Genomic DNA, 57,671 nt, shown 5'->3' with positions numbered 1-57,671 from the left:
GTTTATTGTGATATTCAAAAACCTGGAGTAATGTCTTCTTGTCTTCCTCAATGCCCAAAAAGCGAGCTTTTAATTTCCTAGCGGATATGAGTTCCCCATTTTTCACCATTTCAGTATGGTGGTCATAAATGGTGTTTTTTAAGACATCCAAAAATTTATTGAGTTGTCCAGCACCTTTTTTCTTAGTTATAGCTTTATTGAGCTTGCTATCCCAGTCTTGAGGATTAATAGATCTACCTGTAGAGATTTCAACACGTTCATTGTTTATAGAAAAACGGATGTAAATAGGGGCTTGTCCGAGCTTATTAGATCTATTTTTTCGAATGAGAAAACTAACGTTTAGTGTTGAAAATGTATTCATACCATGATATTATTAAATCATACAGGGCAGCTTTTGATTAGGATTTGTAGAATTAAAGTGATGATGTTTAGTAAATTTAATGAAAATTCAGCATCTTTCAAATTATGTTTTCAAGGCTGATTTAATTTAATTCGTTTTGATTCAGTTTGTTATGCAGGTTGTGGTGAACAGAGTGGATTCTAAAATTTGTTCACCTGAGAGTACACCTTCCTATTGACTTTATTTATAATAGAATGAATTGAGTGAAAACAGAAAAGACTGTAAATCAGTAGATTTACAGTCTTTTGGATTAGGATGATTCCTAAATTGCGGAGAGAGAGGGATTCGAACCCCCGGTACGTTGCCGCACAATAGTTTTCAAGACTACCGCATTCGACCACTCTGCCATCTCTCCAGTATTTCTAAGTGTTATCCGTTCGATAACGAGTGCAAATGTAAGTCAAAAAAGTTCGTTTCGCAAATATAAAATGGGGGCTGAATGATTATTTTTTTGTTAAAACAATCAAGGGTCTGACAATTACGATTTTAAAATGCTACATTCATGAAATAAAAAATGTTTTTTTATCGAAATCATACCAAACAGTGGGTTTGTCGGGTTTTAAGGACTGATTTTTGATAAAATGAAAAGTCGGGTTTTTCCTACTTGTGAATCTAAAAAGTAAATCTATTTTTACAAGCTGAAAATTTGGACAACTATACCTTAAATAAATTTAACTGAGAATTAGAATGAGTGTTGAAAAAAAGAGTACGATAAAAGAGGGCTTTTCCAGAGCTTTTTGGGTAGCCAATTCGGTAGAGTTATTGGAAAGAGCGGCCTATTATGGAGTTTTTATTGTTATTACAATATATCTATCCCGAATATTAGGGTTTACGGATGTGGAAGCGGCCTTAATTTCAGGTTTATTCTCAGGCGGTTTGTATTTGTTACCAACTTTTAGTGGAGCATTAGCCGATAAAATGGGATTTAAAAATGCTTTACTTCTAGCATTTTCACTATTAACTATTGGATATGCAGGTTTAGCTATTTTTCCAACAATGCTCGAATCGGCAGGCTTGGTAGAATACACCAAGATTACAACATTTACAGGATTAGAGAGCAGTTCGCATAAATGGTTTATTATTCCAATTGTTGTCCTGATAATGATTGGTGGATCTTTCATTAAATCAGTAATTACAGGTACCGTTGCTAAGGAAACGACTGTGGCCAATCGTGCTAGAGGTTTTTCTATTTTTTACACAATGGTAAATATTGGTGCTTTCTCTGGGAAAACTATTGTGAAACCTTTGCGTGAGGCTATGGGGAATGAAGGATTAATCACCTTAAATTATTTCTCGGCAGGAGCAACTTTACTTGGTCTGATCGCCGTTTACTTCTTTTTTAAGACAACTAGTCGTGAAGGAGAAGGCAAGAGTATGTCAGAAATTTGGGATGCTTTGCTGAAGGTGCTTCAAAATGGTCGTTTGGTGGCTTTGATTTTGATTGTAACAGGATTCTGGATGGTTCAACACCAATTGTATGCTACAATGCCAAAGTATGTATTGCGTATGGCAGGCGAAGGCGCATCACCTTCCTGGTATGCTAACGTTAATCCTTTGATTGTTTTCCTATTTGTAGGCTTAATCACTCAAGTGATGAGAAAGAAAACAGCTTTGTTTTCTATGACAGTTGGTATGTTTATTATGCCTGTGTCTGCCATGTGTATGGCGGCGGGAAATCTTTTAGATGTGGAATCAATAGATTTGGGTCTTTTTAGTCTACACCCAGTTGCTTTCATGATGATTATTGGAATTGTGTTTCAGGGGTTTGCCGAGTCATTTATTTCACCTCGATTCTTAGAATACTTTTCTTTGCAAGCACCTAAAGGTGAAGAAGGAATGTATTTAGGCTTTAGTCATTTACACTCATTCATATCTTCAATAGTAGGATTTGGTTTATCTGGATTTTTATTGTCAAAATATTGTCCAGATCCTCATTTGTTTGAGAGCCATGCAGAGTGGGAAGTGGCATCAGCGCATGCACATTACATCTGGTACTATTTTGTAGCCATTGCAGGTGTATCGGCAATCGCTTTGATTATTTATGGTCGAGTAACTCGTAAGCTTGATGCAGAAAAAGCACTTTTAGAAGCTTAATATAATATATAGATTGGCTTTCCTAAGTCGATTTGATTGAACCACCTCAGCATTGAGGTGGTTTTTTTATAGCAATAAATTAGCTGGTCTTTTTATCCTTTACATTTTCCCAATGAGCGAGTACGAAGCGCAGATCGCTCATGCTAACATCATTTCCCAAATCTTTTTGAGCATCATTGAGAGCATCAACTTTGTGATTATCGAAATAATTCATGATATTTTCAAGCTTTTTATCATCAACAAAACGCTTGATGGGAAGGGCATTAATTCCCACATAATAAGTCAGGTGTTCTTCTATGGTAGGACGAGCTAGATCACGCATGGCTGCAATCACAGGAATGCTTTTGCCTTCCTTAAACATTAGAAAACTTCTTTCTTTACTGCTGACTTTCTTGGGTTCCTGAGCTTTTGCTGAAGAAAAGATATCAGGAGCCTGAGACAGATTGTTGTCCTTTTTAAAGGCATCAACTAGTTTTAGAAGTTCAAGGCCAAATTCATCTATCTTTTTACCCCCCATGCCTTTAATCTTCTTCAAGGCTAATTTATTCTGAGGAAGACTGTTACAAACCTGAATAATCACTTTAAGGCTTATGATGGAGGCCACAGTAGTATCTAAAGTATCTGCCTTAGCATATCGCCAATCTTTTAGTTGCTTAAACAGTTCTGGATAATCGACTATAGCTGCAAAATCCTCTTGCTTTGGCATGCGTTTGAATTTCACAGTCTTTAAATGCTCCTTGGCTTTGAGTTCTAGGAAATCCTTAAGGATAAAACCATGATTGCAATGAAGCATACAAGCTAATTTAACTTGAGTCAGCTCAACAATACGAATACGCAAATCCTTAACCGTTTTGGCAAGGGCCTGATTGTCGGTATCAAAATAGCCCTGATGTACAGGTTCTAATAGATAGAGTTCCAGCTTGGGTATAAAGTACTGACAAGCCTTATGAAGGCGTTCCTGAAAGTGTTTGTCATTCTCCAGATTGGGCGAAGCTCCAAACATATGATACAATTGATTGGAAAATTGTTGACCAACCTTAACCAATTCAGGTTTTAGCTTGTCAATATTAGCCTTTAGCTTCTCCTTACAATCGCCTTGAGAAGTTGTTGGATAATCTTCGAATACCTTATTGAGTCGGTAAGCGTAATGGTAAACCAAATCCATATCGAAAAGCTCCTTCAATAAAGAAAGCTGATAGTCACGCTTGGCTTTGTAGAGATCCTCTTGCTTTGGCGGATTATCTTTCATGGATTGATTGAAGCTGGCTACTGAGCTATCGCAGATGATACCATGCGGATTGATTCGTGTTTTCAAAACCATACCTTCAAGCGACTTGCAACGGGAGAGTGCCACATAAACCTGTCCGTGTGCAAAAGCTGAAGCAGCATCGATAATTGCCTTTTCGAAGGTTAAACCCTGAGATTTGTGAATGGTGATGGCCCAAGCTAATTTCAATGGGAATTGCTTGAAGGAGCCAATGACTTCCTCTTCAATCTCCTTGGTTTTTTCGTTAATGGAGAATTTGATATTCTCCCAGGTATCCACTTCTACTTCAATTATATCTTCGTCACCCTCGCATTTTACGCTGATGCTATTTCTATCCATAAAGGTGATCATCCCAATCTTGCCGTTATAGAAACGCTTGGCCGATTGAGAATCATTTTTCACAAACATAACCTGAGCCCCTTTTTTTAACTCAAGGTTTTCGAGAGTAGGGAAGGCGTATTCAGGAAATTGACCGTCTATACTGGCCTTAAAACTCTTTTTGTCGGCTTCAAGCTTTACCAGTTTAAGTTCATTAATCTCTTCAGCCTTACGGTTGTGAGTACTTAGTGTAATGTAGGCATCCTTATCATCTGGATCGAAATCGGGTTTGTAATTGGCATTTAACCTACGGCACGATTGTTCAGAAAGTTGGTTGTTTCGAATCTCATTCAGAATATGAATAAAGTTTTCATCCTTCTGACGGTAAATATGTTTCAGCTCAATACAGATGTGTGGTGACTTTTGTAGAGCTCTGGAACTGAAGAAGAATTCGGTGGCATAGAAACGTTTCAGTATCGACCATTCTTCCTGTTTCACCACTGGAGGCAATTGTTGTAAATCACCAATCATAAGCAATTGAACGCCACCAAAGGGTAGCTTCGATTTGCGATAACGACGAAGAACGGCATCAATACCATCCAATAAGTCCGCACGAACCATAGAAATTTCATCAATGACCAACAAGTCGAGTGTTCTAATGATATCGATCTTGGTTTTATTGAAACGCTTTTCAGGGGCTTGTTCTCCCTTGTTTGTGTATTCATCTTCGGGAATAATGGGACTGAATCCCAACTGAAAAAAGGAGTGAACGGTAACACCACCCGCATTAATAGCAGCCACACCGGTAGGAGCCACAACAATCATTCGCTTGAGCGATTCGTGGCGTAGTCGGTGTAGAAAAGTAGTTTTACCCGTACCGGCTTTCCCCGTCAGAAATATGTTGGTATTGGTATTTTCTATATAGTCGTAAGCCAGTCTCAGCTCTTTGTTGTCTTCCATCTTGTTCTCGAAAAATGATAATCAGTAAAATTAATATTTTAGATGGAGAATAGATGCTAAGGCTAAAGTAAATTAAATTTTAAAGCTAAAAGGAAGCCTTTTTATGCAGATTTTCACGGATTAAATTGGTTGAGAGTCAATTAGAATAAACTATTTCAGAATTTCGGTGTATTGTGTTAATATTTATGTGGATACGTTCTATTTTAGCTTCGATTAAGATTTTACAATAGACAAATTTACTGTTTGCTTTCTAAATTTTGTAAATTCGATAGGTCTATGATTAATACTGTCAGTCAAATAGCAATGATTAAGTTGTTTCGTGAGAGGTGGTTTTGTAATTTGTAGACAAATACAGCCATATAGAATAAAAGATATAGTTGTTAAGTAGCTTATAATCTTGTTGTAAGCAATTTTTAAAATCAAAAATGGATTCTAAACCTACTTATCAAGAATTGGAAATTCAGATTGCGAATCTTAAGCATGATAAGGAAAATAACCTGCTGAATTCTTCTATTCAAAATGGAGACGTATATCATTCCCTCATTGATAATATGTCAGAAGGGTTTGCACATTGTCAAATGATTTATGAGAATAATAAACCCATCGATTTCATTTATGTTGAAGTAAACCAGGCTTTTGAAAATCTAACGGGTTTGAAAAATGTTGTTGGTAAACGAATTTCTGAAGTTATAGTTAATCATAGAGCCGAAAATCCAAAATTATTTGATTTATACAGCAGGGTTAGCCAAACAGGAATACCTGAGAAAATAGAAACTTATGTCGAACCCTTAGGCTTATGGTTTTCTATTTCAGTTTATAGTTCAAAAAAAAGTCAATTTCTTGTGGTTTTTAATAATATCACGACTCGTAAGCAGTCCGAAGAGGTACTAAGGATTAGTGAGCAAAAATTTAGAATGTTGGCGGAAAACGCTCCGGATATTATTTTCAGGTTTGATCATTTATTTCGACACACGTATGTGAATGCAGCTGTTGAAAAAGCCACAGGAATTCCCAAACAAACATTTCTCGGAAAAGACCATAGAGAACTTGGAATGCCAGAAGATATTGTTTTGTTCTTCCAAAAACATATTCGCAGTGTCTTTGAAAGCGGGCAGGAAATTGAGTTTAGTTTCACTTTTCCGACACCAACAGGTGAACATCATTACGAATCCCGTTACGTTCCGGAATTTACAAAAGACGGGACAGTAGAATATGTGATGGGGATTACTCGAGACGTCACTGAGCCTATGCAGGCAGAAAAAGCTCTTAAAGAAAGCGAAGCACGTTTTAAACAACTCATTAAGAATTCGTTTGACATGATTATACTTATGGATTCCGAAGGAATTCAACAATTTATTAGTGAATCATGTGAGAATATACTGGGATATAAACCAGAAGAACTAATTGGTATCCCTGTAATTGAAAAGATGATTCATCCGGAAGATCAGGAATCAACTAAAAAAGGCTTTCTTGACATTATTGAAAATAACGCAATTGGAGGAACGCAATACCGACATCTTCATAAAAATGGAAGTTGGGTTTATCTGGAAGCATATGGTAACAATCAATTAGATAATCCTGAAATTAAATCTGTTGTTCTTAACGTTCGTGATGTTACAGAACGTAAACATGCAGAACAAATTATTAAAGAAAGCGAAAACAAATTAAGAGAACTCAATGCTACAAAAGATAAACTATTTTCAATCATTGCGCACGACTTAAGAAGTCCATTCAATGGGATTTTGGGGTTCTCGGAATTGTTGATTGAGAACGGAAGAAATTTTGAAGTTGAAGTATCTGAAAAGTACTTGGGTATTATAAATTCATCAGCTAAAAATACGCTTAGTTTACTTGATGATTTATTAGATTGGGTAAGAATACAAAGTGGTCAATTGCATTTTAGACCAGTGAATTTAAACCTGCATCAAATTATCAAGAAGATATCAGGAGTGCTAAATTCATCGGCAACGATTAAAAATATTTCCATAAATCATTTTTATTCATATGAAATAGAAGTTCTTGCTGACAAAAATATGTTGAGGACCATTTTACGTAATTTAATTTCCAATGCAATAAAATTTACTAATCCTGGTGGAAAGATTGATATATTGGTTAATGTGAGTAAAAACCAAGTTGAAATTACGGTTAAAGACAATGGCGTTGGAATGAATGAAGAATCGCAAAGTAAAATATTTAACAATAACGAGTATTTGTCGACACCTGGAACAGAAAATGAAAGTGGCTTAGGTTTGGGATTAATCCTTTGTAAAGAATTTGTGGAAAAACACGGAGGTGAAATTTGGGTAGAAAGCGAATTAGGAAAAGGAAGCAACTTTATATTTTCAATACCTTTGAGTGAAACGAATGCGAGTCAAATCATAACGGCTAATAACTGAAGTTATATACAATAAAGGAATTAGGGGTAAATTAAAAGGATCAGTTACGGAATCTCTTACTAAGTACAAACAATTTCTTAAAGAATAAACAAAACTCATCATAATGCAAAACAAAAACTTATCTATTCTGAGTTTGGAAAGACTCAAGCAAAAGAAGAAAGCTTATATTTCTTTACTTACGGCATTCGCTATGCTTTTAAGTGCACTAATTGTGTTAACAACTTTTATGTATTTTACTTCAGGCATGACTCCTTTGTTGGCTGTGCCAATAGTTCTATTCCCATTGTTTGTGATTGGCTGTAAAAAGCTGAGAGCCATCTATAAGGAGATCGAATTTCGATCAGTATCCTCAAGTCGGGTTAAATAAAGGTTAAAAAACCACCTCCCCCGAACGCGTTCGGGTACTCCTCCTTAGAAAGGAGGAGAATCATTAGTTTGTGTTTTGCATGAGTTTGATCAGGCTAATAAAATTCCTTCTAGTAGAAGAGGGGTGGCGTCCCGATTATTCGTGATGCTCGTCGGGCTGGTCTGTATTTTGAATTGTTACTCATGCTTAGCAATCAGTACACAAATATAATAGGTGTATGTTGAGCCAGGCTTTTTGTAGAAACCGATTCCACAGTATTCAGCATCTGCCCAAAAACTAGTCATCCCTAGTAGGTGTTTTCTATGTCCTAAACTAGGAATCCCCTTATCAATAATCAGTTGTTGGATCATGATTTTTCCGGTAGTTCGATTGGTTCCAGCGGCTATCGATTCGAAATTATTTGCAGATTTTGACTGCATCATATAGTCGGCTAGATGGAAACCTGCTTCACTTATCTTGTAGTTCATCCCATAACCATCCGGATCGACATGGGCGAAATAGTTGCGCTCAGCCATATCCTTAGCTTTACTGTAGGCAGCCTTCGCTAGTTCTGAACTCCAAATTAACTTATCACGCTTCTCCACTTCAGATAAATTTACAGCAAGTTCATCACTATAGGCTGATGGGTTATTTCTTACTGCATTTAGGTAATCGAAAGCATCCTTTCGGGTGATCTCATTGAGATCTTTTGCCTCTGGAGATTTCTCAATAATTAAATCTTCATCATAAGTTGTGCCGCCACAAGAAATTAGAAATAGATGGGTGGAAAGTAGAAGGAGAGTGAAAAACTTGTTCATGCTGTGATAGATATAAATAAGACTTGCGTTGAATTATAGAACCCCAATCAAACTAGGCTTACCTAAAGCAAAGGATTCTCTTCTAGAACGCATGTTTTGAGGAAATGTTATGAGAGTTGAGAATATTTATTAAAGTATTTCATATTTAGTACTGATATGGCGCATCTTTTTAATTGTTGTGAGGCTCGTTTTTTTTTTATTCAAAATCTTCTTTATTGCTCTGGTTCTTGATTTTATCTTGTTTGCATATAAACAATAGATCAAACTTTATTTAGTAATCTGTTTTCATAAATTTAATGTTTGTTTTATACACTTTTCGATCTCCTACGATGTCGTATTTAATGGCAAGTTGAACCTTAAAGATAACGATGAGTATCACCTTAAAGACAGTTCGGGGGATGCTATTAGAGCTGGATGGAGTGGTTTAAGATTAGGATTGGGACTTTCAGAGCCAATCTAGAGACTGAAATGCAGCTTGTCTCAGTTTAATATTCGAAATATTCTCATCCTTTTTAAGGAGAGTGAAAGTTAGTGAAAAATTTAACAGGCCTACAGTGCTTAGCACTGTAGGCCTGTTTTTTGATTTTTACCTTTCTAATTTGACATTAACACATTTATTATGAAGAGTGATTCTATTTTGTAAGAGATTCTAGCTTTACTTATGCCTTGAATACTGTTTAGTGTGATAAATTCATATTTTTAGTGTTGCGAATTTATCAGCATAAATAGCCAAGGCTGAAAAATCGATAAAAAAAGCTTAATCAAGGAGCGAACCTTAATAAGAACTAGAACAGAAAAGACTATAAATGTATATAATAAGTTCATGCTTAGTTGGTGTAAGCTTTAGGTATAACGTCGTGAATATTTGTAAATGAAATAAGTATGATCTTAGATTACCCTACGATATTGCTTTTTTTAGCAATGAATAATTTATTTATTATTGCATTGTTCACCTATCAATATTTTTATCATCATAAAAGATGGTACTTATCTGTGTTTATTTTGGGTATTTTATTTCACACAATTGCCCTTATCCTAGTAGGTAACAGAAGTGTTTTACCTTTTTTGTACACGGTGCAAATAAGTAATTTGTTTTTGATTTCTAGTTTTGCATTAACCTCCTTTGGTCTTATTTCCTTTGATGGCAAAATTCGAAAAAATGTGATGTGGCTTTTCATTGTTTTTGTTATTCTGTTTTATTCGGCTTTTCTAACAGTTGGGCATCATAACACAACTCGTATTATTATTCAGATCATTGCCAGTTCATTTTTCTATGGAATCGGAGCATTTTATCTTTTTTCCAATAAGAGACAATACAAATTTTCTAAAATATTAAGTATTGTACTTTTAACATATTCTATATTAAACCTTGTTCGTGCATCTATTATATATCAAATAGGTGACTCATATGATTTCATGAAAGGTTCTACGATTGATAATTGGTATCTTATAATTTCTATGTTTGTAATGAGTGTTTCCAGTATAGGTCTCATCATGCTTTTAAAGGAAATTGATCAAAAAACGATATTTCAAAAAAACACAAGAATTCAAGAAGATAAACTGAAACTTGAAGAATTGAATGCAACTAAAGACAAGCTGTTTTCAATTATTGCACATGATTTAAGAAGTCCGTTTAATAGTATTTTGGGCTTTTCTGAACTGTTAATTGAAAACCTAAAAGATTTTGAAATTTCAGAATCTGAAAAGTATGTCCGCTTTATTAATTCATCAGCCCAAAACACGCTTGTTTTACTTGATAATCTATTGAATTGGGCAAAATCGCAAACCGGACAGATTGCTTTCAATCCACAAAAAATAAGTTTATCATCACTTATCAGTGAGGTAATAGAACAATCAAATTCAGCTGCAATAGCTAAGGAAATATCATTAATTCACAAACAAGCAGATGAGATTGAAGCTTATGCCGATGAAGATATTCTAAAAACAGTTTTACGAAATCTTATTAGCAATGCAATCAAATTCACAAAAGTAGGGGGATGTATTAATATCGTGGTAATTACAGAACAAAAGCATGTTGAAATTTCAATTTCCGATAATGGAATAGGGATAAATGAAGAAAAACTTAAAACATTATTTAATATATCTTCAAATACAACTTCACTAGGCACTGCAAACGAAAAAGGTTCTGGATTAGGCTTAGTCCTTTGTAAAGAATTTGTAGAAAAATTAGGTGGGTCCATTTGGGTTGAAAGTGAAGAAAGAATAGGAAGTAATTTCAAATTTACATTGCCATATTGCATAGGGGGAAGCGAGTAGCAGATTCTCGTATAAACGTCACATCCTACCGGACGTTTACGCTCTCCGAAATCCGCGTGTGTATCGCGTTCCGTAAATTTTAAATTAAAAAGCATACGATACAATGGTGCGGAGGTAAAGGCAGTCGTTTTTATAAATTGAAATTTCTCCTTAGTCAGAAGGCTAAAAACATTCTAGTCATTAATTTTAAACACAATGAAAAAAATAATAGTTACAGCAATCATAGCCTTTGTTTTGGGAGGTGCGCTAGCAAGCCTTATTTTATTACCCCAGATCGAAAATAGATATACTATTGGGCATAATCAAGGCTTTTTAGATGGAGGTTTTGAAGTGATAGGTTTCTTAGATGAAAACCTACAAAATACTAATGAAGACAAAGCGATAGACTTAAATAAGCATCTCTCTTTTAAATACATCTCCATTTCGCTTGTCAAAATAAATGGTGTCAAAACAATCATAATTAAAGACTAATAGAATTTATAAATTGTTTTGTACTATGGAAAATATAAAAAACACACCACTCGATTATTCTGATGATAGAATTTGGGTATACTTTGAACTTGGAGGTAAAAAATTACTTGATCCCCAATATATGCTCAATAAAATTGATTTTATTAATGAAGATGAAATAACTGAAGATAAAGATGGATTCAATCTATTTATTTGTAGTCAGCATATTCCTGAGGTAGTCAGAATTCTTGAGAAAGAGAATCAGGGTATTTATCAAATTGTTAGAATCAAGGAAGTCTAACAAAAAATCACCTAACTAGTGATTGAATGAGGGAAGATTGTTGAATGCACACTGAGTGAAATATTAAGGATTTATATACAAAGAAGAATTATGGCAAACGGACTAGATGATTTATTAGGTGATGCAAAGAAAAAGGGTTCTGAAATATGGACGAATATTAAAAGTGCGGGTAAGGATAAACTAAAGAACGGTATCCAGAACTTAAACGATGCCTTACCAGATATTGAAGAAGCTGGTTTTATTCTCGTCCGTCTGGATGTGGATATCGCACTTATGCCACGTTTATTTGCACGTTTTAAGCAAGAACACTTGATTTCTAAAGAAGAACGAGAAAATATTCTGCTTAAAACGAAAAAGAATAAGTTTTTGAATTTCATTCTGATTGGCCTGTTCAAGGCTGCCGACCTTAAGAATGAAATTAGCATAGATAATATCAACTTAGAGGAAATCGAATTGGAGATTGGCTTAACGCCGTCGGCCAAGCTCATATTCCGTAGAGAGGAGAGATTGAGTTTAATGGAAAGAAAAGTAAAGGCTATTGATCAGCCTAAGGTGAAAAATTAATGAAAATCGAATTGTCTCCCTGCAGGTTTGATAGTCAAGAGATCTGAAGCGACAATGGTCATATACACAAATGTTTAATTAAAATATAAGTATCATCGATTATGAAACACGTCAAACTTATTGGATTGATCAGTGCAATTATTTTAGCAATCAATTTCATCATTATTGGTCCTGCTGTTCCTTTTATTACTGGAGCGAATTGGTTCGATACTTTAAGCTTGATAAATAAGAGCTTTGTTTTCCCCATAGCCTTTATCGGATTCTATTTGGCGCTATACAAATTTCTTCAGAAGCTTGAAATAAACAAATTGACAACACCTGTGCTTATCATTTTTATTCTGGGTATTTTAAAATTGATGTTAAATTTGGTTCACTTTTTAGGGATTAACATCCCTGATATTTTAAACGGATTACCAGGTATTGTGATTATGCTTGTTCTTATTATTTGGGCTTTTCTAGTTATAAGAAACAAAGAGAAAAGGTTTAAACGAATTAGACGTTTTGCAATAGCTATGTTAGTTGGCTCTGCTCTTGTTTTCATCCTTTCTTTCGTGAGTTCGTTTGCTTTCGCGTTCATTTATGACTTCGGCTATGATCCATTCGAATATATAAATATTGCTTATGCTGTATATGGTATTGGATACGTTTTTGGCTTATTGATTTTTGTAGACGAGCTTAAAAATACCAATAGCTAAATGTGATGGGCGTTGGTCCTGATGTGTCGGGATTGAAACAGTAGAGTCAAACTTAAAAACCAACAAAGCCTGTAGATAAAGCTTGCTGAAACAATAAAAAAAACTAAAACAAAACGAACAATGAAAGAGCTGATTTTAAGCAGTTTGTTCCTATTTATATGTTTGCTGTGCTACTCTCAAGAGAAGCTATACAAAGAAGTTGGGAAAACTCAAACTTTAACAAGTGCTGAATATGAGTTGCTAAAGCAGGTGAAAATTAGAAAGCTCGAGAATGGTGGTATGGTAATGAAGCTGGAAGAGAGCCTTTTGGATTCTACCCAAATTGGTGAAAGCATGGTTTATACTTACAAGCTTGAACGAGTGTTTGAGAATGGTTTAAGGATTTCCCCAAACGCATCATTCGAGAAGATCTACTCATTATATGGTAAAGAATTTCCAGAATTTAGCTTGAAATCTCTTGAAGGTGATATCGTGAATTTATCAGATTTTAAAGGCAAGGCAATTCTAATAAATTTTTGGTTTACGGGTTGTGGACCATGTATTAAAGAAATGCCAGCACTCAGCAATATCCAGAAAAAATATGCTGATCAACTGGTTTTTCTTTCGATATCATTCAATACTAAAGATGAATTAGATCACTTCTTTCAAAGCCATACTTTTGATTTTAGGCATTTGACAGATGCAAGGGATTTTATTGGTAGAATTGGAATACATGGCTACCCAAAGAATATTCTAATAAATAAAGAAGGAGTCGTGCATCAAATACTTGATGGTATTCATCAGCAGCTTGATAAGGAGGGAACTGTTATTGCCGGTGATGGGCAGGAAATAATCAGAGAAATTAAGAAAGTACTTGATGTGTAATGATAAATGTATTTGGAATGCCTAAGATTGAATTATAGAAAAAATACCATATGAAGAAATACTTTATTATTGGATTAATATTTACGGTTCTTATCATACTTGGATTAATGTATTCCGGCTTGCGTCTGATGGCTGAAGAAGATCGGCATATTGATATTGAGTATTTAGCACCTACGCTTCAAGATGGGGATATTATTTTTCAAATTTCGAAATCCACTCAAAGTAGAGCCATCCAATTAGCAACAAAATCAAAATATAGCCATGTGGGTATGATCTATAAGAAGTCTGATCAGGTATTTGTATTTGAGGCCGTTCAGCCAGTGAAATTGACTTTGCTTGAAGATTGGATCTCAAGAGGCGAGAGAAAGCATTTCGTTATCAAAAGACTCAAAGATTCTGAGAAAATTCTAACCGACGAGGTCAAAATAAAAATGAAACATATTGGTGATCGTTTTCTGGGCAAAGACTATGATATTTATTTTGAATGGTCTGATAATCGAATCTATTGTTCAGAGTTGGTTTGGAAAATATATAAAGAAGCTGTCAATCTTGAGATAGGGCAATTGGAAAATCTAAGTAAATTTGATTTATCTAATAAACTTGTAAAACAGAAGCTGAAAGAGCGATATGGTGATAATATTCCAATGGATGAGATTGTAATTTCACCCGCATCAATATTTGACTCGGAGCAACTTAAGCTTGTTTATGAGGAATAAGAGATGAAAGTTTAGAATAATAAGAGATAGAGAGCTATGATTATTGAAGAAGAAAAGGTTTCGAGTGAAGCAATAAAGTTGTCAGACAATGAGATATTCACTAAGATTTGGTTTGATCCCCGTATGGTGTTTAAATATTTGAATGATAGTCGATACGATAAGTATGTCTATATTTTATTGATATTTGCTGGGATAATAAAAGCTTTTGATAGAGCAGCAAGTAAAAATATGGGAGATGATTTACCTTTAATTTTTATCATATCGATATGTATCATTTTTGGAGGATTATTAGGATGGGTATCGTATTATATTTATGCTGCTTTAATGAGTTGGACAGGTAAATGGCTTAATGGGCAAGGAGATACAAAATCATTGCTTAGGATGACTTCATATGCTATGATTCCTTCAATTCTTGCATTGGTTTTACTCATACCTCAGATTGGGATATTTGGGAATGGATTATTTCAAAGTGAAGTAGACATTTATAGTTACGGAATGCTTTCTATTGTCATCTATTTTTTTACTCTTTTGCTTGAAGTTGTCTTGGGTATTTGGTCATTAATTATATTCGTGATTGGCATATCTGAAATTCAAAAAATAAGCATAGGAAAATCAATTTTAAACATGTTATTACCCGTGTTTATAATTATTGTTCCAATCGCATTGATTGCATTTGTTCTTGGAGATCTTTTTAAATAGCATTAATATTCCTGATAAATACAGTAGCTCTTGAGGACTATTGACCAATCTAGGGGAGCAATTTTAATGAATAGAGTCCGAATCCAATAAGTTAAGTATAGAGCTATCAGATGGCACACTTTTAAAACAAAACAATGAGCATACTTAAAGATATTCAAGAACTGCTAAGCGCAGAGCTGATCTCCGATAATCAGGCTGAAAACATACGGGAGTATTACCGAAAAAAGGAGAGTCAATCGGGCAATAAGCTTTTTATCGTTTTTGGCATTCTGGGCGCCATCTTAATAGGCCTTGGTCTGATTCTAATTATTGCTCACAATTGGGACGAACTCTCACGTTTAACGAAAACAATTTTTGCCTTTATTCCTCTTTTAATTGGACAAATACTCTGTGGCTATACCTTAATAAAAAAACAGGATAATGTGGCATGGAGAGAAGGTAGCACGGTTTTCTTGTTCCTTACAGTAGGTGCCAGTATTTCTCTTGTCAGCCAGATTTATAACATAACAGGTAATTTAAGCTCCTTCTTATTAACATGGATCTTAATCTGCATCCCATTGGTGTATATCATGAAATCATCCATTACCTCACTGTTCTGCATCATAGCAATAAGCTACTATGCATGTGAAACAGGCTATTGGACACATCCTTCGACCGAATCATATTTATATTGGTTGATGCTATTAGCCATTCTTCCTCATTATTATCAGTTGTATAAGAAGAGACCCGAAAGTAATTCTATGATTTTTCACAATTGGCTGATTCCAATTTCGGTGGTCATCTCATTAGGAACCTTCTCTCATAGACATGATGAACTCATGTTCATAGCTTATTTCAGTTTGTTTGCATGTTTATACATCGTTGGAAATACGAACTTATTCAGCCAGCAAAAACTACGAAACAATGCTTATAAAATATTGGGTTCATTGGGAACACTAATCTTACTACTGGTATTAAGTTTCGATTGGTTTTGGGATGAATTGAGAAATAAAGTCTTTCATTTTAATGAGGTCATTGGTTCACCTGAGTTTATAGTATCTGCAGGCCTAACAGTATTGGCAGGCCTACTTCTCTATCTACAACAGAAAAACAAGAAGCTCCTAAGTATTAAACCGATTTCACTTGTATTTATCTTCTTTATATTTGCTTTCATAAGTGGTTTATCCTCACCAATTGCAATGGTTCTGATCAATCTTTATGTTTTTGCTATCGGCATATTCACAATAAGAGAGGGCGCTAAGAAAGATCATTTGGGAATTTTAAATTTTGGTTTACTCATTATCACTGCCTTGGTCACTTGTCGATTCTTCGATGAGAACTTAAGTTTTGTCATCAGAGGCATTTTGTTTGTATCAGTTGGCCTTGGCTTTTTTGCAACAAACTTTGTCATGCTTAAAAAAAGAAAAAATGGATAGAAAATATAAACTCCTATTGGTATTTATACTTGTTGCTTTGGTACAACTTTATATTCCAGGTAAAATGATTTTGGATAGTGAAGGTGTGATAGACTCAGGTATAGCATATAAATTTAAGACGGCCCCGGTTGATCCAACTGATCCCTTTAGAGGGAAATATATAACGCTTAGATACAAGGATAATAGCCTTGAAGTTGAAAATGAAAGCGATTGGATTAGTGGGGAAGAAATCTATGTGATCCTTAGAATGGATAAGGATGGTTTTGCTAAGATTAAATTTATTTCAAAAGAGGCTCCTGAGTACAAAGTAGATTATTTCAAGGCTAAAATTAGATCTGTGAGTTCTAATCAAGTTCGAATTTCTTACCCATTTAATCGATATTATATGGAAGAAAGCAAGGCTGAAGCTGCAGAAAAAGCTTATCGAAGATCACAAGCTGACACAAGAAAACTGACCTATGCCCTTGTCAGCATAAAGGATGGGGAAGTAGTCTTGCAAGATGTTTTGATTGATGGTGTTTCTATAAAAGATATTGTAGAGAAGGAGAATGAAGAATGGAAGCACATATTTGATAAGCGCCATATCAAAGGCACATTTGTTCTTAAAAATATGTCTACAGGTGATATTAAAATCTACAATTCAGAACGTAGCGATAGTACTTACTTGCCAGCATCTACTTTTAAAATTCTTAATTCGATGATTGCATTACAATCTGCTGCGATTAAAAGTGTAGACGACACCATAAAATGGGATGGTGTAGATAGAGGCTTCGCAGCTTGGAATAAAGATCATACCATGCGAACAGCTATGCCAGTTTCTTGTGTTTGGTTTTATCAGGAATTAGCTCGACGAATTGGGAAAGAACAGATGCAATATTGGGTGAATCAGGTTGCTTATGGGAATAAAAATATTGGAAAGGGAATTGATGATTTTTGGCTCGAAGGTGATATCAGAATATCGGCAAACGAACAGGTGGCTTTCATCGAGAAGTTAATCAATAACCAGCTCCCATTTGATACAGAGATTCAGGAAACTGTGAAAGAACTGATGGTAACTGACTCGGCCGAGAAATATACAATGCATTCAAAAACGGGTTGGACCAATCAAATTGGTTGGAATATGGGCTATATAGACACTAAGAACAACAGATGGATCTTTGCTATGAATCAGGATATTCTTCAGAAACAAGATGCGAAGTATAGGAAAGAAATAACTTACGAAATTCTTAAGACTGAAAAGATCATTGACTAATACCCAAACTGAAATGACCTATTAAACAAGCCCCACATATTAAGTTAGGTGAGGCTTGTTTGGTTATTAACTATAAAGAGCCATTCTATTTTATGTGGAGCACTTGTTTTACAGGTTTTTAAGATAGTGTTTGTTAGAATTTATCTTTAGTTTTAATGGACTCAAGCTTCTCTTGTTGGCAATAAAACCCCAATAGGGGGATAATAACTATTACATAAAGGAAGTAAAAGTATAATATCAATATTGATGTTATACTTACGTTAGTCTGAATTTAAAAAATCAAAAATGGATTCTAAACCCACATATAAAGAATTGGAAGTTCAGATTGAGAAACTTAAAGGATATAACGAAAATAGGCAGCTCAATTCTTCTATTCAAAATGGAGACATATATCATTCCCTCATTGATAATATGTCAGAAGGATTCGCACATTGTCAAATGATCTATGAGGAGAATAAACCTGTTGATTTTATTTACCTTGAGGTAAATCAAGCTTTTGGAAAATTAACGGGTTTAAAAAATGTTGTTGGTAAACGAATTTCTGAAGTTATACCTAATCATAGAACTGATAACCCAAAATTATTTGATTTATATAATAGGGTTTCCCAAACAGGCATATCTGAGAAAATAGAATCTTTTATTGAACCCTTAGAATTATGGTTTTCTATTTCAGTTTATAGTTCTCAAAAAAATCAATTTCTTGTAATTTTTAATGATATCACGGCTCGTAAGCAATCCGATGAGGTCTTACGTATTAGTGAGGCTCAGTTTCGGGGCTTATTTACCCAATCGCATGTGGGAACAGCCATTGTTGGTTTAGATAATTGTATTGTAAAATGCAATGAAGCATTTTGCCATTTTTTGGGATACTCAGAAAAAGAGATGCTTGGTAAAACCGTAGCGTACTTTACCTATCCGGAAGACAGAGAAGTTGGGAAGAATGAAATAAAGCGCTTAGTAAAAGGAGAAATTGAATTTGCGAAAGTACAAAAGCGGTATCTGAGAAAGGATGGTGGTGTTGTATGGGGTGAGCTTACAATAAGTATGGTTGGGAGTAATGATAATAAACCTTTATATTTTTTGCCTGTCATTCAGGATATCACTGAGCGTTATGAGATAAATAAAGCTCTTAAAGAAAGTGAAGTCCGCTTTAAAAATATGTTTGAAAATCATGATGCTATAATGCTACTCATAGAACCTGGAACGGGTTTAATCGTTAATGCAAATCATGCAGCAAACACATTTTATGGTTATAGCAAATCAAAGCTTTGTTCCATGACTATAGATGAAATAAATATGTTGTCGCCCGAACAAGTGCTAATTGCACGAGATAATGCATTAAATGGGAATCGTAATTATTTTGATTTTCAACATAAATTAGAAAATGGTGATATACGAACCGTTGAAGTCCTTTCTACGCCAATAGAGTATAATAAACAGCGAATTTTATTTTCGATAATACATGATGTTACAGAACGAAAACATGCAGTTGAAAAGTTAAAAGAAAGCGAGATAAAATATAAAGAATTAGTTGAAACGGCAGATATAGCAATTCTTATCGATGATGAGGATGGATCTTTCGAATTCTTTAACAACAAATTTTGTGAAATATTCGGTTATACTAGAAAAGAAATTGATGAAGCAGCTATACGGAGTTTAGTCCATCCCGATGACGTTGCTGTAGTTATGAGTTATCATGATAATAGAATAAATGGTGAGAAAGTTAAAGCAAAATATGAATTCAGAGGCGTTCGTAAGAATGGTAAGACTGTCCATTTAATGGTATCAGCTGTTCCTATAAAAACGAATGGTAAAATTATTGGTACACAAAGTTATATCTGGGATATTACCGAACGCAAGCACATGGAAGCTGTGCTTTTGGAAAATAAACATCGTAATGAAAAAGCTCAAGCATTAGGCCATGTAGGAAACTGGGAATATAATCTTGAATCAAAGTTATTTTGGATTTCTGATGAATCAAAAAGGATTTATGGCTTTAACTTGGATTCTAATAATTTTTCTGTGGAACAAACTGAAAATTGCATTCCAGAACGAGAAAGGGTACATCAAGCATTAATTGATCTTATTAATCATGATGAAAAGTATGATTTAGAATTCGAAATTATACCTGCAGATAAAACGCCTCGAAAAATAATTCATTCAATTGCTGAATTAGAAAGGGATGCATCTAATAATCCGTTAAGAGTTCGGGGTGTTATTCTTGATATTACAGAACGAAAACACGCAGTACAAATTATTAAAGAAAATGAAATCCACCTGAAGGAGATCAATGCTACAAAAGATAAATTATTTTCAATTATTGCACACGACTTAAGAAGTCCATTTAATGGAATCCTGGGTTTTTCGGAATTGTTAATTGAAAATATAAAAAAATATGAAATTACAGAGTCTGAAAAGTATTTAGGAATTATAAATTCATCAGCTAAAAACACGCTTACATTACTTGATAATCTGTTGGATTGGGCAAAATTGCAAACCGGGCAAATTACTTTCAATCCCCAAAAGACAATTCTATCATCAATTATCTGTGGAACTATCGAACTGTCCAACACGGCTGCGGTAGCCAAGCATATATCAATAACTCAGAATATGCCAGATGATATTGAAGTTTATGCCGATAAAGATATGTTAAAGGTAGTTTTACGAAATCTTATTTCGAATGCAATAAAATTCACAAAATCAGATGGGAATATAAGTGCTACAGCTAAAAAGAGACATAGCCAAGTTGAAATTGCAATTTCTGATAATGGTGTTGGAATGAATGAAGAAACTATAAGTAAATTATTCCAGATTGAGACAAATAATACAACAATCGGAACAGAGAATGAAAAGGGTTCAGGTTTGGGTTTAATACTTTGCAAAGAACTTGTTGAAAAACAGGGTGGGAAAATATGGGTTGAGAGCGAATTAGGCAAGGGTAGTGTATTTAAATTTACCTTGCCGATGAATAAAATTTAAGAGTGAAACTCAAAGCTCCATGACTTATGAAAAAAGCCTCATACTTTAATTGGTAGGGGCATGTTTTGTTATCTGCTACAAAAGCAAAAGATGCTGCCTTTTGTTAAAAAGACGATTGGATGAGTGAATTCTACGCCCTTGCTAAAATCGGTTTGGAAGATAAACTACAGTTCATAGAGATTTTAGGTGAAATCGTAAGAAATTAAAACAACAACTACACTCGCTGGTGCTCGATGCCATCGCGTTCCTTTATAATCCTTAATCAAGGGTTTAAAACTCCTCATTTGCATTCACATTTGGGGCGTTTTTCATGAAATAACTATGAGAATAGAACGTGTTTTGTCAATCTGCCGTGAGGCGTGTTCAGTTTATATAAGAAGAGTAAACAAGGATCAGACTGAATTGATTTTTGATTCGCGAACTAAAATACAATGGTGCTCATATGCCCTCCCGGGGAGTTTACTTTTTTCATTTAAGGAGAAAAGGAAAAGCCAAGCGACTTGAGCTAAAAGATATCTTAAAAGGGATAGTTTTTAATAAGATAAGCCGTCATAGTAAGATGGTACATTAAATAAAAACAGTTTTTATCCTCCTCAGTTACCGTTCAACTTGAAAAGGCGATCAGATATAGAATAGAGTTGATTGGGTAAAAGGAATGTCCTAAATTGTATTCTTTTATTGTCAAGCAAATATTTCAATAAGTATCATCTATAAATTAAAATTGAATAGTATGAATCACAATTCTTTTAAGAGGCTATGTATGCTTCTTGTTTGTTTTATATTGTTTTCGGCCTATGTTCAAGCGCAAGGAACGCGCCTTTTGAGACAGCCAACGCTATCTAAAACACATATTGCCTATACCTATGCAGGCGATTTATGGGTATCCGATATCAGTGGAGTCCAAACCCTACGTTTAACCAGCACACCTGCTGTTGAAAGCGATCCTCATTTTTCACCTGATGGTCAAACCATTGCTTTTACATCCAACCGCTCGGGTGTGAATGCCGTATATACGGTTCCTGTTACCGGGGGCGCAGTTAAACAATTGACCTGGTATCCTGCAGCATCGAATGTACGTGGCTGGACACCTGATGGTACAAAGGTTTTGTATGCCTCAACTCGTGAAACAGCACCGTCTAACTTCGATCGTTTATGGACCGTGTCACGCGATGGTGGCGTATCGACTATGCTGAATGCACAGTGGGGAACCAAGGCTTCTTTTGCTGCCAATGGTAAGCAGATTGTTATTGATAAGGTTCGTCGTTGGGATTGGGAGTGGCGAGCTTACCGTGGTGGGCAAAATACGCCACTGATTATTCTGAATCTTGAGGATTCAAGCGAGAAATTGCTTCCCAACGAATCAACCACCGATGTTCAGCCTGTATGGATTGGAGATAAAATCTATTTCCTTTCGGATAGAGATTGGGCCATGAACATTTGGATGTATGATACGAAGAACAGTGAATTAAAGCAAATCACGACATCCAAAGATATTGATATTAAATCCCTTTCGGGGCATAAGGAAAAGCTAGCCTTCGAAAGAGATGGCTATTTGCATACTTATGATCTTGCTTCAGGAAAAATCACACAACTTGAATTTGAGCTTAGCGGCGATTTCCCTTGGGCTAGAACAAAATGGGAAGATGTGAGCAAAAACGTTCGTTCGGCTTCTCTATCTCCAACAGGTAAGAGAGCAATTATGTCGGCTCGTGGTGAAGTATTTACCGTTCCGGTTGAGCATGGCGATGCGAGAAACATTACTAATAATTCAGCAGCAGCAGATCGTGCTCCAATTTGGTCCCCGAAAGGCGATAAGATTGCCTGGTTCTCTGATGTGAATGGAAAAGGTTATCAATTGATGCTTGCTAATCAGGACGGTTTATCGGAGCCTGAGGCTATATCCATTGAAGAATCGAAAATGGCTTGGGAACCTGCTTGGTCGCCCGATGGTAAGTATATCGTTTTCACAGATGACGATGTGCGTATTCGTTTGATTGATATAGAAGCTAAGAGCATCAAGACCATTGATGTGGGTGGCAATAATTTCGAACGTGGCGATCTTGGACTAACATGGTCGAAGGATTCTAAATGGCTGGCCTACGCGAAATCGGGAGCCAACAATTTCCGACGTATTTGTGTTTGGTCGATGGTTGATGATAGAGTTAGACTAGTTACCAACGAATTGGCTGATGCTTTTTCACCAGCATGGGATGCCGATACACATCACCTTTACTTTTTAGCAAGTACCGATTTAGCATTGCTTTCGGGTTATGTGAATACTTCGGTAATGGGAGCAAAAGCACCTAACTATGGAGCTTATGTGATTAACCTTCTTAAGAAAGATCCTTCCCCTTTTGAGCCAAGAAGCGATGAAGAAAAGTCAGATAAAAAAGAAGATAAAAAGGAAGCGAAGGATAAGAAGAAGGACGATAAGTCGAAAAAAGAGAAGACAAAGGTCGATAGCCTGATGAAAATTGATTTTGACGGTATTGAGCGTCGAATTATTCCTTTACCTATGGACAAGGCTGCCTATCGTTATATACTGGCAGGGACTAAAGGGATTGTATTTATTGCTGAAGCCAGTCCTAAAGGGAGAACGTCTACGCTTCATAAATTTGAATTAAAAGAGAGAAAAGCGAAGGAGTTTATATCTGGCGTACGAGGTGTTTCTATTTCAGCTGATGGGAATAAGATGTTGGCTAAAATGGGATCTACATGGAAAGTTGTGGGAACCAAAGGAGCTAATGGTAAAAGTGCGAAAGCCATTAAGATTAAATTGAAAACTCGATTGGATCGAATGGCGGAATGGAATCAAATGTTTGAAGAAGCATGGCGATACCAGCGTGATTACTTTTATGATCCTAATATGCACGGAAGAGACTGGGATGAGGTTTATAAACGTTATACGCCGCTTGTTCCTTATATCAAGCACCGTAGCGATTTAAATTATGTGCTAGATCAGGTGAATGGTGAACTATCGGTAGGACATAGTTTTGTCTTTGGTGGTGATTTCCCTAAAACTGATCGACCTTCGGTTGGTTTATTGGGTGCCGACTTAAAGGCTGATGGTAAACATTGGAAAATTAATCGTATTTATACTTCTGAAAGCTGGAATCCTGGTTTGTCGAGTCCTTTGGATCGCCCTGGAATGAAAGTGGAAGAGGGGAATTATATTGTGGGAATTAATGGTAAGGAAATCAGCAATAAGCAAGATCCATATATGGCCTTAGATGGTACAGCTGGACAGCAAACGGTTCTTCATATCAATACCAAGTCTGAATTTAAAGGTGCATGGAAAATTACCGTGAAGCCTATAAGTAGCGAAAGAGCACTTCGTCAAAGAGCATGGGTTGAAGATAACCGTCGTTTGGTTGATAAACTTTCTGGTGGAAGATTAGCTTACGTTTGGGTTCCGAATACATCTAGTAACGGCTTTATCTCCTTTAATCGCTACTATTTTGCTCAGCAAGATAAAGAAGGTGCTGTTATTGATGAGCGTTTCAATGGCGGTGGTCTTTTGGACGATTATATGGTCGATTTGATGAAACGTGAGACAAGAGCTTGTTTAACCAACGAGGTGCCTAATGGCGATCCGATTCGTTTACCAGCTGGAATTGTTGGACCAAAAGTCTTAATCATTAATGAGCTGGCCGGATCGGGTGGCGATTTCTTCCCATGGGTATTCAAACATCAGAAAATAGGTCCTGTGGTCGGTGCACGTACCTGGGGTGGTTTGGTAAAATCATCAGTCCATTACCGATTGGTAGATGGCGGTGCTCTTACAGCTCCTGATAATGCGGTATTTGATCCAGATACAAATGAATGGGTTGGCGAAAATAAAGGAATCGCTCCAACCATAGAAGTTCGTCAGGATGCAAAATCCTTAAATAAGGGAATTGATCCACAATTGCAGCGTGCTGTTAAGGAAGCGCTTTCTCGTTTACCAGAAACAAAGAGAAAGATTACACCACCACCATTCTCAACGCCTGCACTTAGAAAATAAGTACTTAAAGTGTCTTAAGTTAAGGAGTACTTAAAATAAGATAGAACATTTATACATGAAGCCGAGTCGGAAGGTATTTTCCAGACTCGGCTTTTTTTATGTAGAATTTGTGATTTTAAAAAGGGACTTGGGAATTATGATATTATAAGTACATTTATCCAGTTTGATATGGGGAGCTTTTGAAATAGCCCCATACGTAGTCAGTACCAGGTATATCTACAAAATAGAGACAAAATCAATTATGGAAAAAGAACATCTTAATAAGATAAGCTACAAAGAGAAAGACTATTATTGCTCTTTGGCTTTTGCCTTACAATTGATTGGTGATAAATATAAGAGCTTGATTATTTTTCACCTTAAGGATGGTGGTATGCGATCTGGAGAGTTGCAAAAAAGCATTACAGGTATCTCCAGCCGAATGTTTACGTATTCGATAAGAGGATTGGAAGAGGATAGCTTAGTTAAAAGAACTGTATACCCTGTGAGCCCTCCGAAGGTGGAGTATGAGTTAACCGAAAGTGGAAAATCACTGATCCCCATCATCCTTGAAATCGATAAATGGGGGCAGGATTTTGCAAAGGAGCATCATTTATATGCCCCTACAGAATAGTGCAACTCATAGGAGTGCGAATAGATTTCAAAGACTGCAATACTATCATTGAGAAAGCAGTCCTGAAATACCTGTTCATTTAATCTTCAAGTTTTATTTTATTGATCGAGAATATTAAATCAGAAACGCCATTTTGTGTTTCGTTTATCCTCGAGTTTGTATAGAATAAATAGCCATTGAAAATACTAAAGGTATCTGCCCACCTAATTTTTTCACCCTCGCAAAGTGTATTAATTTTGCCATTAGGTGTCAGGTATTGAATTTTGTTATTTTCTAAATCAGCAAAATATAAGTTGCCTTTATCATCAAAAATCATCCCATCAGGCGCAGCGGTCTTGGCCACTAACGTTACCTCTGCTTCGATCTGTTCTTTATCGCCATTATTTAGTAAATGTGCAGAAACTGAATACAGATTGTATCCGGTTAAGCTGTGATAATATAAGCGATTCGTTTTGCTATTAAAGGCAATACCATCTGAATGAACGGTATTGTTCCATTTAATACCATTAATTGTTAAATGATCTGTTTCTGCTAGTGTTGAGTAATGATTATCTAAAACACGCTTACTTTCCTTCGTTGATAAATTCAATACAACTAAGCCTGGCTCACCAGAATCGGTCATGTAAATACAATTAGCTGTATCATCTATACGTAAATCATTAATATATGAATTAGGCTTATAGCTTTGCGCAGATAAAATAAGGATGTCTTTTAAGCTATTGGTGTTTAAATCAAACACAAACAGGCGAGGGGCATTTTGTACTCCTTTAAATAATGGATTTCGGGTATCTAAAACATACAAGTCATCCTTGTGTACGACCACCGATTGAACAGCTACAAAAACAGAATCTGAAATTGAATCCCCAATAGCCCAATTATTCCATTCCTTATTTGGATACGAAATTGATTTTCCATTAGTAGAAATTTCTACTACCGAGTTATCAAGGCCTTCTCTCCATCTGGGAAAATTTGCAAATACCCGACCTGTATTACTTACTGAAACGCCCGTAACTTGTTGCCCTTTAAATTGTGCGACTTCAATGATGTTATTTTTATTTGACGAAGCCTTTTGATTTACACAAGACTGTAATAAGATTGCTCCTAATAATATAATCTGTATTCTCATAATATGATCCTTTAAGGTTTAAGTTCATTTATACAATTACCTTGAATTCAGGTTGCAAATACAACTTGAATTCAAGGTAATTAAAATTTATTTGTAAGCTCCATCGGAATAGTGCAGCTCATAAGAGTGCGAATAGATTTCGAAGACATTACCAAAAGGATCTTCCACATAGCACATGCGATAAGGCTTCTCTCCAGGATAATATTCACGAATGGGCATGCGTTGTTTTCCTCCTGCTGCAACAATCTTTTCAACCAAACCTTCTACATCAGGATCTTGAACTGAAAAATGGAACAAACCTGTACGGAAAGGTTCAAAACGAGGTTTTAAATCTTTGCTTTGCTTAAATTCAAACAGCTCAATCCCAATTCGGTCACCTGTTGATAAGTGCGCAATTCTGAACGTGCCCCAACCCTTGCCAAAAACATCTATACACATCATACCGATAGCTGTTTCATTTTCCTCTTTCACCTCAGTAGGTGGCATAATCACATAAAAGCCCATCACTTCGGTATAGAATTTTACGGCTTTTTCTAAATCAGGTACTGTTATTCCAATGTGTGAGAATGTTCTTGGGAACACCTGCTCTTTCACTTCCTTTTCCTTTTTCATCTGATTCTTATTAATTTGACCCATACTACTAATTCCTGAAAGTAATAATAGGGTTCCGATTAAAAATGTTTTGATATGCATGTTGTCTTAACGATTAATTTCTCAACAAAGATAGATCTAAAAACCCTGATCTCCTATAAGTTACATGCATTGCCCATAGTTACACGAATGTGTATAATGCTGAATGGGAGATCGTTTTGTGAGAAAATTTATTTGATTTATTATTGAACAGCTAGTGAATTCTAGTTTTATTCCTTTGCTTACTTTATAAGGGGAATTGTACAGCTTAAAAGGAATGACGAAAAGTGCCATATGTGTATATGAGATAGTTTTTTCTTGTAGGTGTTTTTTTTGCAGATACTGACAGTAAGAGATCATATTTTTGATCTTGCCTCTTTAATGTTGTAAATTTAAGGGTGATATTTAGATCGTTTACATCTTTTTTAATGAACCGCACTATAGAAGATGTTTTCGCTTGTTTTACAGTATTTAACTGAAACCAATAACTGTCATGAAAACAATTATTTTATTCCCATTTAGTTTATTTGTCATGAGCATGATATGTATCATATTAATGTCTACGACATGTGAACAAGATCCTGTGAGAAATTCTGATCCTAACGCAAAATCAGAGAATCAACAAATGCTTTCAGTATCTTCTGACAATCTTACCGAAGAGGAAATTGCAAGTCTTATGTTTATGGTAGAAGAGGAAAAGTTGGCAAGAGATGTTTATGATGTAATGTACGGTTTGTATGGATTGAGGATCTTCTATAATATTAATAATAGTGAGGTAAGACATGTAAGTGCAATATCCTATCTAATTGAAAAATATGAACTCACGAATCCTAACGATACTCACGATCCTGGAGTGTTTGATAATGAAGAGCTTCAGCGTCTCTATGATGATCTTATTGATAAGGGATCTATTTCAGTAATTGAGGCCATTGCTGTAGGTGTGCTTATTGAAGAAACAGACCTTGAAGATATTCAGTATTATCTGGATCATGTTGTCGAAAGTAAGGATATTGAGAGGGTTTATGAAAATCTTCTAGCGGGTTCTGAAAATCACCTGGCAGCATTCTTATCACATCAGTAATAAAAATCATCAGTGAATATGTTATGGAAATTTTTGAGAATTGTCCAATAACCACGTCATGTAGGTGCGGTTCAATTTTTATTCTTTACTATTATTGCTCTAGCGTAGGTACATCATCCATATTAGGCTAAGCACACCACCAATGATAGAGATAGCAGTAATAAATAAAAAGTACTTGATTGGTTTTAAAAAAGCAAATAAATAACAAATAAGAGGCATACCTATTGCTCCAATTATAAGCAGAAAGGAGGGAAGAGTGACTTCTTATTCTATGTTTAAGTTCTTAATTCTTAAGATTTCGATATCAAAACCACTTTACCAAAAAACAGTCCCTAAATAAGCCATTTAGGGACTGTTTCTTTTAGATTTAGTCTAAATAAATTGTTATTGAGTTTAATAAATGGTATTTTATACAGTTACTTATCCTCTTTTTTTTTGATTTCTTCATCCTATAGTTTCAAACTTAAAATAATTTATCATGCGTTTTATAACTTACAATGCTAAGAATTTTAGAAGAATTGAATACATGAAATATTTGCCAGAGGAGGTGAAAAAGGAGATTGAGATTGTAGCCAAAATCATTCCTTTTAAAACCAATAACTATGTGGTGGATTATTTGATAGACTGGGATAATTATGAGACTGATCCCATTTATATTCTCAACTTCCCCAATAAACATATGCTAAGGGAAGATCAATATGAGAGAGTAAGGAATGGTATCGAACAGAATCTGCCTCAAAAAGAATTGTATAAAATCATAAATGATATTAGGATGGAATTGAATCCTCATCCAGCCCAGCAAATGACTAATGTTCCTGACCTGAATGGTGAGAGATTGAATGGGATTCAGCACAAGTACAGAGATATTGTTTTGTTTTTTCCAACTCAGGGGCAATCTTGTCACGCCCAATGTACCTTCTGTTTTCGTTGGCCACAGTTTACTAAAGAACTCGACATGCAGTTTTCTATGCGTGAGATTGATAAGGTAATCGATTACATCCGACAGAATAAACATGTGCATGAGTTATTGTTTACAGGTGGTGATCCCATGATTATGAGCCCAGCAACTTTAAGTCAATATATCAATGCCATTCTAGATGCAAAACTGGACAATTTAGAAGTGATTCGTTTTGGTTCTAAATCCTTAAGTTATTGGCCTTTTACATTTTTGCCTAATTTTAACAAAGAGGCAGAAGAAATGCTAAATATTTTTAAACGTATTACAGATAGTGGTTTGCACTTGTCTTTTATGGCTCATTTCAATCACCATGTGGAATTGGATAATGAGGTGGTTCAGGAGGCCATGAGAAACATTCGAGCTACCGGCGCGCAAATTAGAACGCAAGCTCCAATTTTGAAACACATTAATGACAGTAGCGAGGTGTGGGCTGAAATGTGGAAAAAGCAAGTCAATCTAGGCCTGGTACCTTATTACATGTTTATTGAGAGAGAAACGGGCCCTTTTGAATATTTTCAGATCCCTCTGAGCAGGGCTTATCAGATCTACACTGAGGCTATTCGAAAGACAGGTAGTTTGGGGAAAACGATAACAGGTCCCGTGATGTCGGCAGCAAAAGGAAAGGTGCAAGTTATGGGAGTCGTGGATAATCCCTTAGATGGGAAGAAATCTTTTGTTTTGCAATATGTACGTCATCGCGATTACAGAGAAACTTATAAACCTTTTTATATGAGTTATGATGAAACATCAACTTGGGTAGACCAGTTGAAAGTGCTTGTATAAATTAAGACGTAAAGCTTAAAGTGAAAATGGGTAAGTTAACTTGATAAGTAGGAATGAAAGATACACTTTACATCATATACGGAAGTAGAACAGGTAATTCACGATCGATAGCCGAGATGACACAACGGTATGCCAAACATGTTGGTTTGGAGTCGTGTTTGTTGGAAATGAAAGCGATGGATTTTGAGATCATCAATAAATTGAAATATGCACTATTGATTGTAAGCACGCATGGCGAGGGTGATCCTCCTGCGGTAGCTATGGATTTTTATAACTATATGCATAAGGAAGATAGAGAAAACTTATCTGGGCTGAAATTTGCTATGCTTGCATTGGGTGACAGTAGTTATAAGGATTATTGCAAAACAGGAAAAGATTTTGAAATCCGTTTGCTTCAGTTGGGAGCGACTAAACTCATTCCTTTAAGAGAATGTGATGTTGATTTTGAGGAGACTGCTCGGAAATGGATTGAAAATACTGTTGGAATATTCTGTTTGGAAATCTCAGGAAAGGAAATCAATAAACAAGAAGATTTTTCTTTCGATTTTTATGCTGATGCTCTTTCAGTTAACGGTGATTTTCAGGTTGAAGTAAAAGAGAAACGAAATTTGTGCTCTTCTGAATCAACAAAAAGAACCTTACATTTTGTTCTATCTTCAGGAAACGTTGAGAAAGAATATCTACCGGGAGACTCAATTGCTGTAAGATGCTCCAATTCCCGACTTTATGTTGATCGTTTATTGAAAGAACTAAAGTTCGATGGTACTCATCCAATTCGTAACAAAGAGCGTCTGAGTTTATTGAAACAGGTATTGATTAATGACTATGAATTGAGCTTGATAACGCCTGTGGTTCTGAAGAAATATGCTGAATTAGTAGATGTGGAAGCTCTTAATGTCATAGTGGAGAATAAGACGAAGATGGATGATTATTGTACTCAGCATGATATTTTGGATATGATAAGTGATTTTTCGGCTGATTATTCTCCAGAGAACTTCCTTTCTGTCTTGCGAAAGCTGAAACCGAGATTATACTCGGTAGCCTCAAGCTCAAAAGCTCATCCCAAGGAATTGCATTTGACCATGGGAGTGATGGAATACACACTGAAAGACAGATCAAGAATTGGTATTACCTCATCCTACTTATCGGATCGTACCGAAGTCGGGGAACGACTCACTATCCATCTTGAGAATAACGATAGTTTTCGTTTACCTAAAGATGGAAACACCCCAATCATTCTGATTGGAAGTGGAACCGGAATAGCTGCCTACCGTTCCTTTCTGCAGGACAGAGAGGCTTCTGATGCAAAAGGAGATATATGGTTGATTTTTGGTGAAAGAAATTCAGAATCTGATTTTCTGTACCGTGAAGAGTTGCTGGATTATAAGAATAGAGGCTTACTGACGCGTTTGGATACCGCTTTCTCTCGTGATCAGGAAGAAAAAATCTATGTTCAAGATAAAATTAGAGAACATGCTGATGATATTTATGAATGGCTTATCAATAGAGGAGCTAGTATATACATTTGTGGGAACAAAAGAACCATGGCTGTTGGTGTTCGTAATGCCCTAATGAATTTATTTTACTCAGAAGGGAAAATGAATCAGCCAGAGGCCAGAGATTTGATTAAGAAATTAAAATCTGAAAAGCGATGGCAAGAAGATGTTTATTAAGTGATAAGGATAAATATTTAGACCCAGTATTCCATTATTACAAACTACCATTTCAATCTTTCAATCCCTTTATCACGACATTACCTGTGCCACGAGGCTTACATGGGTATTGAAAAGCTTTAGCTGCCATCTTGGGATTATCAATGGTTTGGTAAAATTCATCCAGATATTTCAGACTTTCTTTGATATATTTTTCTTCAAGAAGGGGATTGTCGGTATAAATGGCATAGATATCAGTCTTTAGTTTATTGAAAAGGTCGAAGCTTGGCTGGAATTCTCTCATGTCATCAATACAGTAGCCTCTGAAGCGTCTTTGCCTAACGGAATTCATTCGAAGTTCCTCGGCTGGTCTAGCATAAGGGGCATCAACTAGACCCGCATGATCAAAATCGTAAGGTATTGGAATTAGACCATTTTCATTCTTTATGTTGATTAACTTGATATTGTGCCGGTATTGAACAGACCAATCAGTATTGCCTATGAGGTATTGAAAAACTGCCATGTTTAGATATTCCCGTTTAATGGTTCTTTGCGGTCTGGTATTGAACCGCTTGAAAAGCTGTGCTTGTAGTCGGTCTGTCAAAAGATTTTGATTTTCCAGAAGGATGCCATATTTATCTTTCTCCTTTTTTCCTTTTATAGAATCTTCAAAACAAATCTTTACCAATCTGACATGAAAGCTATTTACACTAATTAATTGATAAATTTTATAAAGTAAATATTCCCGCAATACGTATTTATGGTTGATACAGGGCGTAACCAGTTTGACTTTATTCTGTCCTGTAAATAGAGGGTCTTTATGGATCTGTACAGAATCAAAATTAAGCAGAAGAGGGGGAATCTTGCAATTTTCACGCTTACGACGGAAATGACCACGAGTTTTAATACGAATATTAAAGCTAGCAGTTTCACCATTGGGCATGATATAGCTCATGAGAATGGGGTGGTAACTGATCTCAGTCCTACGATCATTAAAGAGTTTTCGAAGATCACCCTTGAGACAAATCACAAAGATCTCATCCGATTCGAACAGTGCATCTTGTATACAAGTCGTATCGTTTAATGTTTGTATATCGCTCTCCTGAGCAGAAAGAGATATCTGCAAGCTAAGTATCAGTAATAAGCCAATTGCTAACTTCATTTTGATTATTCTCTTAAAGTGTATTCATCTATCAATTCGAGTGTATCGGGGTTCTTTACTCTTACTTTTATTTTATCTCCTTCCACATCAATAAGGACAATGGCATTCTGAGTAGAGAAGTTTCGTAGGTTCATCATCCATGGTGTCTTTTCCTGTGCATAGTATGGCGCACCTGCAGCACCATTATTAATTTGATAGAAAGTTCGTGTCAGTTTCACCTTATCATGTGGGTAATTGTCAGGATAACGAGGCATATCTTCCTTAATGGTCAACATATTGTAATTGTGTTCGTCGCCCGTAAGTGCAGCTACTGTTTTGGTACTTTTATTCACTATAAGATCTAAAAGCTGATCTCTTCGCTGAATTATACCTTCAATATAGCTTTTCCCAGCTACCATTGCTCTGTAACGGTTATCACCGCTGTACCACATATCATCCTTTACATGACCACCATTTGGAAAAAAAGGCGTGTGTAGACTAATAAAGACATGATCGATGGCTTTATTCTTTTCAAGCTGTTTAAGCGTTTTTTCTAACCATCTCTTCTGATTATCCATGATAAAGGCATGTAGATTTCCACTGGCGTGATGTATGCCCTGAGGTGCATAGAAATAATCGGAGTTGAGCACGACTACAGCAACATTGGCATAGCTGTACCAATAAACCGATTCTTTATAGGATGGGAAGTCCATGATAGATGGGTTGGGGTCGTAGATGGATCCATCTTCACTTTTGGGACCATTCTCTGGTAATACAAAGTTATCTTGAAAGAGGGATTCCCCAGAATCATCAGCAAATGGGAAATGATCAATCATATAGTCATAATTGGCCACAGTATCATTAAAGAGATAGGAATAGGCCTCGTGATTACCAAAGCCTGCATAAAAAGGCATATAATGCCAATAAGGTTCAACGGCATGCTTCCAATTAGCGTATTGAAGATTCATTCGCTCTCTGCTCACTTCATAACCATCGATTAAATCACCTGTGAATTGTACAAATTTGGCACCTTCAGCTTTAGCTACAGAAGCAATGCGTTTCATGATATAAGCATTGGTTCCAAAAATATTTCTTTCGCCACCACCTTGGCCAGCTCGCGAATCGCTACCATAGGCAAAGGTAAATGGTTGACGCGAACCAGAGAGCGGAGCCGTTTCGAAATTGAAGTCAAAACTAAACTCACCAACTTGTAGTTTGTAATCGTATGTCGTTCCTTCCTTTAACTTATTTATTGTGATTTCGTGCTGAAAACTTGCTCTCTTATCCTTAAATAATTTACCCTTGATTTCAATTGTAGCCTTTACCTCTTGTGATGTTGTGAAAGAGATTGTAGCGCCTTTATCTGTCAATTTATTGATGAAAGGACCTTCAATAACGGTTGGAACAGCTGTAAATAAAGTGTCCTTATGGGTAAAAGCCGCTTTCCCATCATAGAGTATGGTCCCGTCACCAGCGACGATTCGATACCCCAAAACACCTTGACCCGATTTCTCCCAGCCGATCATATCGTACCTGCCTGATAGCCTGGATGCAATAGGAATGTTTGTTTTCCCATCGATGATAGGAGCACTTTCTCTGAAGTAGACAGGCTGAGGGAAGCTACCATCCTTATAATTGATAAAACCATAGAATAGAGTTCCATTGAGTTCGGGAAATTTAAAATCGAAATCTAATCCTTTCTGTGTACCAGTTACGTTCGAATATAAATCGCTAAAGCGAAACTGGTCATTAGGAGGAACAGCATAGATTCTCTTGTTTTCCAATTGTAAGAAGACGCCTTGTTCATCAGTACCCATATTGGAATAAACAGCTGGTATTTCTTGTGCTTTTGTAGGAATAATCAGGAGGGAGAGATATAGACCGATTAATAGTTTTCTCATTATATCTTATTTTTGAGGTTACAATGTCTTGATTTCCATTAAAGATACAATAAGAGTGGGAGGCTTGCAGATTTTTTTAGGTGAAATTACTGTTAATTCTAATTGTAGAAGTTTGAAATGGAGGGACTTGGTTTTGTGATAACAAAAAAAAAGGAGCCCACATGGGCTCCTTTATAATTCTGATCTAAACGATTACTTATTCTGTTAGACCAATTACATTATTAAACAGTTTCGCATTTTCTGTTACTTTTTCTTCATTACCATACACACAAATGGCATTCTGCGATAAAATGTCTTCCACCATTTTTTTCATACCTTTAATATCTTCTGGTGTTGTAGATAAAACGGCTTCGCGTTCAGCTTTTAACTCTTCTTGTGTCGTTTTTTCGAAGTAATACTTAATGGCACGCTTTCCTTTTTGAGAAGCTGTCATAGGACCATCCATTCGAGAAATAGTACCAATAATATAACGAGTCATTTCCTTTTCATTAGCTTCAAATTGCTCTAAATAGCCAGGAGTGTTGTTATAATTATCAAAGGTTTCTGATAAATTAGGATCGCGGTAAGACGCAAAATATACATTACCACTATTCGAAATTCCAGCAAAGCCACCATAAGCTCCGCCAATTACACGAACCTGCTTTTGAAGCCAGTCGGTTGAAAGAACCTGGTTTAGGACTCTCATTTTACCATTGTATTGGTAACCCAGCTTTTTAAAGTCATAACCTTTAACGACATATTGCACTTTCGATGCAGTCTTTAAACCTTCATTTTTCTTTTTGAAATCAAATTTCCAGTTGTTTAAGCTTACTGGTCCTTCTTTTAGTTCTCCAGCAAGATTCTTCATTCCTGTTGAATAGGAGATAAAGTCCTTCTCGTCACAAGTAACAGAACCAATCATATTTTTTTTGGCAAAAAGTAAGCTTGCTGTTTTTTCAAGATTAGCAATAAGCTCGTCACTTTTAGTATCGAAATTATCTGATAAATCGGTAACAAAACGGTAATAATCTAATCCGTCAGTTGCCTCGCTGTAAGCGCCATATTTAGAGTAATATGAACGAAGACGAGTCATGGCATAATTTAAACCATTATTCTTAATGTTGTAGTCTACTCTCGATTGATGACGTTTAAGTAATTCCTTCAAACGATCTTTATCGTTTAGTTTTGAATGATTAATCACCTCATTAGCCAATTCAAACATTTTTCCAGCTTTTTCAGCAGTAGCTTTGGTATATACAGCAAATTTTGGAATAATCTTATCATCCGAATGATCTTCAAGGAAAGTGGTTGTGTAAGTACTGAATCCACCCGTTTGAATATTCAAGGCATTATCCAGTTCACCATAAGTGTAGTTTTCTGTATTCAGTTTACCTAAGAACGATGATAATAATTCTGCATATGGAATAAGATCCTTAGGTAATGTACGAATATCGAAATACAAATTACTGTATAGGATATTGTTTGTGAAAGCGTTGTGGTGTAAGATTTCAATATCAGAAACATTTTTCTTATCGATTCCAAACCACTCAATATCACTAGTGATATCTGCCAACTCAAGCATTGGAATACTAGCTTTAGCTTCAGGTGTATCTTCTCTTTTTTGATAAGCAATCAATTCCTTAGTTTCGGCAATCAACTTATCTGTTTCATCATCACTTAAACCATCCTGAAATGCTTTTAATTCTGCTTTTGTTTCCTCAGCTAATTTAGATTGTAAACCAGGTTCTGGTTTTAAAACCATCAATAAAGCATGTGGGTTGTTAGCCAAATATTTTGTTGTTGTTGTTTCAAGAATATTTGTTGTTAGTGCTTTCTTAACTTCTTCCAATGGTTTATTATATTCCAAGCCTTGGAATGGATCATTAGCAAACATCCAGCTTTGATATGATTGGAATAAATACATCATACCTTTTTGTGGCGTATTACCTTCTTTCATGTTGAATTCCATACGATTTAGAATTCCTTCAACCATTGTTTTATCAAAACCTTTTTCTACAACTGTTTTCATTGTATTAAGAACGATTTCTTTAAAACGGTCTTTATCTTCAGGGTTAGCATTTTCAACTGTAATATCGAAAACGCCTTGTTTTGCAGCGTTGTAATAAGCACCTACATCCTTACCGATTCCAGCTTCTTGTAGAGCTAAGCGTAGGGGAGCTGATTCGTGATTAACCAAAGCATCGGCTAAAACATCGAAGGTTAAACCTAAGGCAACATCACCGCCTTTACCAGCAACAAAACTCATGTTTAAGAAAGTTTTGTCTTTTGTAGAATCACCATCAGATACCGCATACGTTTTCTCAGCTTCCTTCATTTTTTCAAATGGTTTTTGCAAAGGAATCTCCACTTTTTCAGTTGAAAGCTCGTACTTAGATAAGTATTCAGTATCGATAAACTGTAGTTCTTTATCTAGATCGGCATTACCATATAATAAAATGTAACTGTTGCCTGGGTGGTAGTACTTTTTGTGGAAGTTTACAAAATCTTCCTGAGTCAATTGAGGAATAGCTTTAGGGTAACCTCCCGAAGAAACACCGTAAGTATTATCTGGGAAAAGAATTTTATTAACCTGGTAACCCAATTCTCTACTAGGATTAGAGAAAGATCCTTTCATTTCGTTATAAACAACGCCTTTGTATACAACGTCGTCGTCTTTACTTGCCAATTCGTGGTGCCAGCCTTCTTGTTGAAGAATTTTAGGATCGGTACGAAGATTAGGGTTAAAAACGGCATCAAGATAAACATGCATCAGGTTATAATAATCCTTATCGTTCATACTTGCTACCGGATAGGTTGTAAAGTCTGAACCTGTCATGGCATTTAGAAAGGTATTTAAGGAACCTTTTATCAAAATGTCGAAAGGACTTTTTACCGGGAAATTTTTTGAGCCATTCAATACTGAGTGCTCCATAATGTGAGGTGTACCACAATCATTTTGAGGTGTTGTTTTAAAGGCAATATTAAACAACTTATTCTGATCAGCGGCAGCAATCTTTAGTAATCGAGCACCACTCTTGTCGTGCTTAAATAGCAGACAATTGGCATTTACTTCTTCCACAAATTTTTTCTCAACAAGAGTAAATCCATGATACTTTTCTCCCGCTTGAAATTTCTCTTTGGGGGTACAAGCTGTAAATACAGCAAATAGAGCCACAATAAAGAAATATGCAATTTTTCTTTTCATGTTAAATGATTTTGATGATGGTTATTTTGATTAGTTTTTGGTTTGTAAAGTAGTCTACTTTACAAACCAAAGTAAATATAGTAAAATACCTTTAGCCTTGTGTAGACACATCGTGTAGATCAATGTTATATTCGATAACTTTCAGTATTTAGTGGTTATTATACCTGAATATAAAGATCATCGATGATATTGTTAAAAAACTATAAACATAAAAACAACATACTTATGATTGTCTGAAGAAATAGTGTAGATGCGTCTATTAGCCAATTGTAAATAGGTGTTTTTCTCATTAGAATCGATCTTGTTTTTTGCACTTTCCTATGAATAATTAGGAGAAGAGGCGCAGTTTGATAAAAAGGATAGGAGGGGTATCCAAATTTGCCTTTTAAACCAGCTCCATTTTTTTTACTTTTTCCATTATCCCTATTGGGAAAAACTTCGAAATCCCACACGGAATTTATCAAAACTCTTGTATTTCACGTAATTAAATTTGAAATTGACTTATCAATTGAGCAGGATTTCAAGAGAATTGAGGTTTTGTGCACCTAATATGTTGAAGTCGTTGAATGATGTCAGATAAATTTAAAGGGAAATACCGAATAAAATCAGCCCGTTTGCAAAATTGGGATTATTCGTGGTATGCACTGTACTATGTCACGATTTGTACCCAAAATAAGGAATTCTATTTTGGTGATATTGCAAAAAGAGAAATGGTATTGTCAGCAATTGGGAAGATAGCCAAGAAATATTGGCATGAAATACCTCAGCATTATCCATTTGTTGAATTAGATGAATTTGTTGTTATGCCCAATCACATTCATGGTATCATTATTATCAATAATCCAAATGTGATAAATTCCAATGATGGAAATGCGATAAATCTTGATAAAAGAGACGCGATAAATCGCGTCTGTACGGGTGGTGGTGGAATAACGGGGAATAAGAATCCCATGTTATCGGATGGCTTATCGAAAATAATACGTTGGTATAAAGGGCGTGTATCATTCGAATCCCGAAAAATTCATGCTGATTTCGCCTGGCATACACGTTTTTGGGATCATATCATTCGAGATGATGATGACTTTCTGAGAATCAAGGAATATATCCACGATAATCCTTTGAAATGGAAGACCGATAAATTTAGAGATGATGCTAAATCATAAAAAATATGAGAACTCGTACAGACGCGATTTATCGCGTCTCATTAACATAGCTTATAGGCAGCTTGATAGCCCCAAGCTATTATTCATCACATTGTTTGGCCTATTATTTTTAATGAAAATATAAGATCACAAACCTCATCTATCTGCTTAGTTGACCTTTAAATAAATTGAGGAGTTATGTGATCTTATTATAGGCCCTTAAGCTATTTTAAAATGAGCTAAAACGATATGCCTTTGCATTTTCCCCGATAATTACTCCCAGAACTCTTTCTTTTGGATGCAGTCTGTTATCTTCAAAATTGAGTGGAAACATGATTGATGACGTTGTTGGATAACTACCATAAGGATTGCGAGTATAGTCTCTGTTAAAGCCCGTATCCGTGGTTAACTGTTGAAAGTCATTACTGATTATTTGTGCAGTAGAATAATTGGTTTCTATGCTAGTAATATTAATTGATTCCGTTCCTTCCAATGAGCCATTTACTGACTTTAGTAACATCTGAGACCAGTTAGAACCTGAAACTCTATCGTAAGGCACCACATTGCTATTGTATAGAAATCCGGAAACCCCATAGGTGGATGTAACACCATTTATACTTCTATTCCATGCTGTTGATGTGCCGGTAAGTGGACAAAACACCAAAGCAAACTTGGTTTCATCAATTTCATCGTTTACAATTTCATGCCAATTCATAATATTATGAGGATACACATGTACAGTACCGTTAATATTGACCATCACAACCAATTCACTGTCGTCTAGGAAATTATCAGGATCACCTATTTTTGTAGTTTTATTCCTTACAAATTCAGGATTATCGATGGAAGGTATGGCCTCTTTAGGAGCACCTACAAAAACTTCATCTCTAGGAATAGACCAAGCATCAGAACCGCTAACGCTTTCACCTTGGTTGGGTGGGCTTAATGTGTTATCATAGATTTCCAAACCAGGGTAAAAAGCTCCCCAAGAAAACCAATATCCAATAAAGGATGCTGGGGATGAGAGTTGCTTGCCTGCATCAGGTCCATCGATAGCTTTCCCAAAGATATCCCAATAAGCACCCTTATCATCTTTCATAACAATTGGTAGGGAATCTTGAACAACGGTGAAATTCATTTCATTGCCATCAACAACACGATTAAAAGCCACCATGAATCCTAAGCCAGAGCTACCAACAATCACTAATGAGTTAGCTTGAAAATCATCATAAATAATTTTAATCTGACCTGATTCAGAAGTTGGAGGTGTCGGAGATGGAGTTGGATCTTGATTCATTCCATCATCAGAATCCGAACTGCTACAAGCCATTCCCATAAGAAGAATAGTCACTATCCATATTTGTATGTGCTTTTTCATGATATAAGAATTTAGTTTTGATATTATTTGCCGTATTTAAGGCGAAAGGCTTTGTCTTTTTTCAAATTAATTGGATAAGTAATACCCAATTGCCATTTCTGACTCGTTACTAACTGTGTTCCAGTTACATTTGTGTGAATAGGAATCTCTATAGAACTGTGTATGACTATGCCTTTGGCTGAATTGAGTCTGAATCCCGGAACTAGATACATCCATTCACCCCCCGTGTTTGGAAAGTCGAAGCCATTGTTGACGTCTTTACCACTCTTTCTGAAACGATAGTGTAGATTTGGGTTCAAGCTCCATTTTCTTAGAGGAATACTATGTGCCAAGCCAATATTTAAAGCAAATTCGTTACCAAATCGGTATTTTTCTTGTCCAGAGTTGCGGTTTTGTTCAAAGCTGTGTCGATAGGTTATCAGTGCAAAAGCACTGCTTGCAGGGGAAATGATTCCATATCGAGAATAAGAAAGTGCCCCAATGCCATCAAATGAACCTGTTCCCGGTTGTAAATCGGGAGCCAATAGAATACCGAATTCCTTATCCTTTTTAGAAATACTACCCGTTGGTAGCTTAGGTCCTGCAGCAATTAATAATTGCTGCTTGTGGGTATTTATTAAACTTCGCTGTACTAATATGACCATGTCACCAAAGCCTTCAGTATTCTGGTTAGATCTCCCAAAGTCGGAACGTACAAGCTGCTCTTGCCATAGGTAGGGTAGAATTACCGAAAATGACCATTTATCATTTAGTGCAAAGCTTGTCCTTAAGAAAAGGCTCTTAATTTGTCTTGTCCGACGACTATCGTGGAGATTTTGACTTGCAGCGTACAAATCTCTCAAACTGTTGTAATCGTAGCTTAAATCAATGGTTAATTGCTTTTCAGAATAACTTTGTATCCCCAAATTGGTGGTAATAGGTGCGCCTCCCGTACAACAGGCTTGTGCAAAAAGCTTCGTTTGTATATCTAGCAGTAAAAAAAGGATCAAAAAAAAGCATAAATATCTCATGTCTGATAGATTTGATATTTGACATATACGATTAGATTTCTAATTTGAAACATTCACGTATTTCAAATTAATAGTCGTAGAAATATCAATTCATGACAGAAAAGGAGAAATTTATTTTAAAAACTTATCAGAACAGAATGAAGTTATGAATGATTGAGAGTTATTGGGGAAATATTAGAGAATTTTAAAGACTATTTAAGCCTTCTTTATTTTGAGTATTATGTGTTCTTCTAATTTTTTAAAATCAACTAAAATAGCTTCTCTTTTCTGTAAATCACGTATGCCTTTTTCAATTAAAATACTGTGTTTTCCATATCTATTGCATGTGTGACACATAGTTTTATGTAGTCTTAATTGAAGTTTTTCTCTAAAGCCTAATTTTAGATGAAGATCTTTCTCAATAAGTTTACTTGCCTTTAGGCAGGATAGAAAAAGTAGGTGCATTATTTTTCTCATCATCACATTAATTTTTTAACCAGTTGGTTTCAATACAATCTCTTAGTTTTAATTTTGCTCTATGAACAATCTGCCAAAAATTAGTCGTTGAAATACCAATTTCCTTACAAATCTCTTCTCCATTTTTTTCAGAAAGGTATTTGAGCTTTACACAAGTGTTCCATTTTTCAGGTAAATGGTCCAAACATTTTTTTAAGATTGCTTGAAAATCATGATCATCCAGAAGGTGTTTTTCATCTTCTTCCCAATTTTGAGGTTTTTTACTCTCTTTCCAATCCATTTTATCATCGAAATATGTTGATAAACTGTTGTTGTCAAGACTAGTGGTTTGGTTTACTCTTTTTCGGTAGAAATCGATAATTTTATGATTTAAGATAGAAAACAGCCAGGTTTTAGGTGAACTCTTTTCTTTAAAACTAGACAGCTTTTCAGCTGCCGCAAGAAAGGTATCTTGAACCAGATCTTTAGCGACTTCAGTATGTGATGTTTTATAAAAGGCCCAATTGTAAAGGTCTTTTGTATGCAGATGAACCAATGATTCTAAAAAATCTTTTTCCATGATTAGAGTTTGAGTTCACTTTTTAATAAGAGGCGAGTAGCTATTGGGTTTATTAATATATCCCAATACTAGTTTTCTCATTATTTCAATTACTTCTTCAAGATAATAATAAAACACTACAATCTCTTTTATTTGTGGTTTTCAAAGCTATTGTGTTGTAGTAAAGCAAGATGTTTGATTATGATGTCTAGATGCATTCATATATTTATTGTATATTAATCATCAAATTAACCAAAGATCAAACCACAAACCCTATGTACATTCCAAAGAATAAAATTAGAATTGTGACCACAGCCTCGCTCTTCGATGGTCATGATGCCTCAATTAATATTATGCGACGTATTCTTCAAGCTTCAGGAGCTGAAGTGATCCACTTAGGACACAATCGTTCTGTTCAGGAGATAGTCGATTGTGCTATTCAAGAAGATGTTCAGGCGATTGCTGTAACTTCTTATCAAGGAGGACATAATGAGTTCTTTAAATACATGCGAGATTTGCTTGTTGAAGGAGGTTCTGAACACATTAGAATCTTTGGTGGTGGTGGTGGTGTTATTTTACCTACTGAGATTGAAGAATTAGAAGCATATGGAATTTCTAAGATATACTCTCCTGATGATGGACGAGTTTTGGGCCTACAAGGTATGATTGACCATTTGCTTGAAAATTGTGATTTTCCTAGCGGTAAAGAGGTGAATGTTTCTATTGATGAGCTAAATAAGACAAATCACCCTGCTTTGGCTAAGATGATTTCAGCTGTGGAGAATTATCCTGAAACAGTTTCTGATTTAATGGGAAAATTAAGGGCTGAGGAAAGCATGTCTAATTCAGTATGCCTAGGTATTACGGGGACAGGAGGAGCGGGGAAATCTTCCTTGATTGATGAGGTGATTCGACGCTTTTTAGATGTTTATCCTGATTTGCAGTTGGCTGTAATTTCAGTAGATCCATCACGACGTCGTACAGGAGGCGCTCTGTTGGGGGATCGCATTCGTATGAATTCAGTGCACTCTCCTCGCATTTACATGCGTTCACTCAGTACTCGTCAAACCAATCTGGCTTTATCTAAACACATTAAAGATGTTTTATGCATTACAAAAAATGCAGGCTTCGATTTGGTGATTCTTGAAACCTCGGGAATTGGACAGTCTGATACGGAGATAATAGATCATTCGGATTGTTCCCTTTATGTGATGACACCTGAGTTTGGAGCTGCAACACAGCTTGAGAAAATTGATATGTTAGATTATGCCGACATCATTGCAATTAATAAGTCGGATAAGAGAGGAGCTTTGGATGCTTTACGCGATGTGAGAAAACAATACCAACGTAACCACTTGTTATGGGAAAATAAGCTTGAAGATATGCCCGTTTTTGGTACCGTAGCTTCTCAATTTAATGACCCAGGTGTGAATGCCCTTTTCAATGCTATAAGCGAAAAATTGATTGAAATTAGACCTGGTGTTTTTGAACTTGAAAATCGAATTGAATTGGAGGTTAGTAAAAAGATTCAAGTGATTCCTCCATCCCGTGTTCGTTACCTTTCTGAAATCTCAGAAACGATTAGGGGTTACAACAAGCGTAGCGAAGAGGAGTCAAACAAAGCGGATTTGTTGTATTCGCTGCATAAAACAAAGGAAAAGCTTCAATCTGATAGAAAAAGTGATGTTTCACTTATTTCGAATCTCGAAGCATTAATAGCAGATACGGAAGATAAAATTGATAGAGAGAATCTAAAAATCATCAAGAATTGGCCAGAAAAGCAGAAGCAGTTCTCTGAGGATTTTTATCAATATCAGGTTAGAGGGAAAGTATTCAAAATTGCGACAAAAGGTGAGACTTTATCTCACAATAAAATTTCAAAGATTGCTTTACCAAAATATAGATCTTGGGGTGATATTCTGAGGTGGAATTTAAGAGAAAATGTACCTGGTGAATTTCCTTATGCGGCAGGTGTTTTTCCATTCAAACGAGAAGATGAGGATCCAACGAGGATGTTTGCTGGAGAAGGAGGACCTGAAAGAACGAATAAACGTTTTCATTATCTTTCTAAAGGTATGCCAGCTGCTCGTCTGTCAACAGCCTTCGATTCTGTAACGCTCTATGGTGAAGATCCACATGCTCGTCCGGATATTTATGGTAAAATTGGTAATGCTGGGGTCTCTATCGCTTGTTTGGATGATGCTAAGAAGCTTTATTCTGGTTTTGATCTGATGTCGCCCAAAACATCGGTATCTATGACCATAAATGGTCCATCGGCAGCTATGGTAGCTTATTATATGAATGCCGCTATCGACCAACAATGTGAGCTATATATTCGCGAGAATGGCTTAGAAAAGGAAGTTGAGCAGAAAATTGATTCAATATTTGAGCAAAGAAAAAACGAAAGACCGAACTATCAAGGTCAATTACCCAATGGAAACGAAGGCTTAGGCTTAATGCTTTTGGGTGTGACAGGGGATATGGTTTTGCCGGCAGAGGTTTATCAGAAAATAAAGGCTGAAACTATGTGTAGGGTGCGTGGTACGGTTCAAGCTGATATCCTTAAGGAAGATCAAGCACAGAATACCTGTATTTTCTCTACAGATTTTTCATTGAAACTAATGGGAGATATCCAAGCCTACTTTATCGATCATGAAGTTCGAAACTTCTATTCGGTTTCTATTTCAGGCTACCATATCGCTGAAGCGGGAGCTAACCCGATCAGTCAGTTGGCTTTTACATTGTCCAATGGTTTTACCTATGTGGAGTATTATCTGTCACGCGGGATGGATGTAAATGCTTTTGCTCCGAATCTTTCTTTTTTCTTTTCCAATGGTGTCGACGCAGAATACGCCGTTTTAGGACGCGTTGCTCGTTTGATATGGGCAAAGGCAATGAAATATAAGTATGGGGCTGACGAGCGCTCTCAGAAGCTAAAATACCATATTCAGACCTCAGGACGATCTCTCCACGCTCAAGAAATGGATTTTAATGATATTAGAACGACTTTGCAGGCTCTTTATGCGATTTACGATAATTGCAATTCATTACATACAAATGCCTACGATGAGGCTTTGACGACTCCAACAGAGGAATCTGTTCGTCGTGCCATGGCTATTCAATTGATTATTAATCGTGAATTAGGCTTGGCCATCAATGAGAATCCTATGCAGGGCTCCTTTATTATTGAGGAGCTAACCGATTTGGTTGAAGAGGCTGTTTTGCTGGAGTTTGACAGAATTACCGAGCGAGGTGGCGTCCTAGGAGCGATGGAGACCATGTATCAGCGAAATAAGATACAGGAAGAATCTCTTTATTACGAAAGGCTCAAGAATTCAGGTGGTTTACCTATTATTGGTGTGAACACTTTCCTTTCGAGTACCGGTTCTCCTACAGTGATTCCGGAGGAGGTCATCCGAGCTACTGAAGAGGAGAAACACTATCAAATTAAGTCAGTTGAAGGCTTGCATAAAACCTATTTAAAGGAGGCTTCTTTGGCTCTTAATGAATTAAAAAAGAAAGCCATAGCCGATGATAACTTATTTGATACTTTAATGGATGCTGCCAAGTATTGTTCTATTGGACAAATAACTCATGCACTCTTCGAAGTAGGTGGAAAGTACCGTCGAAACATGTAAATTATCTCTCGAATAAGCTGAATAGTCAGTCCCAATTTACTCATTTGCAAGTTGGGACTGTATTTAAGAAATAACTAAGCTTATAATCCTATAAAGCTGACAGGACTTTTGTTCGTCTTAAACCATAAAAAATGAAGCCAATTCCTATTATGATGAAGGGGATGCTTAATATCTGTCCCATATCCAGAGACATGCCTGCTTCAAAATCAACTTGTCTTTCTTTGATGAACTCGATAAGAAAGCGTGCGGTAAAAATAAGAACGAGTGCTAGGCCAAAGAATACGCCATGTCGCATACTGTTTCTCTTTGTTTTGTAGAGTGTTATCATGATGATAAAAATCAGCAGGTAGGACAGGGCTTCGTACAGTTGTGCCGGGTGTCGGGGGATCAGATCTACCCTTTTAAATACAAATCCCCAAGGCTTTGTTGTTGGCATGCCTATTATTTCCGAATTCATTAGGTTGGCAAGTCGGATAAAACAGCCGGCCAAAGCCGTCACAACAGCAATAAGATCAATGGAGTCGATGATTGAGTTTTTTGTTTTTCGTGCGTATAGAATTAATGCAAGGATTAAGCCCAGTGCACCGCCATGACTGGCAAGACCTCGATAGCCAACGAACTCAATACCGCCTTCGGCAGGGAATATGACGGGTAGAATGGCTTCAAGGGGATGGGATAAGTAATAGGCGGGCTGATAGAACAAACAATGTCCCAATCTGGCTCCTACAAAGATTCCTATTACCGCATATATCGTGAGTTTATCAAGATCTTTTTGTGGAATATTCTCCTTTCTAAATATCCATCCCAGAATGTATATGCTGAGCAGTAAGCCTGTTACGAAAAGTAAGCCGTAGTAGCGAATTGAAAATCCGAACAGATTGATAATTTCAGGATCGATATCCCAGTTGATGTAGGTTAGAATCATAAAGTGTTAAATTGAATTTTGTTACGAATCTATGAAAAGCAAATGTGTTTAACAAAATATTATAAAGAAAATCCCAACCTGCAATTGGCAAGTTGGGATTACTTTTATTGTTGAATTTTGTGATAAGGTTCTAATTTTTCTTTAATTCTTTAGCCTTTTTCACTTTATCTTCTAGATTTTTAACACTCATTTCAGCTCGATCAATCTTGGCTTTCTTTTCTTTATATTCTTTTTCCGAAATAGATTTATCTTTTTTGTTTTTTTCAAGCTTCTCTTTCGATTTTTTTATTTTCTCTTTTGCAGTCTTTATTTTATCATCTTTTCCTTTAACAGCTTTATCCAATTCGTCGGACTTTTGGTCTTTTAATAATTTGGCCTGACGAGCTCTTTCTTGTCCAAATTCTTTTCCTTTTAAGGTCTTGTCTTTACCATATGCATGACCTTTCTTTTCTACATCAGTCTCAAGCTCTTTTTTTTCAGTTTTGATTTTGTCCTTTTGCTTGTGACCTTTTTCCTTTAATTTATCCTTTTTGTCTTTTCCTTTTTTAAGGATAGAGTCTTTTTTTGCTTTTTGAATTTTCTCAATTTTAGCTTTGTTCTTTTTTTCTTTTCCTTTTTGAGCAAGTGAAACTTGGCTTGTACAGACCATTAAACACAAGGATAATAGGATTATAATGTACTTTTTCATAGCAATGTTTTTAAAATTATAATTCGTCTAATAACTTATCAACCTCATTGGCAGCATCATCGATATCATCTTTAGCTTTTTCTAATTGATTGGCTATGGAATCAATTTGATTGACTTCAAGGTCTGAATTTTCAATTTTAGGTGTATTGGTTGTGTCTTTTTCGGATTTTGTTTTCTTCTCAGCACAACTGATAAAGAAGATCGAAGAAATCGCTAGAATAAAAAAACTCTTTTTCATAACTAATTGGTTTAATAAGAATTCAGTAACCAATTAAAGGTAGTGAAAAAGGTTTGATTATCAGTAAAGAAAAAATCCCAAGCTGCTAGCTTGCAGGTTGGGATTTTATGAATTTATTTGAATTGTAACTGTCTTAGAAAACATATCGAACAGATAGCGCAAAGCCATCGCCCCATACACCAGAATATCCAACCAGATTGAAGGCAGGTTTCCAGTCTACACTTAAATTAATAGGAATCTCTCTGATATTATATTCCAGACCTAAAATACCATCTAAACCAAGTACAGTGTAGTCTTCACCATCATCACCCCAGTGAGCATGATCACCATCCCAGAAGCCGAGGTGAGCACCAAAACCATAATACCAGTTAAAACCAGGTTCGTTGAAGGCACGAGCATGAATTTCGTATAAACCTGTAAGATTTACACCTTGCCATCTCGATGATATGATCCCTTCTAAAGCAACATTGTTTCTAATAAAGTGTTTTATCGTCAGTCCATTTGCAGAGCCACCTCTAATTCCAATTCCCGTACCATAATCTTGAGCCTGAGCAAGTGTGCAAACACAGAATAGGCTTACAATTAATAACAGTTTTTTCATAATTTTCAGTTAAATGTATTGTGTGATGTATAAATGCAAAAATAAACAATTTTGAATCCTTAAGCATAAACTATTTGATGGTAAAAATATTGTTGGCTATCTTATCTTTTTCTTGAAAAAAATAATTTATCAGGCTATTTAATTACAAATCCCGATCTGCATCAAGCAAATCGGGATTCAAATATTATAAAGGTGTATACCTAAATTTTAATTCTGCAATAGGTGTGGGTATTGTTTATTTCTTTTCTGGAATGACAGTATTTTAGAATTCTGAATAATGCCTTTCTTTATTTCGATAGCTTTTGAAATTGGGTCGTTTTCTTCCCAGACTTTCGATCCTCCAATAATAATAGGTAGAAATGGGAGTATGGCTTCTGAAATTTCCCATGATGCAGATTGCCAATAATAACTAGGACTATGATCGACTGAATAATAGTATTTGCCTTCAGATTCAAACATAGGGGCTTCAAAAGTAGTCGGTTTAGCACACCAAAAACCCATGTCTTCATCGCAACTGATATCGATAATAAGGGTGCCTTTCATTAATTTGTCTGAATCCTCTTTTGGGACAAACATGATAGGATGTTCCGTATCTTGAAGGATACCATTTACAATGATATCTACATCTGACAAAACTTCAGAAAAGGGAAGCGTACTACCGTCAGGTTCAACTGAAAGCAATTGACCTGAGTCGTCATTTTTCATTTGTTTGAATGATATACCCGGCAGTTGATCACTCACATCAGTTGATATTCTATTGGTATAAACGGTTATGTCTTGAATACCTTGACCTTGTAAAGCATATACAGCACCTCGACTAACCGAGCCAAAGCTTAGTACAACTGCCTTTCTTGATTTACCATAGTGGCCCGCAATTCCAACAAGACTCAATGCGTGATTGACTCCGGCATAGCCTGCCATTTCGTTGTTTTTATAAAAAACATGCATGTTCTTATCACCTGAATTGCTCCAGGTAAACATTTCTTCCCAGGCAATGAGGGTTAATTTTCGATCGATTGAGATCTGTGTGATATCTTTTTGTTGTACACAATGTGGCCAACCCCATACAACAGCACCTTCTCTTACTTGAGATAAATCGGATGCTAATGGTTTAGGCATGAGTACACAATCAAAACTGTTCAATATTTCTTTTCTTAAAGCAACTCTTCCTGATGTGAGTTGAGCAATAGTATGATCATCTACGCCAAATCTTAGGCCATAGCTTTTTTCAAAAGTCATTTGTTTTCGTAATTCGATGGGAATACGTTCAATGTGTTCTGGATGAATTGCAACTCGTTCTTCATTTTCTTTTAGTGAGCTGCCGACGATGCCGACAGTTAAAAGTTCTGACATATTGTAGTTGTTGATTACAGAATTTAAAAATTTAAATCTGCTTCATCTGGTATATCTTTGATACCAAACATTTTCTTACATTGTAATGACATCTATGCATTGTGCATAGGGTAGAGGTGTGTTGGAGGATTACTTTTAAGTACGCTCTACCTGTCTTAATTGAGGTGATATTTTAATGTAGAATTCCAAAAGTAATCAATTTATTATATTTTGTTTAATAAATATTAGTTTAAATTAATTATTATTAGGAGATTATAGGGAGGTGTAATATTCTATTGATCAAAACTTATATTTTCTTTCTGAGAGTACGTATACACTATTTTACTGCATAAAAAAATCCCGACCTGCTTGAAGCAAATCGGGATTCATTATATTTTTAGAAATGAGATTTGATTATTTCTTAGGCTGATCTTTTTGCATTTCTACATAATCAGCAGACGATCTGAAATCACCTAGCAGATATTTACAGAAGTATTCTCCGCGTATCCAGAAAGAGTACTCACTCATATTACCGAATCCATGACGTTGGCCAGGGTATAAGAAGAAATCGAATCGCTTATTAGCCTTAATTAAGGCGTTTGCCATTCTGATACTATTACCTGGATGAACATTATCATCGATATCACCTGTTACAATCATCAATTTCCCTTTTAGGTTTTTGGCCAGGCTAGGGTTTGTGTCAATCTTGTATTGGAAAGTGGTGTCGCCTTTTTCACTCACAACTTCTTTTACACCATGGTGTGTTTCACTCCACCAACGGTTGTAAATAGTGTTGTCGTGGTTACCAGCTGCTGATACAGCAACCTTAAAGAAGTCAGGATAAACCAACATCGCAGCTGTGGACATAAATCCACCACCTGAATGACCGAAAATTCCGACCTTATTAACATCGATGAAACTGTGTCTGTCAGCTAATTGCTCAATACCCACTTTTTTATCTTCCAAACCATAATCTCTTAGGTTACCGTAACCGTAGTTGTGGTACCACTTAGAACGTGCTGGATGACCGCCTCGGTTACCTATTGTAACAACGATGAAACCTAACTGAGCCATACGATCAGCTCTATCCATACGAGTAGAGAAGCTCTTATATACTGCTTCGGTTTGAGGACCTGGATAAACGTAAGTCAAAATTGGGTACTTCTTATTAGCATCGAAATCGAATGGCTTATACATCACACCATAAATATCTGTAACACCGTCGCCAGCTTTTACTTTAAAAGTTTCTGGGAACTTGTATCCAGTTTCGAATAAACGTGCTAAATCGGTTTCTTCAAGTTTCATCAATTTAGTTCCTTTGGAGTTGTAAAGCTCAGATACAGGAGCAGAGTCAACTCTCGAAGAATTGTTCACGAAATAATGAGTTTGATCGTTCAAGTTTATTTTGTGATCAAAATCACCCTTATTAAGAAGCTTTAAACCAGTACCATCAAAGTTTACACGATAAAGGTGTGAGTAATAAGGATCTTCACCTTTTTCGCGAGCATTACCTGTGAAATATAGAACACGGTTCTTTTCATCTACACCTTGAATTCTATCACAATGCCATGCACCTGAAGTGATTTGCTTCTTCATTTTCCCAGCCTTGTCATAAAGATAGAAATGTGCCCAACCATCACGTTCTGACCAATGAATCATTTCATTGCCATTATTTACTAGTGCAAATGGACTTCTTGATATATAGGTATTCAAACGCTCTTCGATAAGGATGTTTACTTCACCAGTTGTGGTGTTAGCAGTACAAATATCCACACGTTTCATATCACGACTTGTGCGCTTAAAGTATAGCAGGTCGTTACCTTTATTAATCCATTTCGAGAATTTCACCTCATCAGCTTCGTTACGCTTTTTTCTTGGGGCTGTTAAAATCGAAATTGTCTGATCTTTGAAAGCATTGGCTTTCAATTTAATAGATTCTTTGGTTTCCCAATCAAAAACCTGAAGTTCGTATTGAGGTGCTTCTTTTTCACCCGGCATATGGTATTTATAGCTTTCAAGTGTAGGACGACCCTTGGCTACTGAGTTGATAACCCATAGATCTTTCACTTCACGCTCGTCTTCACGAGTTAAAGCAAATTTCTTTGAATCAGAAGAGAAAGTCACGTACGCATCTTTTCTTTTATCTTTATTCTCTAACTTCTCTTTGTTTGTTTTACCATACGAGTTGGTTCCATAGCAATAATGCTCAACACCATCTGTAGTCAACTCATGCTCTACAATAGTAGAGTCTTTCTCATTTTTTTGAGCCTTCTTGTAATTCTCAGCATCCATCCAATATAGGTTGTGATGCTTAGCGAAAATAACATACTCCTGGTTAGGCGCTACAGATGCCCATTTTTTTTGCTCAAGCGGTTTTTTAAACTCATCAAGAAGATTAAGTTTTTTCGAAGCTAATGTGTATTCAAAATGCCACACTTTATCAACCATTTTCTTTTTGGCATTTTCCTTTTTATCGCCATCTTCATCTTTCTTCTCTTCTTGCTTATCGCCATCTTCATCTTTTTCCTCTTCTTCAACCAGTTTACTCTTTACCTGAAACTGAATCGCTTTTTCGTTTTGGATGAATTTAAGCTTACTGATGTACATGTGTTGTGCATCAAATGGATCACCAGTTAAACGGCTCATATCTGCAGCCATTTTTACGCCATTAAATAATTCGCGTTTGCTGCTCTTTACAGGATCGACCAAATTGTAGAACTGGCCTTCTGAAGTACGGTAAGTGTACCAGAATTTTTCTCCACCTTTAAGCCAGTGTGGTCGAACACTGGTAGAGAATACCATTTTTTTTAATCGGTTTGGCGAAAATTTTGCCGCCAATTCGAAGTTTGCTTTTGTCACAGGTACTTCCTGTGCAAATACACCTAATCCCATTATAATTAATAGGAGTGTGAGTAGGTTTCTTTTCATGTTTGTTGATTTATTGAGTTGTCCAATCCCTCTAAAGTGAGTGATTCTCATTTAAGCCCCCTAAAATAGATAACTGGGCAACATAAAACACTAACAAAGTTCAATTTTCGATAAATAAGATGATTGGCGGGATGTAATGGAATTAATTGATGAGAAATTTTGAATCTGGTGTCCGAAAGGGGATTCTACAATTACCCTTTATCAGGAGATCGCAGAATGTTTATAAACGGCTAATTGATACCTTAGTATGCTGTTTATTTAATTTTAAATTGTCTGATTAGGAAAGAAATTAATGAGTCATCTAAGCTACCAATCGGTATTAATGTTTTTTTATGTGAAATCAATAAAGTATTAATACTCTATATGGGTATCTAAAAAAAATGAAATTTTAAACCAGCTAAGTAGGTTTACTCATCTGATTAAATGTCAGATGAGTAAGTTTTTTTTTAGTATATTCTCCAGGCAATTAAGCCTACTAGAAATAAACAACAATAGATTGAAGCCGTTATTATAGTAAGGATTCGTGAAGATCTGTTTATGTGCGCTTGCCTTTTTATAATATATAAGGATAAGCTCAAACCAATTAAAGGAAGTAAAATTGCTACCATACTAATTGTTGGTGATACAACTGATGCTAAAAAATCATTGTTGAGTAAATCAGGATTTTTAATGATTCGATTTGCTGAATCAATACCTTTAGGGTCTAAGATTGCCAAATTCCAATAAGGAATTCTTGATGTTGTTTTAAGCAATGCTTTAAGAACATGCATACTGGCTGCAATGGGTAATATAGCTAATACAAGTTGAGTAAAGGCACTTTTCCAATTTTCATTAGCGACTAGTCTTTTTGCAAAGGCTAAAAAAGAGTAAAATGCCAACGGGAATATAATAAATAAGATGATTGCTTTTATTGTACCATTAAAATTCGCGGGCACTTGAAAAGCTTCATTAGCATACTTAGGTAAAGCCATCAGAATTTTCTTACTAACAGCCCATTCAGAAAGGATTTCATAAATAACAAAAGCACTTACCATCATAAAGAATGTGATTTCTGGCCATGACAGTTTTAAGCTTTGATTTAATTTGAATCCAGACTTTGGTTTTTGAAATACGACATTATTATGAGGGCAAGCTTTAAAGCATTGACCGCATAAAATACAATCACGGCCATCTTTAATTGTAGCAGGATATAAGCCCGAAGTGCAAGATCGTCCAATAAATTTATACTGGTTTATTTTGCTTATACAGTCTTTAGTTTTACACGTGTAACAAGTATTAGAATCAATTACACCTACTTTTTTTGGAGATAATAAGGAATATAAACCTAATAAATGACCAATAGGACAGATATAGGTGCAAAAGGTTCGTTTTTCATAAATGAAACCAATTAGCACAGCAATTGATAATAATACAAGCATATAGATTGCCATATACTGTGGTATTCTATGAATTGCCAATGTGTGAATGCCAATAATTAAAATCAGAGCATAAAATAAGGTAATTAACCAGCCTGACTTAATCAATTTTCCAGGTTTCTTTCTTAATCCAATTTTACTAAAAAAGGATGTAATGAGTTCCATAGGACAGATACTACACCAAAAACGTCCTAAGAAAATGGCAGTAAGAATAATTAAAGGCCACCAATAAGACCAGATAACGAGATTGGATAGATTGGTATTTCTAAGAATTATTGCAAATTTTGGATTGTGAGTCGTGACACCTATTCCTCCCAAAATTAAAAAAATAAAAATAAAAAGGGTGAAAAATTGTAGACCTGCGAGCAGGTATTTAGACTTAAGGATTCTATTAATCATTATTGTTTTTTAAAATTAAACGTATCGATATAGTTTTACTGAATGCAGTAAATTAGATGTTTAATTAAAAAAAGGAGGGGCTTTAGAAGAGTAGGTATGTATAATGAATAAGATACTATTTAAAATTTCCGCAAGGATGTTGTAATTATCTATACAGGAGGGTGTTATGGATTCTTGGTAAGCCTTCTCTTGGGAAAAGAGTTGAATGCTAGTATGGCAAACGGTTGATATATCGTCAAGATTCAATTGATAAAAGGAAGTGTGTATTTTATCACTCGTTTCGTCTTCATGCTCTGAATGATCATTCTCTCCTGAAAAATCGAGTGTAATAAGACCATCTTTTTCATGATGGGTATGGGGTATCGCTTTTTCTACTATTTGTCCTAGATAAAGAACAAAGATTAGAAATGAGGCATATTTTAGAATCCTATTCATGTGAGTATTTAGCTTGAGCGACCAAAATTAAGCTTTTGACCCAGTTTCTTAAGATAGGTTTAATCTTTTTCGATAAGAATTGAATTTATCAGGATGAATACTGATTTATATATGAAGAATGTCATTAAAAATGCCGAGTTTGAATAATTATAACTCGGCATTTAAAATAGTAGAAAAACATCTTTTATAAGATGTTTTTTCCATTCAAAAAGAGTTGGTATTTAATTTCAACACTTGTTTTCATTGTAATAGAAACTGAGCAGTATTTTTCAAAACTTAAGGCTGCCGCTCGTATAACTTTATCGGCTGGAATATCACCTTCCAAATAGATTTTAAGTGTCATGGCTTTAAAAGGTTTTGCCTCCAAAACGTCGTGAGTTTCACCTTCTATTTCAACAGAGTAGGATTTTATAAGCTGACGCTGTTTCTTTAGAATATTAATAATGTCAATAGCAGAGCAGCCACCAACACCCATCATCAAAAGCTCCATTGGACTAGATCCCTGAACGTTCTCAACGCTTGAGTTATCCATTAATACAGGTACGCCACTTGCGCCCTTAGCCTCCATTAAATACTCGTCGTTTATTCTTTTAATACTTACTGTCATTATGAGTCGATTTATATTTTATTTAGTAATTGGTCTGTATTTAATATTTCAGCAAACTCATCTTTTAGATTGGCTAGAGTCGTTTGATGTATTATTTCTGATGTGTATTTTTCACCGTGTATACCAACACGGTCGAAAGTTGCTGTTGCATCTTCAATCAGAATTGTTTCAAAGCCATAGTTGCCCGCCATGCGAGTGGTCGTCGATATGCAATGATTGGTTGTAAGGCCAACAATAACTAGGTGTGTAATACCTTCATTATCTAATCTCTCTTTCAGATCAGTACCAATAAAACCGCTGTTTACATTTTTAATGATAACAGGTTCGCCATCTACAGGTTTGACTTGGTCGCATATTTCGAAACCAGAATGAGATTGATGTAGTAGAGAGTTTGGATCTTGTGAACTATGAATAATGTGATAGATGGGTAATTCTAGCTTTCTCCATTTAGCAAGAATTTGTGCTGCTTTTTCTTCAGCATCCTTATTATTTCTATTGCCACCCCAATAGGCTTCATCATCAAATCCTTTTTGAAGATCGATTAATAATAGAGCGGGTTTGCTTTCTCTTAACTTCATGGCTGTTATTTAAAAGGTTAAAAGTTTAACTATTTCTTCTCTGGAATAAGTGTATTGATCAGATTTTCAAGTACTGGGTTCATATTCATATTATTCCAAACCATTTTTAGTGTTGTTCTTTGTGGTATCTTATTCAATTCTATAAATTTAATCCCCATATCGTAGCCTAGCTTTAGCGAAGTGGGGACTATAGCCACTCCAAACTTATTTTCAACTAATCTGAAAATAGAACTGGCATTAACAGTGTAGTGTGATATAAGAGGAGAGAACTTACTGTGATCGAATATCTGCATCACTTTCTCGTGATAAGATTCACTATAAGAGGAATCAAAAAGAATAAAGGACTCATCCTTAAATTGAATTAAATCCTTAAAGTTAGACTCGTCAAGATTATGATCCTTAGGAAGAACCAGTGAGAAAGTATCTTCAAAAATTGATTGAATATTTATCCCTCTGGGGACACGTTCCATTCTTACGAAACCCAGATCAATTTCCTGATTAAGTAGAGCTTGAATCTGTTTATCGTTGTCCATCTCGTTTAGATTAAAAAGGACATGAGGATGTTTACTTTTATATTTTAAAAGGAGTTCAGGAATAACCTTTTGCATGGCTGAGCCCACATAGCCCAATTTTAAATTCCCATCCATACCATCATTCAACAATTTGGCATGGGTTATAATATCATCTAGCCTATTGAAGGTATTTGTGAGTTCCTTCTGAAGATATAGACCTGCTTTAGTCAATTCGACTTTTCGATTATGTCGCTCGAAAAGACTAATACCCAGATCATTTTCCATCTGTTTAATCTGACGACTCAGGCCAGGTTGCGATATGTACAGGCGTTCTGCAGCTTTTCTAAAGTGTAGATCTTTGGCTAAAGCCAGGAAGTATTTATAATGTCTAAACTCTATTTGATTACTCATGGTTATCAATTCTTGACAAAACTAGTCTTGTTAGGTATCAAAACTAAGAATATCTTTGCAATAATAAAATTTATAAAGAGCAGCCTTAAAAAAGTTAGTAAACTTTTAAGGACAAAAATATTTAGTTTGAATCAATAATTCAAAAAGTATGACATTTCAAGAACAAATTTTGCAAGGTATTCCATCTGAATTACCAGCAAAGAAAGCTTATCCAAAGGATGCTAATAGAGCACCTAAGAGAAAAGATATTCTATCAGTTGAAGAGAAGCAATTAGCAATTCGTAATGCTTTACGTTATTTCCCAAAGCCTTGGCACAAGGAATTAGCTACTGAATTTGCTCAGGAATTATTAGACTTTGGTCGCATTTACATGTACCGTTTTAAGCCTGAATATAAGATTTATGCTCGTCCAATTCAGGAGTATCCTGCTAAATCTCAACAAGCTGCAGGTATCATGATGATGATGCAAAACAACTTGGATCCAGCAGTAGCTCAACATCCAGAAGAGTTGATTACCTATGGTGGTAACGGTGCTGTATTCCAAAACTGGGCGCAATACT

General features: G+C 35.7%; 45 protein-coding genes and 1 tRNA gene (2 of these 46 running past the window's edge). 22 read left to right on the top strand and 24 right to left on the bottom strand.

From position 1 onward, the window contains the following. Both ACXR6G_RS06770 and ACXR6G_RS06765 read right to left on the bottom strand, forming a co-directional pair. Positions 1–361: the 5' portion of a site-specific integrase gene (locus ACXR6G_RS06770; RefSeq protein WP_458360653.1), read on the bottom strand. It extends 857 nt beyond the left edge of the window; the window shows 361 of its 1,218 coding nt (coding positions 1–361); its start codon is at positions 359–361; its stop codon lies beyond the left edge, outside the window. Positions 362–670: 309 nt separating this feature from the next. Further along, positions 671–755: transfer RNA gene (locus tag ACXR6G_RS06765), tRNA-Ser, on the bottom strand. A gap of 332 nt (positions 756–1,087) precedes the next feature. On the opposite strand from ACXR6G_RS06765, the gene ACXR6G_RS06760 reads away from it, so the two are divergent. After that, the gene (locus tag ACXR6G_RS06760; RefSeq protein WP_458360652.1) at positions 1,088–2,494 is read left to right on the top strand and encodes an MFS transporter; all 1,407 of its coding nucleotides are present in this window, start codon (positions 1,088–1,090) and stop codon (positions 2,492–2,494) included. Positions 2,495–2,573: 79 nt separating this feature from the next. Here the strand turns inward: ACXR6G_RS06760 and ACXR6G_RS06755 are convergent, their stop codons facing one another. After that, on the bottom strand, positions 2,574–5,039 hold the full coding sequence (locus ACXR6G_RS06755) for a helix-turn-helix domain-containing protein (protein WP_458360651.1): 2,466 nt from the start codon (positions 5,037–5,039) through the stop codon (positions 2,574–2,576). A gap of 425 nt (positions 5,040–5,464) precedes the next feature. On the opposite strand from ACXR6G_RS06755, the gene ACXR6G_RS06750 reads away from it, so the two are divergent. Together ACXR6G_RS06750 and ACXR6G_RS06745 are read left to right on the top strand one after the other, a co-directional pair. Continuing rightward, positions 5,465–7,435, top strand: a complete 1,971-nt coding sequence (locus tag ACXR6G_RS06750) for a PAS domain S-box protein (protein ID WP_458360650.1) — start codon at positions 5,465–5,467, stop codon at positions 7,433–7,435. A 103-nt stretch (positions 7,436–7,538) separates the two neighbouring features. After that, complete coding sequence (locus ACXR6G_RS06745) at positions 7,539–7,802, top strand: hypothetical protein (RefSeq protein ID WP_458360649.1); 264 nt, start codon at positions 7,539–7,541, stop codon at positions 7,800–7,802. A gap of 176 nt (positions 7,803–7,978) precedes the next feature. Here the strand turns inward: ACXR6G_RS06745 and ACXR6G_RS06740 are convergent, their stop codons facing one another. Then, complete coding sequence (locus ACXR6G_RS06740; protein WP_458360648.1) at positions 7,979–8,599, bottom strand: CAP domain-containing protein; 621 nt, start codon at positions 8,597–8,599, stop codon at positions 7,979–7,981. Between the two features lie 1,575 nt (positions 8,600–10,174). On the opposite strand from ACXR6G_RS06740, the gene ACXR6G_RS06735 reads away from it, so the two are divergent. The 13 genes from ACXR6G_RS06735 to ACXR6G_RS06675 all read left to right on the top strand — a co-directional run bounded on the left by ACXR6G_RS06735 (position 10,175) and on the right by ACXR6G_RS06675 (position 25,424). Continuing rightward, entirely contained in the window at positions 10,175–10,876 is a 702-nt protein-coding gene (locus ACXR6G_RS06735; RefSeq protein WP_458360647.1) for a sensor histidine kinase, read from the top strand. Between the two features lie 195 nt (positions 10,877–11,071). Then, a complete protein-coding gene (locus ACXR6G_RS06730; protein ID WP_458360646.1) occupies positions 11,072–11,347 on the top strand; it encodes a hypothetical protein in 276 nt (91 codons plus the stop codon). Between the two features lie 25 nt (positions 11,348–11,372). Beyond that, the gene (locus ACXR6G_RS06725; RefSeq protein ID WP_458360645.1) at positions 11,373–11,627 is read left to right on the top strand and encodes a hypothetical protein; all 255 of its coding nucleotides are present in this window, start codon (positions 11,373–11,375) and stop codon (positions 11,625–11,627) included. Positions 11,628–11,717: 90 nt separating this feature from the next. Next, a complete protein-coding gene (locus ACXR6G_RS06720) occupies positions 11,718–12,191 on the top strand; it encodes a hypothetical protein (RefSeq protein ID WP_458360644.1) in 474 nt (157 codons plus the stop codon). 101 nt (positions 12,192–12,292) lie between these two features. Then, entirely contained in the window at positions 12,293–12,886 is a 594-nt protein-coding gene (locus tag ACXR6G_RS06715; protein WP_458360643.1) for a hypothetical protein, read from the top strand. A 120-nt stretch (positions 12,887–13,006) separates the two neighbouring features. Further along, entirely contained in the window at positions 13,007–13,750 is a 744-nt protein-coding gene (locus ACXR6G_RS06710; RefSeq protein ID WP_458360642.1) for a TlpA family protein disulfide reductase, read from the top strand. Positions 13,751–13,800: 50 nt separating this feature from the next. Further along, positions 13,801–14,466, top strand: coding sequence for a YiiX family permuted papain-like enzyme (locus ACXR6G_RS06705; RefSeq protein ID WP_458360641.1), 666 nt, complete (start codon positions 13,801–13,803; stop codon positions 14,464–14,466). A 36-nt stretch (positions 14,467–14,502) separates the two neighbouring features. After that, entirely contained in the window at positions 14,503–15,165 is a 663-nt protein-coding gene (locus tag ACXR6G_RS06700; RefSeq protein ID WP_458360640.1) for a Yip1 family protein, read from the top strand. 134 nt (positions 15,166–15,299) lie between these two features. Then, positions 15,300–16,580 (top strand): DUF2157 domain-containing protein, encoded by a 1,281-nt coding sequence (locus ACXR6G_RS06695; protein ID WP_458360639.1) that lies wholly within the window; start codon positions 15,300–15,302, stop codon positions 16,578–16,580. Next, positions 16,573–17,832, top strand: coding sequence for a class D beta-lactamase (gene blaOXA, locus ACXR6G_RS06690; protein ID WP_458360638.1), 1,260 nt, complete (start codon positions 16,573–16,575; stop codon positions 17,830–17,832). Before ACXR6G_RS06695 ends, blaOXA begins: the two co-directional genes overlap by 8 nt. A 312-nt stretch (positions 17,833–18,144) precedes the next feature. Further along, the gene (locus ACXR6G_RS06685) at positions 18,145–20,811 is read left to right on the top strand and encodes a PAS domain S-box protein (RefSeq protein WP_458360637.1); all 2,667 of its coding nucleotides are present in this window, start codon (positions 18,145–18,147) and stop codon (positions 20,809–20,811) included. Positions 20,812–21,541: 730 nt separating this feature from the next. Continuing rightward, complete coding sequence (locus ACXR6G_RS06680; protein ID WP_458360636.1) at positions 21,542–24,814, top strand: S41 family peptidase; 3,273 nt, start codon at positions 21,542–21,544, stop codon at positions 24,812–24,814. A gap of 241 nt (positions 24,815–25,055) precedes the next feature. Beyond that, complete coding sequence (locus ACXR6G_RS06675; protein WP_458360635.1) at positions 25,056–25,424, top strand: winged helix-turn-helix transcriptional regulator; 369 nt, start codon at positions 25,056–25,058, stop codon at positions 25,422–25,424. 79 nt (positions 25,425–25,503) lie between these two features. Here the strand turns inward: ACXR6G_RS06675 and ACXR6G_RS06670 are convergent, their stop codons facing one another. Both ACXR6G_RS06670 and ACXR6G_RS06665 read right to left on the bottom strand, forming a co-directional pair. Then, positions 25,504–26,550, bottom strand: coding sequence for an L-dopachrome tautomerase-related protein (locus ACXR6G_RS06670; protein ID WP_458360634.1), 1,047 nt, complete (start codon positions 26,548–26,550; stop codon positions 25,504–25,506). 87 nt (positions 26,551–26,637) lie between these two features. Continuing rightward, positions 26,638–27,243: a lactoylglutathione lyase family protein gene (locus tag ACXR6G_RS06665; RefSeq protein WP_458360633.1), complete on the bottom strand. Its 606-nt coding sequence runs from the start codon at positions 27,241–27,243 to the stop codon at positions 26,638–26,640. A gap of 430 nt (positions 27,244–27,673) precedes the next feature. Here ACXR6G_RS06665 and ACXR6G_RS06660 point away from each other — a divergent pair, with 430 nt between their 5' ends. The 3 genes from ACXR6G_RS06660 to ACXR6G_RS06650 all read left to right on the top strand — a co-directional run bounded on the left by ACXR6G_RS06660 (position 27,674) and on the right by ACXR6G_RS06650 (position 31,675). Next, a complete protein-coding gene (locus ACXR6G_RS06660) occupies positions 27,674–28,261 on the top strand; it encodes a DUF2202 domain-containing protein (RefSeq protein ID WP_458360632.1) in 588 nt (195 codons plus the stop codon). 478 nt (positions 28,262–28,739) lie between these two features. Further along, a complete protein-coding gene (locus tag ACXR6G_RS06655; RefSeq protein ID WP_458360631.1) occupies positions 28,740–30,002 on the top strand; it encodes a KamA family radical SAM protein in 1,263 nt (420 codons plus the stop codon). Between the two features lie 53 nt (positions 30,003–30,055). Continuing rightward, a complete protein-coding gene (locus ACXR6G_RS06650) occupies positions 30,056–31,675 on the top strand; it encodes a diflavin oxidoreductase (protein ID WP_458360630.1) in 1,620 nt (539 codons plus the stop codon). A gap of 52 nt (positions 31,676–31,727) precedes the next feature. On the opposite strand, the gene ACXR6G_RS06645 is transcribed toward ACXR6G_RS06650, so the two are convergent. The 3 genes from ACXR6G_RS06645 to ACXR6G_RS06635 form a co-directional block, all read right to left on the bottom strand. Continuing rightward, positions 31,728–32,816, bottom strand: coding sequence for a hypothetical protein (locus tag ACXR6G_RS06645; RefSeq protein WP_458360629.1), 1,089 nt, complete (start codon positions 32,814–32,816; stop codon positions 31,728–31,730). Between the two features lie 5 nt (positions 32,817–32,821). Continuing rightward, complete coding sequence (locus tag ACXR6G_RS06640; protein WP_458360628.1) at positions 32,822–34,696, bottom strand: metallophosphoesterase; 1,875 nt, start codon at positions 34,694–34,696, stop codon at positions 32,822–32,824. A gap of 196 nt (positions 34,697–34,892) precedes the next feature. Further along, positions 34,893–37,880, bottom strand: coding sequence for an insulinase family protein (locus ACXR6G_RS06635; RefSeq protein WP_458360627.1), 2,988 nt, complete (start codon positions 37,878–37,880; stop codon positions 34,893–34,895). A gap of 566 nt (positions 37,881–38,446) precedes the next feature. On the opposite strand from ACXR6G_RS06635, the gene ACXR6G_RS06630 reads away from it, so the two are divergent. Beyond that, on the top strand, positions 38,447–39,043 hold the full coding sequence (locus ACXR6G_RS06630) for a transposase (protein ID WP_458360626.1): 597 nt from the start codon (positions 38,447–38,449) through the stop codon (positions 39,041–39,043). A gap of 208 nt (positions 39,044–39,251) precedes the next feature. Here the strand turns inward: ACXR6G_RS06630 and ACXR6G_RS06625 are convergent, their stop codons facing one another. From ACXR6G_RS06625 to ACXR6G_RS06610, 4 genes are all read right to left on the bottom strand, one after another. Further along, a complete protein-coding gene (locus ACXR6G_RS06625) occupies positions 39,252–40,400 on the bottom strand; it encodes a DUF3179 domain-containing (seleno)protein (protein ID WP_458360625.1) in 1,149 nt (382 codons plus the stop codon). Positions 40,401–40,423: 23 nt separating this feature from the next. Further along, on the bottom strand, positions 40,424–41,410 hold the full coding sequence (locus ACXR6G_RS06620; protein WP_458360624.1) for a transporter: 987 nt from the start codon (positions 41,408–41,410) through the stop codon (positions 40,424–40,426). 195 nt (positions 41,411–41,605) lie between these two features. Next, complete coding sequence (locus ACXR6G_RS06615; RefSeq protein ID WP_458360623.1) at positions 41,606–41,869, bottom strand: hypothetical protein; 264 nt, start codon at positions 41,867–41,869, stop codon at positions 41,606–41,608. Positions 41,870–41,873: 4 nt separating this feature from the next. After that, on the bottom strand, positions 41,874–42,425 hold the full coding sequence (locus tag ACXR6G_RS06610) for a sigma-70 family RNA polymerase sigma factor (protein ID WP_458360622.1): 552 nt from the start codon (positions 42,423–42,425) through the stop codon (positions 41,874–41,876). A gap of 254 nt (positions 42,426–42,679) precedes the next feature. Between ACXR6G_RS06610 and ACXR6G_RS06605 the strand changes: the two genes are divergently transcribed. Next, positions 42,680–46,042 (top strand): methylmalonyl-CoA mutase family protein, encoded by a 3,363-nt coding sequence (locus tag ACXR6G_RS06605; protein ID WP_458360621.1) that lies wholly within the window; start codon positions 42,680–42,682, stop codon positions 46,040–46,042. 88 nt (positions 46,043–46,130) lie between these two features. Here ACXR6G_RS06605 and lgt read toward each other — a convergent pair whose 3' ends face one another. The 11 genes from lgt to ACXR6G_RS06550 all read right to left on the bottom strand — a co-directional run bounded on the left by lgt (position 46,131) and on the right by ACXR6G_RS06550 (position 57,111). Then, entirely contained in the window at positions 46,131–46,967 is an 837-nt protein-coding gene (gene lgt, locus ACXR6G_RS06600; protein WP_458360620.1) for a prolipoprotein diacylglyceryl transferase, read from the bottom strand. A gap of 130 nt (positions 46,968–47,097) precedes the next feature. Beyond that, entirely contained in the window at positions 47,098–47,655 is a 558-nt protein-coding gene (locus tag ACXR6G_RS06595; RefSeq protein WP_458360619.1) for a hypothetical protein, read from the bottom strand. Positions 47,656–47,671: 16 nt separating this feature from the next. Next, positions 47,672–47,893 carry a hypothetical protein gene (locus tag ACXR6G_RS06590; protein ID WP_458360618.1) on the bottom strand — a complete coding sequence of 74 codons (222 nt, stop codon included), beginning with the start codon at positions 47,891–47,893 and terminating at the stop codon, positions 47,672–47,674. A 133-nt stretch (positions 47,894–48,026) separates the two neighbouring features. Next, entirely contained in the window at positions 48,027–48,494 is a 468-nt protein-coding gene (locus tag ACXR6G_RS06585; RefSeq protein WP_458360617.1) for a hypothetical protein, read from the bottom strand. Between the two features lie 207 nt (positions 48,495–48,701). Then, a complete protein-coding gene (locus tag ACXR6G_RS06580; RefSeq protein WP_458360616.1) occupies positions 48,702–49,847 on the bottom strand; it encodes a N(5)-(carboxyethyl)ornithine synthase in 1,146 nt (381 codons plus the stop codon). Between the two features lie 393 nt (positions 49,848–50,240). Then, entirely contained in the window at positions 50,241–52,754 is a 2,514-nt protein-coding gene (locus tag ACXR6G_RS06575) for a DPP IV N-terminal domain-containing protein (protein ID WP_458360615.1), read from the bottom strand. Positions 52,755–53,200: 446 nt separating this feature from the next. Next, complete coding sequence (locus tag ACXR6G_RS06570; RefSeq protein ID WP_458360614.1) at positions 53,201–54,568, bottom strand: 4Fe-4S binding protein; 1,368 nt, start codon at positions 54,566–54,568, stop codon at positions 53,201–53,203. 60 nt (positions 54,569–54,628) lie between these two features. Next, the gene (locus tag ACXR6G_RS06565) at positions 54,629–55,003 is read right to left on the bottom strand and encodes a hypothetical protein (RefSeq protein WP_458360613.1); all 375 of its coding nucleotides are present in this window, start codon (positions 55,001–55,003) and stop codon (positions 54,629–54,631) included. A gap of 184 nt (positions 55,004–55,187) precedes the next feature. After that, entirely contained in the window at positions 55,188–55,610 is a 423-nt protein-coding gene (locus tag ACXR6G_RS06560) for an OsmC family protein (protein ID WP_458360612.1), read from the bottom strand. A gap of 11 nt (positions 55,611–55,621) precedes the next feature. Beyond that, complete coding sequence (locus ACXR6G_RS06555; RefSeq protein WP_458360611.1) at positions 55,622–56,188, bottom strand: cysteine hydrolase family protein; 567 nt, start codon at positions 56,186–56,188, stop codon at positions 55,622–55,624. Between the two features lie 29 nt (positions 56,189–56,217). Next, complete coding sequence (locus ACXR6G_RS06550) at positions 56,218–57,111, bottom strand: LysR family transcriptional regulator (protein ID WP_458360610.1); 894 nt, start codon at positions 57,109–57,111, stop codon at positions 56,218–56,220. A 148-nt stretch (positions 57,112–57,259) separates the two neighbouring features. Here ACXR6G_RS06550 and ACXR6G_RS06545 point away from each other — a divergent pair, with 148 nt between their 5' ends. Beyond that, on the top strand, positions 57,260–57,671 hold the 5' portion of the coding sequence (locus tag ACXR6G_RS06545; RefSeq protein ID WP_458360609.1) for a urocanate hydratase. The gene runs 1,586 nt beyond the window's last position; only the first 412 of its 1,998 coding nucleotides appear in the window; its start codon is at positions 57,260–57,262; the stop codon falls past the right edge of the window.

The organism is Ancylomarina sp. YFZ004 (assembly GCF_054254355.1).
This window is presented reverse-complemented; position numbering and strand designations above follow the sequence as displayed.

Coding starts and splice junctions, on each gene's coding strand:
- ACXR6G_RS06635 (WP_458360627.1), bottom strand. CDS start 37,880: ATGAAAAGAAAAATTGCATATTTCTTTATTGTGGCTCTATTTGCTGTA.
- ACXR6G_RS06620 (WP_458360624.1), bottom strand. CDS start 41,410: ATGAGATATTTATGCTTTTTTTTGATCCTTTTTTTACTGCTAGATATA.
- ACXR6G_RS06755 (WP_458360651.1), bottom strand. CDS start 5,039: ATGGAAGACAACAAAGAGCTGAGACTGGCTTACGACTATATAGAAAAT.
- ACXR6G_RS06715 (WP_458360643.1), top strand. CDS start 12,293: ATGAAACACGTCAAACTTATTGGATTGATCAGTGCAATTATTTTAGCA.
- ACXR6G_RS06550 (WP_458360610.1), bottom strand. CDS start 57,111: ATGAGTAATCAAATAGAGTTTAGACATTATAAATACTTCCTGGCTTTA.
- ACXR6G_RS06695 (WP_458360639.1), top strand. CDS start 15,300: ATGAGCATACTTAAAGATATTCAAGAACTGCTAAGCGCAGAGCTGATC.
- ACXR6G_RS06570 (WP_458360614.1), bottom strand. CDS start 54,568: ATGATTAATAGAATCCTTAAGTCTAAATACCTGCTCGCAGGTCTACAA.
- ACXR6G_RS06745 (WP_458360649.1), top strand. CDS start 7,539: ATGCAAAACAAAAACTTATCTATTCTGAGTTTGGAAAGACTCAAGCAA.
- lgt (WP_458360620.1), bottom strand. CDS start 46,967: ATGATTCTAACCTACATCAACTGGGATATCGATCCTGAAATTATCAAT.
- ACXR6G_RS06680 (WP_458360636.1), top strand. CDS start 21,542: ATGAATCACAATTCTTTTAAGAGGCTATGTATGCTTCTTGTTTGTTTT.
- ACXR6G_RS06705 (WP_458360641.1), top strand. CDS start 13,801: ATGAAGAAATACTTTATTATTGGATTAATATTTACGGTTCTTATCATA.
- ACXR6G_RS06645 (WP_458360629.1), bottom strand. CDS start 32,816: ATGAAGTTAGCAATTGGCTTATTACTGATACTTAGCTTGCAGATATCT.
- ACXR6G_RS06555 (WP_458360611.1), bottom strand. CDS start 56,188: ATGAAGTTAAGAGAAAGCAAACCCGCTCTATTATTAATCGATCTTCAA.
- ACXR6G_RS06670 (WP_458360634.1), bottom strand. CDS start 26,550: ATGAGAATACAGATTATATTATTAGGAGCAATCTTATTACAGTCTTGT.
- blaOXA (WP_458360638.1), top strand. CDS start 16,573: ATGGATAGAAAATATAAACTCCTATTGGTATTTATACTTGTTGCTTTG.
- ACXR6G_RS06630 (WP_458360626.1), top strand. CDS start 38,447: ATGATGTCAGATAAATTTAAAGGGAAATACCGAATAAAATCAGCCCGT.
- ACXR6G_RS06675 (WP_458360635.1), top strand. CDS start 25,056: ATGGAAAAAGAACATCTTAATAAGATAAGCTACAAAGAGAAAGACTAT.
- ACXR6G_RS06730 (WP_458360646.1), top strand. CDS start 11,072: ATGAAAAAAATAATAGTTACAGCAATCATAGCCTTTGTTTTGGGAGGT.
- ACXR6G_RS06575 (WP_458360615.1), bottom strand. CDS start 52,754: ATGAAAAGAAACCTACTCACACTCCTATTAATTATAATGGGATTAGGT.
- ACXR6G_RS06725 (WP_458360645.1), top strand. CDS start 11,373: ATGGAAAATATAAAAAACACACCACTCGATTATTCTGATGATAGAATT.
- ACXR6G_RS06760 (WP_458360652.1), top strand. CDS start 1,088: ATGAGTGTTGAAAAAAAGAGTACGATAAAAGAGGGCTTTTCCAGAGCT.
- ACXR6G_RS06700 (WP_458360640.1), top strand. CDS start 14,503: ATGATTATTGAAGAAGAAAAGGTTTCGAGTGAAGCAATAAAGTTGTCA.
- ACXR6G_RS06650 (WP_458360630.1), top strand. CDS start 30,056: ATGAAAGATACACTTTACATCATATACGGAAGTAGAACAGGTAATTCA.
- ACXR6G_RS06580 (WP_458360616.1), bottom strand. CDS start 49,847: ATGTCAGAACTTTTAACTGTCGGCATCGTCGGCAGCTCACTAAAAGAA.
- ACXR6G_RS06585 (WP_458360617.1), bottom strand. CDS start 48,494: ATGAAAAAACTGTTATTAATTGTAAGCCTATTCTGTGTTTGCACACTT.
- ACXR6G_RS06740 (WP_458360648.1), bottom strand. CDS start 8,599: ATGAACAAGTTTTTCACTCTCCTTCTACTTTCCACCCATCTATTTCTA.
- ACXR6G_RS06590 (WP_458360618.1), bottom strand. CDS start 47,893: ATGAAAAAGAGTTTTTTTATTCTAGCGATTTCTTCGATCTTCTTTATC.
- ACXR6G_RS06595 (WP_458360619.1), bottom strand. CDS start 47,655: ATGAAAAAGTACATTATAATCCTATTATCCTTGTGTTTAATGGTCTGT.
- ACXR6G_RS06665 (WP_458360633.1), bottom strand. CDS start 27,243: ATGCATATCAAAACATTTTTAATCGGAACCCTATTATTACTTTCAGGA.
- ACXR6G_RS06640 (WP_458360628.1), bottom strand. CDS start 34,696: ATGAGAAAACTATTAATCGGTCTATATCTCTCCCTCCTGATTATTCCT.
- ACXR6G_RS06655 (WP_458360631.1), top strand. CDS start 28,740: ATGCGTTTTATAACTTACAATGCTAAGAATTTTAGAAGAATTGAATAC.
- ACXR6G_RS06660 (WP_458360632.1), top strand. CDS start 27,674: ATGAAAACAATTATTTTATTCCCATTTAGTTTATTTGTCATGAGCATG.
- ACXR6G_RS06625 (WP_458360625.1), bottom strand. CDS start 40,400: ATGAAAAAGCACATACAAATATGGATAGTGACTATTCTTCTTATGGGA.
- ACXR6G_RS06710 (WP_458360642.1), top strand. CDS start 13,007: ATGAAAGAGCTGATTTTAAGCAGTTTGTTCCTATTTATATGTTTGCTG.
- ACXR6G_RS06750 (WP_458360650.1), top strand. CDS start 5,465: ATGGATTCTAAACCTACTTATCAAGAATTGGAAATTCAGATTGCGAAT.
- ACXR6G_RS06560 (WP_458360612.1), bottom strand. CDS start 55,610: ATGACAGTAAGTATTAAAAGAATAAACGACGAGTATTTAATGGAGGCT.
- ACXR6G_RS06610 (WP_458360622.1), bottom strand. CDS start 42,425: ATGGAAAAAGATTTTTTAGAATCATTGGTTCATCTGCATACAAAAGAC.
- ACXR6G_RS06720 (WP_458360644.1), top strand. CDS start 11,718: ATGGCAAACGGACTAGATGATTTATTAGGTGATGCAAAGAAAAAGGGT.
- ACXR6G_RS06605 (WP_458360621.1), top strand. CDS start 42,680: ATGTACATTCCAAAGAATAAAATTAGAATTGTGACCACAGCCTCGCTC.
- ACXR6G_RS06615 (WP_458360623.1), bottom strand. CDS start 41,869: ATGATGAGAAAAATAATGCACCTACTTTTTCTATCCTGCCTAAAGGCA.
- ACXR6G_RS06565 (WP_458360613.1), bottom strand. CDS start 55,003: ATGAATAGGATTCTAAAATATGCCTCATTTCTAATCTTTGTTCTTTAT.